The organism is Kitasatospora dryopteridis, from assembly GCF_050749075.1.
In the GTDB taxonomy this organism is placed as follows: domain Bacteria; phylum Actinomycetota; class Actinomycetes; order Streptomycetales; family Streptomycetaceae; genus Kitasatospora.
Genome location: NZ_CP192749.1, coordinates 6,613,884 through 6,669,499, shown reverse-complemented (window position 1 = coordinate 6,669,499; position 55,616 = coordinate 6,613,884). Strand labels below are relative to the sequence as shown.

At 73.7% G+C, this 55,616-nt stretch carries 53 protein-coding genes and 1 pseudogene (2 of these 54 cut by a window edge); 21 read left to right on the top strand and 33 right to left on the bottom strand.

Annotated features, from left to right (window positions below):
- From ACQ614_RS30075 to argC, 9 genes are all read right to left on the bottom strand, one after another.
- Window positions 1-8: the start of a GNAT family N-acetyltransferase gene (locus tag ACQ614_RS30075; RefSeq protein ID WP_431682013.1), read on the bottom strand. 493 nt of this gene lie to the left of the window's left edge; the window shows 8 of its 501 coding nt (coding positions 1-8); the start codon lies at window positions 6-8; its stop codon lies beyond the left edge, outside the window.
- A 323-nt stretch (window positions 9-331) separates the two neighbouring features.
- The gene (locus tag ACQ614_RS30070; protein ID WP_431682012.1) at window positions 332-859 is read right to left on the bottom strand and encodes an RNA polymerase sigma factor; all 528 of its coding nucleotides are present in this window, start codon (window positions 857-859) and stop codon (window positions 332-334) included.
- Window positions 860-923: 64 nt separating this feature from the next.
- Window positions 924-2,363, bottom strand: a complete 1,440-nt coding sequence (gene argH, locus ACQ614_RS30065; RefSeq protein WP_431682011.1) for an argininosuccinate lyase — start codon at window positions 2,361-2,363, stop codon at window positions 924-926.
- A gap of 77 nt (window positions 2,364-2,440) precedes the next feature.
- Window positions 2,441-3,634 carry an argininosuccinate synthase gene (locus tag ACQ614_RS30060; protein WP_363496021.1) on the bottom strand — a complete coding sequence of 398 codons (1,194 nt, stop codon included), beginning with the start codon at window positions 3,632-3,634 and terminating at the stop codon, window positions 2,441-2,443.
- A gap of 259 nt (window positions 3,635-3,893) precedes the next feature.
- Window positions 3,894-4,442 (bottom strand): arginine repressor, encoded by a 549-nt coding sequence (locus tag ACQ614_RS30055; RefSeq protein ID WP_363496018.1) that lies wholly within the window; start codon window positions 4,440-4,442, stop codon window positions 3,894-3,896.
- 23 nt (window positions 4,443-4,465) lie between these two features.
- Window positions 4,466-5,665 carry an acetylornithine transaminase gene (locus tag ACQ614_RS30050; RefSeq protein ID WP_431682009.1) on the bottom strand — a complete coding sequence of 400 codons (1,200 nt, stop codon included), beginning with the start codon at window positions 5,663-5,665 and terminating at the stop codon, window positions 4,466-4,468.
- On the bottom strand, window positions 5,662-6,594 hold the full coding sequence (gene argB / locus ACQ614_RS30045) for an acetylglutamate kinase (protein WP_431682008.1): 933 nt from the start codon (window positions 6,592-6,594) through the stop codon (window positions 5,662-5,664). Before argB ends, ACQ614_RS30050 begins: the two co-directional genes overlap by 4 nt.
- A gap of 19 nt (window positions 6,595-6,613) precedes the next feature.
- Window positions 6,614-7,768 carry a bifunctional glutamate N-acetyltransferase/amino-acid acetyltransferase ArgJ gene (gene argJ / locus ACQ614_RS30040; RefSeq protein ID WP_431684061.1) on the bottom strand — a complete coding sequence of 385 codons (1,155 nt, stop codon included), beginning with the start codon at window positions 7,766-7,768 and terminating at the stop codon, window positions 6,614-6,616.
- A gap of 26 nt (window positions 7,769-7,794) precedes the next feature.
- Window positions 7,795-8,823 carry an N-acetyl-gamma-glutamyl-phosphate reductase gene (argC, locus tag ACQ614_RS30035; protein ID WP_363496009.1) on the bottom strand — a complete coding sequence of 343 codons (1,029 nt, stop codon included), beginning with the start codon at window positions 8,821-8,823 and terminating at the stop codon, window positions 7,795-7,797.
- Between the two features lie 260 nt (window positions 8,824-9,083).
- Between argC and ACQ614_RS30030 the strand changes: the two genes are divergently transcribed.
- Entirely contained in the window at window positions 9,084-10,301 is a 1,218-nt protein-coding gene (locus ACQ614_RS30030; RefSeq protein ID WP_431682005.1) for a beta-ketoacyl-[acyl-carrier-protein] synthase family protein, read from the top strand.
- Between the two features lie 57 nt (window positions 10,302-10,358).
- On the opposite strand, the gene ACQ614_RS30025 is transcribed toward ACQ614_RS30030, so the two are convergent.
- Complete coding sequence (locus ACQ614_RS30025; protein ID WP_431682003.1) at window positions 10,359-11,507, bottom strand: methyltransferase; 1,149 nt, start codon at window positions 11,505-11,507, stop codon at window positions 10,359-10,361.
- A 42-nt stretch (window positions 11,508-11,549) separates the two neighbouring features.
- The gene (locus ACQ614_RS30020; RefSeq protein ID WP_431682001.1) at window positions 11,550-12,695 is read right to left on the bottom strand and encodes an SUKH-4 family immunity protein; all 1,146 of its coding nucleotides are present in this window, start codon (window positions 12,693-12,695) and stop codon (window positions 11,550-11,552) included.
- 214 nt (window positions 12,696-12,909) lie between these two features.
- Between ACQ614_RS30020 and ACQ614_RS30015 the strand changes: the two genes are divergently transcribed.
- A complete protein-coding gene (locus ACQ614_RS30015) occupies window positions 12,910-13,437 on the top strand; it encodes a hypothetical protein (RefSeq protein WP_431682000.1) in 528 nt (175 codons plus the stop codon).
- 56 nt (window positions 13,438-13,493) lie between these two features.
- Here ACQ614_RS30015 and ACQ614_RS30010 read toward each other — a convergent pair whose 3' ends face one another.
- Genes ACQ614_RS30010 through ACQ614_RS30000 form a run of 3 tightly spaced genes read right to left on the bottom strand, consistent with a single transcriptional unit; the run spans window position 13,494 to window position 16,598 of the window.
- Window positions 13,494-14,063 (bottom strand): GNAT family N-acetyltransferase, encoded by a 570-nt coding sequence (locus ACQ614_RS30010; RefSeq protein WP_431681997.1) that lies wholly within the window; start codon window positions 14,061-14,063, stop codon window positions 13,494-13,496.
- A 52-nt stretch (window positions 14,064-14,115) separates the two neighbouring features.
- Window positions 14,116-15,003: a hypothetical protein gene (locus ACQ614_RS30005; RefSeq protein ID WP_431681994.1), complete on the bottom strand. Its 888-nt coding sequence runs from the start codon at window positions 15,001-15,003 to the stop codon at window positions 14,116-14,118.
- Window positions 15,003-16,598 (bottom strand): serine/threonine-protein kinase, encoded by a 1,596-nt coding sequence (locus ACQ614_RS30000; RefSeq protein WP_431681992.1) that lies wholly within the window; start codon window positions 16,596-16,598, stop codon window positions 15,003-15,005. Before ACQ614_RS30000 ends, ACQ614_RS30005 begins: the two co-directional genes overlap by 1 nt.
- 166 nt (window positions 16,599-16,764) lie before the next feature.
- Between ACQ614_RS30000 and ACQ614_RS29995 the strand changes: the two are divergent.
- Window positions 16,765-17,277, top strand: a pseudogene (locus tag ACQ614_RS29995) (GNAT family N-acetyltransferase); the annotation flags it as partial.
- A gap of 127 nt (window positions 17,278-17,404) precedes the next feature.
- Here the strand turns inward: ACQ614_RS29995 and ACQ614_RS29990 are convergent.
- Window positions 17,405-18,796, bottom strand: coding sequence for a PLP-dependent aminotransferase family protein (locus ACQ614_RS29990; protein ID WP_431681991.1), 1,392 nt, complete (start codon window positions 18,794-18,796; stop codon window positions 17,405-17,407).
- Between the two features lie 97 nt (window positions 18,797-18,893).
- Here ACQ614_RS29990 and ACQ614_RS29985 point away from each other — a divergent pair, with 97 nt between their 5' ends.
- Together ACQ614_RS29985 and ACQ614_RS29980 are read left to right on the top strand one after the other, a co-directional pair.
- Complete coding sequence (locus tag ACQ614_RS29985) at window positions 18,894-19,859, top strand: DMT family transporter (RefSeq protein ID WP_431681989.1); 966 nt, start codon at window positions 18,894-18,896, stop codon at window positions 19,857-19,859.
- On the top strand, window positions 19,859-20,512 hold the full coding sequence (locus ACQ614_RS29980) for a GNAT family N-acetyltransferase (protein WP_431681988.1): 654 nt from the start codon (window positions 19,859-19,861) through the stop codon (window positions 20,510-20,512). The genes ACQ614_RS29985 and ACQ614_RS29980 overlap by 1 nt, the downstream gene beginning before the upstream one ends.
- 25 nt (window positions 20,513-20,537) lie before the next feature.
- Here ACQ614_RS29980 and ACQ614_RS29975 read toward each other — a convergent pair whose 3' ends face one another.
- Entirely contained in the window at window positions 20,538-21,095 is a 558-nt protein-coding gene (locus ACQ614_RS29975) for an HD domain-containing protein (protein WP_431681987.1), read from the bottom strand.
- Window positions 21,096-21,113: 18 nt separating this feature from the next.
- Here ACQ614_RS29975 and ACQ614_RS29970 point away from each other — a divergent pair, with 18 nt between their 5' ends.
- Both ACQ614_RS29970 and ACQ614_RS29965 read left to right on the top strand, forming a co-directional pair.
- The gene (locus tag ACQ614_RS29970) at window positions 21,114-21,971 is read left to right on the top strand and encodes an arylamine N-acetyltransferase family protein (protein ID WP_431681985.1); all 858 of its coding nucleotides are present in this window, start codon (window positions 21,114-21,116) and stop codon (window positions 21,969-21,971) included.
- Window positions 21,972-22,086: 115 nt separating this feature from the next.
- Window positions 22,087-23,082, top strand: a complete 996-nt coding sequence (locus tag ACQ614_RS29965) for a ketopantoate reductase family protein (protein ID WP_431681984.1) — start codon at window positions 22,087-22,089, stop codon at window positions 23,080-23,082.
- Window positions 23,083-23,298: 216 nt separating this feature from the next.
- Here ACQ614_RS29965 and ACQ614_RS29960 read toward each other — a convergent pair whose 3' ends face one another.
- Complete coding sequence (locus ACQ614_RS29960; protein WP_431681981.1) at window positions 23,299-24,117, bottom strand: SDR family NAD(P)-dependent oxidoreductase; 819 nt, start codon at window positions 24,115-24,117, stop codon at window positions 23,299-23,301.
- A 231-nt stretch (window positions 24,118-24,348) separates the two neighbouring features.
- Here ACQ614_RS29960 and ACQ614_RS29955 point away from each other — a divergent pair, with 231 nt between their 5' ends.
- The 3 genes from ACQ614_RS29955 (at window position 24,349) to ACQ614_RS29945 (ending at window position 26,141) form a co-directional block, all read left to right on the top strand.
- The gene (locus tag ACQ614_RS29955) at window positions 24,349-25,218 is read left to right on the top strand and encodes a 3-hydroxybutyryl-CoA dehydrogenase (protein WP_431681978.1); all 870 of its coding nucleotides are present in this window, start codon (window positions 24,349-24,351) and stop codon (window positions 25,216-25,218) included.
- Window positions 25,219-25,325: 107 nt separating this feature from the next.
- Complete coding sequence (locus ACQ614_RS29950) at window positions 25,326-25,565, top strand: hypothetical protein (protein WP_431681976.1); 240 nt, start codon at window positions 25,326-25,328, stop codon at window positions 25,563-25,565.
- A gap of 114 nt (window positions 25,566-25,679) precedes the next feature.
- Entirely contained in the window at window positions 25,680-26,141 is a 462-nt protein-coding gene (locus tag ACQ614_RS29945) for a DUF732 domain-containing protein (protein WP_431681974.1), read from the top strand.
- 424 nt (window positions 26,142-26,565) lie between these two features.
- Here ACQ614_RS29945 and ACQ614_RS29940 read toward each other — a convergent pair whose 3' ends face one another.
- From ACQ614_RS29940 to infC, 9 genes are all read right to left on the bottom strand, one after another.
- Window positions 26,566-27,300 carry a hypothetical protein gene (locus ACQ614_RS29940; RefSeq protein ID WP_431681973.1) on the bottom strand — a complete coding sequence of 245 codons (735 nt, stop codon included), beginning with the start codon at window positions 27,298-27,300 and terminating at the stop codon, window positions 26,566-26,568.
- Between the two features lie 108 nt (window positions 27,301-27,408).
- Window positions 27,409-28,287 carry a chitosanase gene (locus tag ACQ614_RS29935; protein ID WP_431681972.1) on the bottom strand — a complete coding sequence of 293 codons (879 nt, stop codon included), beginning with the start codon at window positions 28,285-28,287 and terminating at the stop codon, window positions 27,409-27,411.
- A 261-nt stretch (window positions 28,288-28,548) separates the two neighbouring features.
- Window positions 28,549-31,062 (bottom strand): phenylalanine--tRNA ligase subunit beta, encoded by a 2,514-nt coding sequence (pheT, locus tag ACQ614_RS29930; protein WP_431681971.1) that lies wholly within the window; start codon window positions 31,060-31,062, stop codon window positions 28,549-28,551.
- A complete protein-coding gene (gene pheS, locus ACQ614_RS29925; RefSeq protein WP_363494959.1) occupies window positions 31,062-32,183 on the bottom strand; it encodes a phenylalanine--tRNA ligase subunit alpha in 1,122 nt (373 codons plus the stop codon). The genes pheT and pheS overlap by 1 nt, the downstream gene beginning before the upstream one ends.
- Window positions 32,184-32,406: 223 nt before the next feature.
- On the bottom strand, window positions 32,407-33,510 hold the full coding sequence (locus tag ACQ614_RS29920) for an ATP-binding protein (RefSeq protein WP_431681969.1): 1,104 nt from the start codon (window positions 33,508-33,510) through the stop codon (window positions 32,407-32,409).
- A 47-nt stretch (window positions 33,511-33,557) separates the two neighbouring features.
- Window positions 33,558-34,433: a TrmH family RNA methyltransferase gene (locus ACQ614_RS29915; RefSeq protein WP_431681967.1), complete on the bottom strand. Its 876-nt coding sequence runs from the start codon at window positions 34,431-34,433 to the stop codon at window positions 33,558-33,560.
- A gap of 147 nt (window positions 34,434-34,580) precedes the next feature.
- Window positions 34,581-34,964: a 50S ribosomal protein L20 gene (gene rplT / locus ACQ614_RS29910; RefSeq protein ID WP_431681965.1), complete on the bottom strand. Its 384-nt coding sequence runs from the start codon at window positions 34,962-34,964 to the stop codon at window positions 34,581-34,583.
- Between the two features lie 104 nt (window positions 34,965-35,068).
- Window positions 35,069-35,263 (bottom strand): 50S ribosomal protein L35, encoded by a 195-nt coding sequence (gene rpmI, locus ACQ614_RS29905; RefSeq protein ID WP_263102510.1) that lies wholly within the window; start codon window positions 35,261-35,263, stop codon window positions 35,069-35,071.
- Between the two features lie 131 nt (window positions 35,264-35,394).
- On the bottom strand, window positions 35,395-36,096 hold the full coding sequence (gene infC, locus ACQ614_RS29900) for a translation initiation factor IF-3 (protein WP_431684060.1): 702 nt from the start codon (window positions 36,094-36,096) through the stop codon (window positions 35,395-35,397).
- Window positions 36,097-36,541: 445 nt separating this feature from the next.
- On the opposite strand from infC, the gene ACQ614_RS29895 reads away from it, so the two are divergent.
- Window positions 36,542-36,910: a DUF1844 domain-containing protein gene (locus ACQ614_RS29895; RefSeq protein WP_363494966.1), complete on the top strand. Its 369-nt coding sequence runs from the start codon at window positions 36,542-36,544 to the stop codon at window positions 36,908-36,910.
- 136 nt (window positions 36,911-37,046) lie between these two features.
- On the opposite strand, the gene ACQ614_RS29890 is transcribed toward ACQ614_RS29895, so the two are convergent.
- The gene (locus ACQ614_RS29890) at window positions 37,047-37,790 is read right to left on the bottom strand and encodes an SseB family protein (RefSeq protein ID WP_431681963.1); all 744 of its coding nucleotides are present in this window, start codon (window positions 37,788-37,790) and stop codon (window positions 37,047-37,049) included.
- 94 nt (window positions 37,791-37,884) lie between these two features.
- Between ACQ614_RS29890 and ACQ614_RS29885 the strand changes: the two genes are divergently transcribed.
- Window positions 37,885-38,847 carry a serine hydrolase gene (locus ACQ614_RS29885; RefSeq protein WP_431681962.1) on the top strand — a complete coding sequence of 321 codons (963 nt, stop codon included), beginning with the start codon at window positions 37,885-37,887 and terminating at the stop codon, window positions 38,845-38,847.
- A 23-nt stretch (window positions 38,848-38,870) separates the two neighbouring features.
- A complete protein-coding gene (locus ACQ614_RS29880) occupies window positions 38,871-40,091 on the top strand; it encodes an amino acid deaminase/aldolase (RefSeq protein WP_431681960.1) in 1,221 nt (406 codons plus the stop codon).
- Between the two features lie 31 nt (window positions 40,092-40,122).
- On the opposite strand, the gene ACQ614_RS29875 is transcribed toward ACQ614_RS29880, so the two are convergent.
- Complete coding sequence (locus tag ACQ614_RS29875) at window positions 40,123-41,196, bottom strand: DUF2510 domain-containing protein (protein ID WP_431681958.1); 1,074 nt, start codon at window positions 41,194-41,196, stop codon at window positions 40,123-40,125.
- Between the two features lie 73 nt (window positions 41,197-41,269).
- Complete coding sequence (locus tag ACQ614_RS29870; protein WP_431681957.1) at window positions 41,270-41,932, bottom strand: SDR family oxidoreductase; 663 nt, start codon at window positions 41,930-41,932, stop codon at window positions 41,270-41,272.
- A gap of 138 nt (window positions 41,933-42,070) precedes the next feature.
- On the opposite strand from ACQ614_RS29870, the gene ACQ614_RS29865 reads away from it, so the two are divergent.
- From ACQ614_RS29865 to ACQ614_RS29855, 3 genes are all read left to right on the top strand, one after another.
- A complete protein-coding gene (locus tag ACQ614_RS29865) occupies window positions 42,071-42,799 on the top strand; it encodes a gamma-glutamyl-gamma-aminobutyrate hydrolase family protein (protein WP_363494976.1) in 729 nt (242 codons plus the stop codon).
- A 300-nt stretch (window positions 42,800-43,099) separates the two neighbouring features.
- Window positions 43,100-44,146 carry a cation diffusion facilitator family transporter gene (locus ACQ614_RS29860; RefSeq protein ID WP_431684059.1) on the top strand — a complete coding sequence of 349 codons (1,047 nt, stop codon included), beginning with the start codon at window positions 43,100-43,102 and terminating at the stop codon, window positions 44,144-44,146.
- 86 nt (window positions 44,147-44,232) lie between these two features.
- On the top strand, window positions 44,233-45,138 hold the full coding sequence (locus tag ACQ614_RS29855; protein ID WP_431684058.1) for a 5'-3' exonuclease: 906 nt from the start codon (window positions 44,233-44,235) through the stop codon (window positions 45,136-45,138).
- A gap of 152 nt (window positions 45,139-45,290) precedes the next feature.
- Here the strand turns inward: ACQ614_RS29855 and ACQ614_RS29850 are convergent, their stop codons facing one another.
- Both ACQ614_RS29850 and ACQ614_RS29845 read right to left on the bottom strand, forming a co-directional pair.
- Window positions 45,291-46,277, bottom strand: a complete 987-nt coding sequence (locus tag ACQ614_RS29850) for a hypothetical protein (RefSeq protein ID WP_431681956.1) — start codon at window positions 46,275-46,277, stop codon at window positions 45,291-45,293.
- Window positions 46,274-46,717, bottom strand: a complete 444-nt coding sequence (locus ACQ614_RS29845) for a hypothetical protein (protein ID WP_431681953.1) — start codon at window positions 46,715-46,717, stop codon at window positions 46,274-46,276. The genes ACQ614_RS29850 and ACQ614_RS29845 overlap by 4 nt, the downstream gene beginning before the upstream one ends.
- A gap of 4 nt (window positions 46,718-46,721) precedes the next feature.
- Between ACQ614_RS29845 and ACQ614_RS29840 the strand changes: the two genes are divergently transcribed.
- Window positions 46,722-46,907, top strand: coding sequence for a hypothetical protein (locus tag ACQ614_RS29840; RefSeq protein ID WP_431681952.1), 186 nt, complete (start codon window positions 46,722-46,724; stop codon window positions 46,905-46,907).
- A gap of 496 nt (window positions 46,908-47,403) precedes the next feature.
- Here ACQ614_RS29840 and ACQ614_RS29835 read toward each other — a convergent pair whose 3' ends face one another.
- On the bottom strand, window positions 47,404-50,250 hold the full coding sequence (locus tag ACQ614_RS29835) for a DEAD/DEAH box helicase (protein ID WP_431681949.1): 2,847 nt from the start codon (window positions 50,248-50,250) through the stop codon (window positions 47,404-47,406).
- 505 nt (window positions 50,251-50,755) lie between these two features.
- On the opposite strand from ACQ614_RS29835, the gene ACQ614_RS29830 reads away from it, so the two are divergent.
- From ACQ614_RS29830 to ACQ614_RS29820, 3 genes are all read left to right on the top strand, one after another.
- Window positions 50,756-51,130, top strand: coding sequence for a hypothetical protein (locus ACQ614_RS29830; protein ID WP_263102517.1), 375 nt, complete (start codon window positions 50,756-50,758; stop codon window positions 51,128-51,130).
- 44 nt (window positions 51,131-51,174) lie between these two features.
- Window positions 51,175-51,504, top strand: coding sequence for an ArsR/SmtB family transcription factor (locus tag ACQ614_RS29825; protein WP_363494979.1), 330 nt, complete (start codon window positions 51,175-51,177; stop codon window positions 51,502-51,504).
- Between the two features lie 157 nt (window positions 51,505-51,661).
- A complete protein-coding gene (locus ACQ614_RS29820) occupies window positions 51,662-54,028 on the top strand; it encodes an immune inhibitor A domain-containing protein (RefSeq protein WP_431681948.1) in 2,367 nt (788 codons plus the stop codon).
- 94 nt (window positions 54,029-54,122) lie between these two features.
- Here the strand turns inward: ACQ614_RS29820 and ACQ614_RS29815 are convergent, their stop codons facing one another.
- A complete protein-coding gene (locus tag ACQ614_RS29815) occupies window positions 54,123-54,749 on the bottom strand; it encodes a TetR/AcrR family transcriptional regulator (RefSeq protein WP_431681946.1) in 627 nt (208 codons plus the stop codon).
- Between the two features lie 119 nt (window positions 54,750-54,868).
- On the opposite strand from ACQ614_RS29815, the gene ACQ614_RS29810 reads away from it, so the two are divergent.
- A protein-coding gene (locus tag ACQ614_RS29810; protein WP_431681944.1) for an FAD-dependent monooxygenase crosses the window boundary here: on the top strand, window positions 54,869-55,616 show its beginning. Its footprint extends 761 nt past the window's final position; the window shows 748 of its 1,509 coding nt (coding positions 1-748); the start codon lies at window positions 54,869-54,871; the stop codon falls past the right edge of the window.

The following is a 55,616-nucleotide window of genomic DNA, read 5'->3' as shown; positions in this document are numbered from 1 at the left end:
ATGCCCATGTGCGGGGTCTCCCCATCGTTAGTGCCCGGTGCGCGGTCGAGGGTGAGCACCGGTGCCCGGCCTGAGGTCCCGGACGGGGATCGGCCCGGCCGGGAAGAGGGTCGAACGGCTCCCTCGGACGGCGGTGCCGCAACGCTGCGGCCGGACCGGCACACGGGGGCGCGCCGGCGCACGGCGCCGGGAGAGACGTTCGCCACCGCTCTACCCCGGTGTCGCCGGATCTCAACCTTCCGGACGCCGGACGTGGCGAGCGTCACGTTCTCGACCGTACGCGGTCACTCACCGTGCAGTCACTCCGCCGTCCGGCTGCTCTCCGGCGCCGTCACTCCCCCGTCCAGTCCTTGCGGCGGGCCGCCAGCAGCGACCGCAGGCAGGCCAGGCAGCGCGACCTGGTCGGGCCGATGCTGCCGCGGGGCACGCCGGTGCGGGCGGCCAGCTCGGTGTAGGTGAGCTCCGGCGACTCGGCCAGCGACAGCAGCAGCTCCGGGCAACGGCCCGGCAGCTCGGCCAGCGCCCGCCGGACGGCCCGGCCGAGCTCGGCGGCCAGCAGCTCCTCGTGCGGCTCTCGGCGGGCCCTGGCGGGGCGCGGCACCGGCGTCTCCCTGGCGGCGGCCGTCCGGGCGGCCAGGGCGGCCCGGACGGCCCTGGCCCGCAGCCAGCCGCGCGGGTCGCGGGGCAGGCCGGGGCCGGCCGCCCGCTCGGCGGCGTGCAGCCAGACGGTCTGTTCCAGGTCCGCGCCGTCCGGCCGGCCGCCGGGCAGTGCGGCCCGGGCGAGGACGGCGACGAAGGGGGCGAGGTCGCGGCGCAGCTCCGCGACGGGGAGGTCCTGGCCGGGACGGGCTTCGCTCACACCTGCCGCAACGAGCAGGGGCGCGCCGGGTCACCCGGAGCGCCCCTCACGGCTCGAAGGGCCGTCAGCCCTGCAGCCACTCCTGCTGGACGGCGAGGTCGGCCTTCACCTCGGCGAGCTGGGCGGCGACGGCGCTCGGCGCCGTACCGCCGCGGCCGCTGCGGGAGGCGATGGCGCCGTGCACGCTGAGCACCGAGCGGACCTCGGGCGTCAGGTGGCCGGAGATCTCCGCGAACTGCTCGTCCGTCAGGTCCCACAGCTCGATGCCCTGCTGCTCGCAGGTCTTGACGCAGGCGCCGGCGACCTCGTGCGCGACGCGGAACGGCACGCCCTGCTTGACCAGCCACTCGGCGATGTCGGTGGCGAGCGAGAAGCCGGCCGGGGCCAGCTCCTCCAGGCGCTCGCGGTGCACGGTCAGGGTGGCCATCATGCCGGTGAAGGCCGGCAGCAGGACCTCGAGGGTGTCGCAGGAGTCGAAGACCGGCTCCTTGTCCTCCTGGAGGTCCCGGTTGTAGGCCAGCGGGAGCGCCTTGAGGGTGGCGAGCAGGCCGGTGAGGTTGCCGATGAGGCGGCCGGACTTGCCGCGGGCGAGCTCGGCGATGTCCGGGTTCTTCTTCTGCGGCATGATTGAGGAGCCCGTGGAGAAGGCGTCGTGCAGCGTGATGAAGCCGAACTCCTTGGTGTTCCAGATGATCACCTCCTCGGCGATGCGCGAGAGGTTGATCCCGATCATGGCCGTGACGAAGGCGAACTCGGCGACGAAGTCGCGCGAGGCGGTGCCGTCGATGGAGTTGCCGACCGAGCCGCGCTCGAAGCCGAGGTCGGCGGCGACCGCCTGCGGGTCGAGGCCGAGCGAGGAGCCCGCCAGCGCGCCGGAGCCGTACGGGGAGACGGCGGTGCGGGTGTCCCACTGGCGCAGCCGCTCGGCGTCCCGGCCGAGGGCCTGCACGTGCGCGAGGACGTGGTGCGCGAAGAGCACCGGCTGGGCGTGCTGCAGGTGGGTGCGGCCCGGCATGGCGGTGTCCGGGTGGGCCTCGGCGAGGCCGACCAGCGCGTGCTGGAGGTCGAGCACCAGGCCACCGATGATCTTCGCGTGGTCGCGGAGGTACATCCGGAAGAGCGTGGCGATCTGGTCGTTGCGGGACCGGCCGGCCCGCAGCTTGCCGCCGAGGTCGGGGCCGAGGCGCTCCAGCAGGCCGCGCTCGAGGGCGGTGTGCACGTCCTCGTCGGCGATGGTGCCGGTGAAGGCGCCGGACTCGACGTCGGCGAGCAGGCCGTCCAGGCCCGCCAGCATGGCGGCGAGCTCGTCGCTGCTCAGCAGGCCGGCCTTGTGCAGCACGCGGGCGTGCGCCTTGGAGCCGGCGATGTCGTACGGGGCGAGGCGCCAGTCGAAGTGCACCGAGGCGGAGAGCCTGGCCAGCGCCTCGGAGGGGCCGTCGGCGAAGCGCGCGCCCCAGAGGCGCAGCTCAGGATTGCCGCTGGCGGCGTTCTGGTCGGCGGTCATCGCGTGGGCTCCTTACGGGTGATGGGGGTGAGCCCCGGCCGTGGGGAGGCGGCCGGGGCTCGGAGGGATGCTGCGGCTCAGGCGAGGTCGCGGCGGGCGGCGATCTTCGAGGACATGCCGAAGATCTCGATGAAGCCCTTGGACATCGACTGGTCGAAGGTGTCGCCGGTGTCGTAGGTCGCGAGGTTGAAGTCGTACAGCGACTGGTCCGACTTGCGGCCGTTGACCACCGCGCGGCCGCCGTGCAGCACCATCCGGATGTCGCCGGAGACGCTCTGGTTGGCCTCGTTGACGAAGCCGTCCAGGGCACGCTTGAGCGGGGAGAACCACAGGCCGTCGTAGACCAGCTCGGCCCAGCGCTGCTCGACCTGCCGCTTGTAGCGGGCCAGCTCGCGCTCGACGGTGACGTTCTCCAGGGCCTGGTGGGCGGTGATCAGGGCGATCGCGCCGGGGGCCTCGTAGATCTCGCGGGACTTGATGCCGACCAGGCGGTCCTCGACCATGTCGAGGCGGCCGATGCCCTGGGCGCCGGCCCGCTTGTTCAGCTCCTCGATGGCCTGCAGGACGGTGACCTTGCGGCCGTCGATCGCGACCGGCACGCCGGCCTCGAAGGTGATGACGACCTCGTCGGCCTCGCGCGGGTCGGCCGGGTTCTGGGTGTACTCGTAGACGTCCTCGATCGGGGCGTTCCAGATGTCCTCGAGGAAGCCCGTCTCGACGGCGCGGCCGAAGACGTTCTGGTCGATCGAGTACGGCGACTTCTTGGTGGTCGCGATCGGCAGGCCCTTGGACTCGGCGAAGGCGATCGCCTTGTCGCGGGTCATCGCGTAGTCGCGGACCGGGGCGATGCACTTGAGGTTCGGCGCCAGCGAGTTGATGCCGACCTCGAAGCGGACCTGGTCGTTGCCCTTGCCGGTGCAGCCGTGGGCGACGGTGGTGGCGCCGTGCTTCTGCGCGGCGGCGACCAGGTGCTTGACGATCACCGGGCGGGACAGCGCGGAGACCAGCGGGTACTGGCCCTGGTAGAGGGCGTTGGCCTTGAGGGCCGGCAGGCAGTACTCGTCGGCGAACTCGGTGCGGGCGTCCGCGACCTCGGCCTCCACGGCGCCGCAGTCCAGCGCGCGCTGGCGGATGACGTCCAGGTCCTCGCCGCCCTGGCCGACGTCGACGGCGACGGCGATGACCTCGGCGCCGGTCTCCTCGGCGATCCAGCCGATGCAGACGGACGTGTCCAGACCGCCCGAGTAGGCGAGTACGACGCGCTCGGTCACGGCTTTCTCCTTCACAAACGGTGCGAACAGGGCGGAGCTCACAGCGGGGCGAGTCCCATACAGCGTTAGGCATAAGTATGCACTACCGCGTATGGATTTCAAAACGCGGGCCGGCCCGGGCCGGGCTCGCGGCCAAGGTAGGCCCGGCCCCGGGCCGGGTCAACGACCGTCCCGGCGCCGCGTCGGCCACGAATCACTCCGAAATGCACACCGCCCCGGCGACCTCGCGGGTCACCGGGGCGGTGGGGGCGGCGGAGCGCTACTGCGCCTTGGCCTGCGCCAGCTGCATCAGGTGGTCGGCCAGCGCCTGGCCGCCGGCCGGGTCGCGGCTGATCAGCAATACGGTGTCGTCGCCGGCGATGGTGCCGATGATCTCGTACGTCTCGGCGGCGTCGATCGCCGAGGCGAGGAACTGCGCGGCGCCCGGCGGGGTGCGCAGCACCACCAGGTTGCCGGAGGCCGTCGCGGAGACCATCAGCTCGCCCGCCAGCCGGGCCATCCTGGCCTCGCTGGCGGACTCCCCCATCGGCGCGCGCGGCGTGCGGTCGCCGCCCTCGGCGGGCACGGCGTAGATCAGCGCGCCGTCCCGGTTGCGGATCTTCACCGCGCCCAGCTCGTCCAGGTCCCGCGAGAGCGTGGCCTGGGTGACCACCAGTCCGTCGTCGGCGAGCAGCTTCGCCAGCTGGCTCTGCGAACGGACGGGCTGACGGGTCAACAGGTCCACGATCCGCCGGTGGCGTGCGGTCCGGGTCTGCGGGACCTGCGGCGTCGCCCCGGGGGCGGGCTGGTCGGACTGGGGTGCGGTCATGTGATGATTCTCCCGGACTCCGCTCAGCTGTTCGCGTCGGGGGTTTCGTCGCGGACGGACCGGATGATCTCCGGCAGCGCCGCGAGGAAGGAGTCCGCCTCCTGCTCGGTCAGCACCAGCGGCGGCACCAGCCGGACGGCGTCCGGCACGGCCGCGTTCACCAGGAACCCGGCCCGCTGCGCCGCGGCCTGCACCTTCGCGGAGACCGGCTCGGTCAGCACGATGCCGAGCAGCAGCCCGGCACCCCTGACGTGGCTCACCAGCGGGTCGCCGATCGCCTCGATGCCGTGCCGCAGCTTGTCGCCGATCTTGCGGACGTGCTCCAGCAGCCCCTCGGACGCGATGGTCTCCAGGACGGCCAGGCCCGCCGCGGCGACCACCGGGTTGCCACCGAAGGTGGTGCCGTGGTGGCCGGGGTGCAGCAGGTCGGCGGCCGGGCCGAAGGCGACCGTCGCACCGATCGGCAGGCCGCCGCCGAGGCCCTTGGCGAGCGTCACGACGTCCGGCTCGACGCCCTCGTACGCCTGGTGGGCGAACCAGTGGCCGGTGCGGCCGATGCCGGTCTGGATCTCGTCGAGGACGAGCAGGGTGCCGGTGGCGCGGGTGATCTCCCGGGCGGCCCGCAGGTAGCCGTCGGGCAGCGGGATCGCGCCGTTCTCGCCCTGGATCGGCTCCAGGAAGACGGCGGCGGTCTCGGTGGTGACGGCGGCCCGCAGCGCCTCGATGTCGCCGAACGGCACGTGGGTGACGTCGCCGGGCAGCGGCCGGAACGGGTCCTGCTTGGCGGGCTGGGCGGTGAGCGCGAGGGCGCCCATCGTCCGGCCGTGGAAGCCGCCCTGCAGCGAGACCAGGTGGGTGCGGCCGGTCAGCCGGCTGATCTTGAAGGCGGCCTCGTTGGCCTCGGCACCGGAGTTGCAGAAGAAGACCCGGCCCGGGCGGCCGAAGAGCTCCAGCAGCTTCTCGGCGAGCTGCACGGGCGGCTCGGCGATGAAGAGGTTGGAGACGTGGCCGAGGGTGGTGATCTGCCGGGTGACCGCCTCGACCACGGCCGGGTGGGCGGTGCCGAGCGCGTTGACGGCGATGCCGCCGACCAGGTCGAGGTACGCGTTGCCGTCGGCGTCCCACACCTTGGCGCCCTCGCCGCGGACCAGCGGGATGCGCGGGGTGCCGTAGTTGTCCATCAGCGCGTGCTGCCACCGCTGGGTGAGTTCGCTGTTGCTCATGCCAGGCCCCCGAGTACGGTCGTTTCGTCGTCGGGCACGACCATGGTGCCGATGCCCTCGTCGGTGAAGATCTCCAGCAGCAGGCTGTGCTGCACCCGCCCGTCCAGCACGCGGGCGGTGCCCACGCCGGAGCGGACGGCCCGCAGACAGCCCTCCATCTTGGGGAGCATGCCGGTCGCCAGGGTGGGCAGCATCTCCTCCAGCTCGGAGGCGGTCAGCTGGCTGATCACGTCGTCCGAGTTCGGCCAGTCCTTGTACAGGCCCTCGACGTCGGTCAGCACGACCAGCATCTCCGCGCCGAGCGCGACCGCGAGGGCGGCCGCGGCGGTGTCCGCGTTGATGTTGTAGACGTGGCCGTCGGCACCTCGGGCGATCGAGGAGATCACCGGGATGCGGCCGTCGCCGATCAGCGCCTTCACGGCGCCGGCCTCGATGTTGACGATGTCGCCGACCAGGCCGATGTCGACCTGCTCGCCGTCCACCACGGCGTACCGCTTGACGGCCGTCATGGTGTGGGCGTCCTCGCCGGTCATGCCGACCGCGAACGGGCCGTGCCCGTTGAGCAGGCCGACCAGCTCGCGCTGGACCTGCCCGGCGAGCACCATCCGGACGACGTCCATGGTCTCCGGGGTGGTGACCCGCAGGCCCGCGGTGAACGAGGACTCCAGGCCCAGCTTGTCGAGCTGGGCGCTGATCTGCGGGCCGCCGCCGTGCACGACGACGGGGTTCAGGCCGGCGTAGCGCAGGAAGACCACGTCCTGGGCGAAGGCGGCCTTGAGGTCCTCGTCCACCATGGCGTTGCCGCCGAACTTGATCACGACGGTCTTGCCGTGGAAGCGCTCCAGCCACGGGAGCGCCTCGATGAGGGTGCGGGCCTTGGGCAGCGCGGCGTTGCTGCGGGCCTGTTCGCCCTTGGGTGCGATCTTCACGGTCTGTTGTCCCCCGGGATCAGGTCGAGTAGGCGCTGTTCTCGTGCACGTAGTCGGCGGTGAGGTCGTTGGTCCACACGGTGGCGGCGGCCGTGCCGGCGTTGAGGTTCACGGTGATGACGACCTCGCGGCCGGCCATGTCGACCAGGTCGCGGTCCTCGCCGACGCTGCCGCCGCGGCAGACCCACACCCCGTTGATGGCGACGTCGAGCGCGTCCGGCTCGAAGGCGGCGGAGGTGGTGCCGATCGCGGCCAGCACCCGGCCCCAGTTCGGGTCCTCGCCGTGGATGGCGCACTTCAGCAGGTTGTTGCGGGCGACGGTGCGGGCCACCTCGACGGCCTCGTCCTCGGTGGCGGCGCCGGTGACGTCGATCCGGATGTCCTTGGAGGCGCCCTCGGCGTCGCCGATCAGCTGCCGGGCGAGGTCGGCGCAGACGGTGCGGACGGCCTCGGCGAACTCGGCCGCGTCCGGGGAGACGCCGGAGGCGCCGGAGGCGAGCAGCAGCACGGTGTCGTTGGTGGACATGCAGCCGTCGGAGTCGACCCGGTCGAAGGTGGTGCGGGTGGCGCCGCGCAGCGCGGCGTCCAGCTCGGCGCTCTCCACGGCGGCGTCGGTGGTGACGACGACCAGCATGGTGGCCAGGCCCGGGGCGAGCATGCCCGCACCCTTGGCCATGCCGCCGACCGTCCAGCCGGCCGGGCTGGTGGCCTGCGCGGTCTTGTGCACGGTGTCGGTGGTCTTGATGGCGATCGCGGCGGCCTCCCCGCCGTCCCCGCTGAGAGCCTTGACGGCCTGCTCGACGCCGGGCAGCAGGATGTCCATCGGCAGCCGGACGCCGATCAGGCCGGTGGAGCAGACGGCGACCTCGATCGCGCCCACGTTCAGCTCGGCGGCGACCTTCTCGGCGGTGGCGTGGGTGTCCTGGAAGCCCTCCGGGCCGGTGCAGGCGTTGGCGCCGCCGGAGTTGAGGACGACCGCGGCCAGCGAGCCGGTCTTCAGCACCTGCTCGGACCAGAGCACGGGGGCGGCCTTGACCCGGTTGGAGGTGAAGACGCCGGCCGCGGCGAACTGCGGGCCGTCGTTGACCACGAGGGCGAGGTCGGGGGTGCCGGAGGCCTTGATGCCGGCCGTGACGCCGGCCGCGCGGAAGCCCTTCGCCGCCGTCACGCCGATGTTCTGCTGGTCCGTCACGGGCTGGCTCACGGTGCGACTCCGTTCAGCGGGAGGCCGAGCTCCTCGGGCAGGCCGAGGGCGATGTTCATGGACTGCACCGCGCCGCCCGCGGTGCCCTTCACCAGGTTGTCGATCGCGCTGATGGCGATCACCCGCCCGGCGTGCTCGTCCAGTGCGACCTGGACGAGGGCGGCGTTCGAGCCGTACACCGAGCTGGTCTGCGGCCACTGGCCCTCGGGCAGCAGGCGGACGAAGGTCTCGCCGGCGAACGCCTCCTTGTAGGCGGCGCGCAGCGACTCGGCGGTGGTGCCGGGCTTCGCCTTGGCGCTGCAGGTGGCGAGGATGCCGCGGGGCATCGGGGCCAGGGTCGGCGTGAAGGAGACGGTGACGTCCTCGCCGGCCACCGGGCCGAGGTTCTGCGCCATCTCCGGGGTGTGGCGGTGCACGCCGCCGACGCCGTACGGGCTCATCGAGCCCATCACCTCGCTGCCGAGCAGGTGCGGCTTGACCGCCTTGCCGGCGCCCGAGGTGCCGGACGCGGCGACGACCACGGCCTCCGGCTCGACGAGCTTCGCCGCGTAGGCGGGGAACAGCGCGAGGGAGACGGCCGTCGGGTAGCAGCCCGGGACGGCGATCCGCTTGGTGCCCTTGAGCGCGGCGCGGTGGCCGGGCAGCTCGGGCAGGCCGTAGGGCCAGGTGCCGGCGTGCGGGGAGCCGTAGAACTTCTCCCAGGTCGCGGCATCCTTGAGCCGGAAGTCGGCGCCGCAGTCGACGACCAGCACGTCCTCGCCGAGCGCCTCGGCGACGGCCGCGGACTGGCCGTGCGGCAGCCCGAGGAAGACCACGTCGTGCCCGGCCAGCACCTCCGGGGTGGTGGGCTCGAGCACGCGGTCGGCCAGCGGCAGCAGGTGCGGCTGCAGGGTGCCGAAGACCGCCCCCGCGTTGGAGCCGCCCGTCAGCGCCCCGATCTCGATCTCCGGGTGCCCGAGCAGCAGGCGCAGCACCTCACCGCCCGCATACCCGCTCGCTCCGGCGACGGCGACTCGCAATGCCATGGCGTCCTCCTTCGTTAAGCATGAATATACGCACCTTGGAAATTTCATGCAAGGAGCTTCGGGCACCCCCGACCAGCCTGCCCGATCCCCGCCCCCTGACGTCGCCAACCATCCGAACCCTCCAAAGTTCAGCAGCCGGACTCGGTGCCGACCAATGCCCGAAACGTCATCAGTTCCTTGGCAGAGTGACAATCGGGCCCGACCGGCGGCACCTCCGCGGCGGGCACGGTGTTGTGTCCCTTTCACAAAGGAGTTCACCAGTGAGTGCACAGACCGACGTGGTGGTCACCGGGCTGGGAGCCACCACTCCGCTCGGCGGGGACACCGCCTCGACCTGGGCGGCGATGCTGGCGGGACGGTCCGGGATCACCGCGATCGAGGAGGAGTGGGCGGCCGGACTGCCGGTGCGGATCGCAGGACGGCTCGCCGTCGAGCCCACCGAACTCCTCGACCGGGTGCAGGCCCGCCGGCTGGACCGCTGCGAACAGGTCGCCCTGGTCGCCGCCCGGGAGGCCTGGGCCGACGCGGGCCGCCCGGCCGTCGAACCCGAGCGGCTCGCCGTGGTGATCGGCACCGGCACCGGCGGCGCACTCACCATGCTCGGCCAGGACGACGTGCTGGAGGCCGCCGGTGTCCGCCGGGTCTCCCCGCACACCGTGCCGATGCTGATGGCGAACGGCCCCGCCGCCTGGGTCAGCATCGAACTCGGCGCACGCGGCGGCGCCCACACCCCGGTCAGCGCCTGCGCCTCCGGCGCCGAGGCGATCGCCCTCGGCCTGGACCTCATCCGGCTCGGCCGCGCCGACGTCGTGGTGGCGGGCGGCGCCGAGGCCTGCATCTGCCCGCTCACCCTGGCCGGCTTCGCCCAGGCCAAGGCGCACTCCACCCGCAACGACGCACCTCGGCAGGCCTCCCGCCCGTTCGACGCCGACCGGGACGGCTTCGTGATCGGCGAGGGCGCCGCAGTCGTCGTCCTGGAACGGGCCTCCTTCGCCGCCGCCCGCGGCGGCCGCCCGTACGCGGCACTCGCCGGGGCCGCCGTCACCTCCGACGCCCACCACATCACCGCCGCCCACCCGGAGGGCCAGGTCAGGGCGATGCGGCAGGCCCTCGCCGCCGCCGACCTCTCCCCGCTCGCGGTCGACCTCGTGCACGCCCACGCGACCTCCACGCCGCTCGGCGACCTCGCCGAGGCGCAGTCCGTCACCGAGGCGGTGGGCACCCACCCCGCCGTCACCGCGACCAAGTCCATGACCGGGCACCTCTTCGGCGCGGCCGGAGCGGTCGGCGCCATGGTGGCCGTCCTCGCCGTGCGGGACGGCATCGTCCCGGCGACGCAGAACCTCGACACCCCCGACCCGGCGGTCAAGCTGGACGTGGTCACCGGCGGCCCGCGGACGGGTGCCGTCGGCGCAGCGATCACCAACGCCTTCGGCTTCGGCGGCCACAACGCCACGCTGGTGTTCACGCCCGCGTAGGTGGCTGGTCCAAAGGGGCGTGTGGGGGCACCTACGGGCTTGCCCTACGGGTGAACGCTAGTTCTTGACGCTGCGGAGGAGGACGAACTTCGGGTCGCCGGCGACGGTGCGGCAGTTGCCGAACAGGCGGCGGAGTTTGACGTGGTAGCCGAGGTGGCGGTTGCCGACGACCCAGAGTTCGCCGCCGGGGCGCAGAGCACGGCGGGCGCCGGTGAACATCCGCCAGGCCGTGGCGTCGGTGAGCGCCTGGTGGCTGTGGAACGGCGGGTTGTTGAGGACCAGGTCGACACTGCCGGGGGCCACCCCGGCCATGCCGTCGCCCGCCTCGAAGCGGGCCGGTGCGTCCGGGCCGAGGTTGGCCCGGAAGGTCGCTTCGGCGGAGGCGACGGCCTGGTACGACTCGTCGAGGAAGACCACTTCGGCGGCCGGGTTGGCGAGGGCGGCGGCGGTGCCGACGACCCCGTTGCCGCAACCGAGGTCGACCACGGTCTCCGGGCCGTGCCGTTCGGGGAGGTGGCCGAGCAGGAAGCGGGTGCCGATGTCGAGGCGGTCGGCACAGAAGATGCCGGCGTGGTTGTGGACGCGGTGCCCGGAGGCGGCACCGATGCCGTCGGGCAGCAGGTAGCTCTGCGGCCACGGGCTGCCGGTGCGGGCGATCGCCGGGTCCGGGGTGCAGAAGATCAGCCGGGCCTTGCGGACGGCCAGCGAGGTGCGGGTCGCGCCGAGGACCGACTCGAACAGCTTGAGCGTGGAGGTGTGGATCTCGGTGACCATGCCGGTGCCGACCACCACCGTGCCCTCGTGGACCGCCGGGGCGAGCCGGTGCAGCTGGTCCTCCAGCAGGGCCAGGCTCTTGGGCACCCGGACGAGCAGCACGTCGATGCGGTCCGGCGAGGTGTCGCGGGTGGACAGCAGCCGGACGGCGTCCGCGTCCGCGGGGTGGTTGCGGGCCAGGTTGGCCTCGGTGGCACGGCGGCCGAGGTAGGAGTCGCCGATCTGCACGGGGTGGTGCGGGGCCAGGGCGGTGGCCAGGGCCCCCCAGCGGTCGCCGACCACGACCACATTGCCGGACAGGTCGGTGCCGCTCTCCGCCAGGTGCCGCAGCAGGTAGTCGTCGGCGGCGTCCCAGGCGCGCAGCCGGTCGCGGGGGTCCTCGGGGAAGCGGGTGAGGTCGATCTCGCCCCACGGCGTGCTCAAGCGGTTCATCGCGCCCAGGCTAGCCGACCCGGGGCACCGCCCCGGACCGGCTCAGCCGCCGAGCAGGCCCCCGGTGTACGGGTCCTCGGCGAGCTGCCGCCAGGAGTGGTCGGCGGTGGCGAACGACTCCGGGTCGACCGCCTCGACCACGGCGTCGACCACGGCGTGCAGCACCGCCCTCGGGTCGAACGCCTGCCACGGGTGGCCGTCCTCCTCCGCCCGGTACCAGGCGGCGCGCAGCCGCTCGTACGTCCAGCAGGCGTACAGCAGTGCGGACAGGTCGCGGTGGAGGTAGCGGGCGGGGCCGCCCTCCTCGTACCAGGCGGGGAGCTCCAGGCGGCCGGTGGCGCCGTCGAGGGCGACCGGCAGGTCGTGCGGCCACCAGCCGATCGCGAGGAAGCCGGCCTGGTCGGAGCGGTCGTGCGGGACGGCGAAGCCCTCGGGGTGGGACTCGGCCATGGTCCGCAGCGGCCCGTCGCCCGCGACGCCGAACATCTCGTACTGCAGCGGCAGGCCGTGCTCGGTGAGCAGCCTGCGGGTCGGCGCGTGGGTGATCGCCGCGGGCACCTCCTCCGGGCGGAGGCGTCGGACGGAGCCGCCCTCCCCGTAGGCGGCGAGGTCGGCCAGGTCGTCGACCAGGCCGGGCTCGAACTCGTACGCGGGGCCGTCCGGGCCGCCGGGGCGGGCGCCCCAGGCGAGGCTGCGGAGGAGCAGTTCGGTCTCCCAGTGGGCGGGGCGGCCGCCGTCGGCGAACAGCCGCGGGTCGATGGCGCGCAGTCGGGCCGTCGCCGCGGTGACCACGGCGTCGGCCACGGACGGGCCGCGCCGGCCGCCGTACGCCGCCGGGTCGGGGCGGGTCCCGCTCTCGACCGCGTCGACCAGGGCGGTCAGCGCGGCGAGGTCGGAGGCGAGCGGGTCGCTCGACAGGCCTTGCCCTAGGCGGTCGGCGAGGCGGATCTCGCCGGTGGCCCCGACGATGACGACCTCCCCGCAGGTGCTGCCGGACCCGAGCCGGTGGACGCCCTCGGCGACGGCGGGCAGCGGGCCGTCCGCGGTGGGCGTGAAGTCCAGGCCCGCGCCGGAGGCGGGCAGCCCGTGGCGGAGCAGGTGGCGGCGGCTCGGGCCGTGGGTCAGCCCGGCGGGAAGCTCGGCCTCGGTGAGCGGCCGACGGCCTGTCGGTTCGGTCTGCACTGCCATTCCGCTCCCCCGTTGACGGTGCCTCGGATTCCCGGCGAGCGTATCGGTGGGCGCCGACAGCGGGCCTGTCGGGCGGTGTTAGCCTGCGGCGGAGCGGCGCCGGGGGGCGCCCGCCCGGGGTACGGGGGACGTGGTGGCGGGGGACGCGGTGGCGGGGGACGGCAGGGGAGCCGGGCGCGGGTGGCGGCCGGCGGGGGCTGCGGCAGGAGCGTCGGTGCTGCTGGTCGCGGCGTACGCGGCGGGTTCGTGGTCGGCCCGGTCGGGCGGTCGGGTCCGGGTGGCGGAACTGCTGGACCGTCCGGTGCTGCTGCTCGGCGGGGCCGTGCTGCTGCTGGTGGCGGCGCTGCTGCTGGCGCCGAAGCGGCCGGGCCGCGGGCTGTTCACGGCGCCGGGGGTGCTGGTGGCCGGGGTGCTGGTCCTGCGGGTGCTGATCGGGGTACTGGACGTGGTGGGGCCGCCGCGGCAGCACACGGTGCTCAGCACGGTGGCGCCCGACCGGGCCGACCGCATCCTGCTGGTGGTGCGGCACGCCGTCGGCCCCTGCTGGTCCGTGGAGGTGGAGACCGGCGGCGGCTGGTCGGCCCGCCGCTGGCTGCTCGGCGTCTTCGACCACGGCCCGGCGGGCGGCGGCCCGGTGGACAGCCACTGGGCGGGCCCCGACCGGGTCGTCGTCCGGGCCGCCGACGGCGACCACGTCTTCGACCTCCCGGCCGACCCGGACTCCGCACCTCGGCGGCGCTGACCTTCTGCGTTCGGACAGCATGCAGCCGGGGCCGGGATCTTTCCGGCGCGGGTTCGTCAGGGGCGGCCGTGGTGGTCGGCCCATTCGGGGGCCAGGACGGACATGACGGTGGCGTCGACCCAGGTGTCGCCGTCGCGGAGGGCCTGGCGCAGGACGCCCTCCGCCACGAAGCCGGCCTTCTCGTAGACGCGGCGGGCGCGCGGGTTGAAGGCGTACACCTCCAACGAGACGCGGTGCAGGCCGAGGTGGTCGAAGGCGTGGCCGAGAACGAGCCGGAGTGCTTCGGTACCGAGACCGCGGTTCCGGCCGGCGGGGCCGATCAGGGTGCGGAAGTTGCAGCTGCGGTTGGCCTCGTCCCACTCGTTGAGCACGACCTCGCCGACGCAGCGGCCGGTCGCCGGGTCGGTCACGGCGAGGTCGAGCCGGTCCGGCTGCTCGTTGCGGGAGTTGTACCAGCGGGCCAGTGCGTCGGGGTCGAACGCGGGGTGCCCCTCGCTGCCGGTGAGCCGCCGCACTTCGGGGTCGTCGAGGGCGGCGGCGATGTCGGGCAGGTCCTCGGGCCGGAAGGGGCGCAGCTGCACGAGGTCGCCGGTGAGTACGGGCTTGTGGCTGAAGTCGGCGGTCATCCGGGGATTCTCGGTGGCGGCGGCGGGCCGGGCAACGTGATTTCGGGGCGGCTCAGCCCCACAGCTCGGCGTCGAGCCAGCGGTTGCCCTCGATGCGGCTGTAGCGCAGGTACTTGGTGCCGCCCTGGGCGATCCGGAAGGGCCTGCCCTGGTCGTCGATGGTGAGGGTGCGGGTCTTTCCCTGGTCGACGTAGCTGAGTTCGGCCGTCCAGGTGCAGTCGCACTTCTTGCTGAGGGCGGTGATCTCGAAGGTGACGGACTGGTTGGGGTCGACGGAGAGCTTCAGGGAGTTGAGGTTCACCGGGGTGTCGTCGGCGCGCTTGCCCTTGACGACGGGTGGGTCCTGGTCGAAGTCGACGGTGACGTAGACGATTTCGCGCGGGCCGCCGCCGCACTGCGGGTCGATCAGCACGCTGACCATGGTGCCGGTGACGGCGGTCTTGCGGCTGACCGCGTTGATGGCGAAGCGGCGCAGGTCGATCTGGCGGTCGGCGGTGCTCTGGACCACCGCCTCGGTGGTCGACTGCCCGGCGATGGCGCCCTGGTGGCCGAGCGCCCAGCTGTCGGCCGGGTTGCCGGGGGCGTCCAGGCGGCGCACTTCGGCCGGGGCGAGCGGCAGCCGCCACATGCTGTTGCCGTCGCAACTCGGCTTGATCACTTCGGTGTTGGCGAGCAGCGGGCCGTCCGGGGGTGCCGCGGCGGCCCCGCCGGCGGCCGCGGCCGAGGCAGAGGTGGAGGTGGATGGGAGGGCGCCGGGGCTGCTCGCCGCCGGGGCCGGCCTGCCGCCGGCGGCGGTCTTCGAGGCGGGCCACAGCGAGGGGGCGGTGATCCAGGTGAGGGCGAAGGCCGCGGCGGCGCTGCCGGCGCCGACCGCGATCAGTCGGCGGCGGGCGGCGGCGGTCATGGACGAGCTGCCGGGGCGGGGTGCGAGAAGTGTCATCAACCGATCCTGAATCCGCCGCAGACGCTGGAGACGAGCGAGCCGTCGGGCCGGATCTTGTAGTAGACCACCGTCCAGTCGCCCTTCTGGTCGAGCGCTGCCGCGCCGGGGAAGTCCGACGGGTAGTCGACGTAGCTCTCCGGCGGCTGGCCGCCGACCGGGCTGCCGACCAGGAGCACCTTGCTGATCTGGACCGCCGGGTGCTCGTGGGCGGCCGACTGCGCCGGGGGCCGGATCTCGACGACGGTGTACTCGGGCTTGCCGTCCTCGCTCTTGCGGCTGGAGCCGAACAGCCGCTTGCCGTCCTGGTCCGGCCCCAGCGGGATCGACCAGTCTCCGGTGTAGGGGCCGTCGATCGGCGTGCCGTCCCAGGTGGCGCGGTGGTTGCAGGCGTTGTTCGCGAAGCCCCACACAAGGTCGCGGTCGACGGCGGGGATGCGCTCGGGGCGGACCGGACCGGGTTTTCCGTCGGCGCCGATCAGCGGCTCGGCGGAGGCAGAGGACTTGGCCGCGGAGCCGGAGGGCTTGGGCGCGGTGGTGGCCGTCGTGGTGGCGCCGGCGGAGGCTGCGGCCGCGTCGGCGTCGGCGGGCGGCAGCCGTCCGGCGGCCAGGGAGAGGACGAGGGCGAGGGCCGCACCGGCGATCGCGGAGGAGGCGCCGACGGTGGCGGTCAGCCGCCCGGGCGGGCGGACGCGGACGGTGCGGGGGATGCCCGGCTGCAGGGTGTCCGGCTCCGGGCCGGGTGCGGCGCCGATGAGTTCGCGGTAGACCGGGTCGTCGACCAGGGAGACGGTGGTGTCGAGTTCGCGGACGACGGCGGCGGCGGTGGGCCGTGCGGCCGGTTCGCGGGCGGCGCAGCGGCGCAGCAGGTCGGCGAGGCCCGGTTCGACGCCGTCGAGGTCGAGTTCGCCGGTGAGGGCCTGGACGAGCAGGGCGGCCTGGCCGCTCCCGGTGAACGGGGGCCGGCGGGTCGCGGCGAAGGCGGCGGTTCCGGCGAGGGCGAAGACGTCGGCCGGTTCGGCGCCGCGTTCCTGGCCGGAGAGGACTTCGGGGGCCAGGTAGCCGAGGGTTCCGGCGATCGCCTGGAGGTCGCCGGTGCGGGTGTGGGCGGGGCTGCGGGCGATGCCGAAGTCGATCAGGCGGGGGCCGTCGGCGGCGAGGATGACGTTGGAGGGCTTCAGGTCGCGGTGGAGCACGCCCTGGCGGTGCGCGTCGGCGAGCGCCTCGGCGAGTGCGGCGAGCAGTCGGCGGCAGGTGCCGGCGGGCAGCGGCCGTCCGTAGGCGGTGACGGCCGCGTGGAGCGTCGGGCCCGGCAGGTACTCGGTGGCGAGCCAGTACGGGGCGCGCTCGGTCTCGGCGTCGACGAGGGCGGCGGAGAAGGCGCTCCGCATGGTGCGGACGACGGCGACTTCGCGGCGGAACCGGGGCAGTGCCTCCGGGTCGTCCTGCAGGTCGGGGTGGACGATCTTGAGGGCGACCTGGCGGCCTCCGGGTGACCTGGCGAGGTAGACCTCGCCCATGCCTCCGGCACCGAGTCTGCGGAGCACCTCGTAGTGGCCGATCCGGCGGGGTTCTCCCCCGGGGAAGTGCTGCATGAGCCGGCGGCCCCCCGCTGTCGTGCCTGTCCTGCCGTGGTCGGCCGCATGTGGGGCCGGGCGACAGTATGCCGGTGCGGGGGCCTGCGCGGTGGCCGGTCCGGCCAAGTCGCGGCGGATCTCTTGACGGGACGTCACCAGGGCCGCGGGCGGGTAGCGTGCCTGCATGCAGACCAGGCCGACCCTGCCCGGCGCCGCCGTCCTCCTGCGGCCGGCGACGCCCGCCGACGTGCCCGCGCTGGCGGAGATCCGTGCCACGCCGGAGGTGCGGGCCCGCTGGCGGGGCGGGCCCGACATGGTCGCGGAGGTGCGCTCGGACCTCGCGGACGAGCGGACGCCTACCCTGGCCGTGGAGTACCGGGGGCAGGTGGTCGGGGCGATCCAGTGGCACGAGGAGGACGAGCCGGACTACCGGCACGCGGGCATCGACGTGTACCTCGACCCGTCGGTGCACGGCCGCGGCCTCGGCACCGACGCCGTCCGCACCCTCGCCCGCTACCTGACGGCCGAACTCGGCCACCACCGGCTGGTCATCGACCCGGCGGCGGACAACGCGCCCGCCATCGCCTGCTACCGCAAGGTCGGCTTCCGGCCGGTGGGTGTGATGCGGCAGTACGAGCGCGGGCCGGACGGCACCTGGCACGACGGGCTGCTGATGGACCTGCTGGCGGACGAGCTGGCGGACGAGCCCCCCGCTGCCGGTCGGCGGCGCCGGGCCGCCCGGGCGCTGCGGCGCCGGATCAGGATCCTGCGCCGGCCGCGGCCCTGACGCTCCGGCGGCTCTCCGGGGTGTGCCCGCGGCCGGTTCAGGGGTGCTGCCGGGACTCCGCCACGGCCTCGGCCAGCAGGGCGGCGGCACGGGCGAGGGCACGTTCGGGCAGGCCGGCGTAGCCGAGCACGAGGGCGGGCGGCCCGGGGACGGCCAGCCGGGTCGGGGCGACCGGTTCGACCCGCAGGCCGCGGGCGGCGGCGGCCGCCACCACGGCCTCCTCGGAGCACCCGGCGGGCAGGTCGAGGTACAGGTGCAGGCCGGCCGCCACGCCGCGTACGGCGGCGCCCGGCAGGTGCTCGGCGAGGGCGGCGGCCAGGGCGTCGCGGCGGGAGCGGTACCGGGCCCGGACGGCGCGCAGGTGCCGGTCGTGGCCGCCGTCGGCGAGCAGCCTGGCGAAGGCGAGTTGGTCGAGGGCGGAGCAGCCGAGGTCGGCGTACTGCTTGTCGGTGCGGAACTCCCCGACCATCGGTTCCGGCAGGACGGCCCAGCCCAGCCGCAGCCCGGGCGCGAGCGACTTGCTGAGCGAGCCGAGGTGGACGACGAGGTCGGGGGCGAGCCCTTGCAGGCAGCCGACGGGCTCCCGGTCGTAGCGGAACTCGGCGTCGTAGTCGTCCTCGATCACCACCGCGCCGGTGCGGCGGGCCCAGGCGACCAGCGCTGCGCGGCGTTCGGGGGCGAGCACCACGCCGGTCGGGTACTGGTGGGCCGGCGTGACGAGGACGGCGCGGGCGCCGGTGGCGGCCAGTGCGCCGACGTCCAGGCCGTACGCGTCGACCGGGACGCCGACCGGTTCGATGCCGTGGGAGCGCAGCAGGCCGAAGGTGCCGGGCGAGCCCGGGTCCTCGACCGCGATGGTGCGGTGGCCGTGCCGGACGAGCCGGCGGACCGCCAGCGCGAGCCCCTGGGCGACACCGCCGACCACCACCACCTGCCCGGGGGCGGCCGCGGCGGCGCGGACCCGGCCCAGGTAGGCGGCGAGTTCGGCCCGCAGCCCGGGGTGCCCGGCCGGGTCGCCGTAGCCGAGGGCGGTGTGCTCGGCGGCGGCGAGGGCGCGGCGCAGGGCGGCCTGCCAGGCGGCCCGCGGGAAGGCGGAGAGGTCCGGGGTGCCGGGCTTCAGGTCGTAGCAGACGGCGGGGGTGTCCGCGGCCGGTGCGGCGGCGGGCGGGCGAGGCGCGATGCCGTCGGCGACCCGGGTGCCGGCCCCTCGGGCGCTCACCAGGTAGCCCTCGGCGACGAGTTGGGCGTACGCCTCGACGACCGTGCCGCGGGAGACGCCGAGGTCGCGGGCGAGAGCGCGGGTGGACGGCAGCCGGCCGCCCGCCGGTGGGCGGCCCTGTCGGACGGCCTCGCGCAGGGCCCGGGTGAGTGCGGCGGTGAGGCCGCCGCCGTCCGCGGAGGGGTCGAGGACGATCAGGAGTTCGGCCATGCCGGGAGGGTATCCGGGACGCTGCCGAAAGTGGTCCACTCCTTGGGCATGGAAGTGGACCTGGCAGGTGGACCATTCGTTACCTAGCGTGGCGGGCATGCCCCTCTCCCCCACCGCCTCCGGCGGTCTGCGCGGCGCGGCCGCGATGAGCCTGCTCGGCTGTTCCACCGGTGTGAGCGCCGCGTTCTCGGCCTACCCGCTGCTCGGCGGGCAGGCGCTGCGGTATCTGCTGGCGTCCGTGCTGCTGGTGCCGATCGCCCTCCGGAGTTCCGGGCCCTCGGGCGGTGACCCGGGCGCCCGGCTGCCGACGGGGCGGGAGTTCGGGCGGTTGGTGGCGCTGGCGGGTACGGGGCTGGTCGGGTTCAACGTGCTGCTGGTGCAGGCGCTGCGGCATTCGGGGCCGGCTGCGGTGGGCAGTGTGGTGGGTGCGGCGCCGCTGGTGATGGCCGTCCTCGGGCCGCTGCTGGCCGGCCGACGGCCCGGGGCGGCGGCGGTGACCGCGGCGGCGGTGGTCGCCGCCGGGGCGGCTGCCGCGCAGGGGTTCGGCACGGGGGACGCCGCCGGTACCGCCTTCGCCCTGGGGACGCTCGGCTGCGAGGCGGCGTTCTCACTGCTCGCGGTGCCGCTGCTGCCGCGGCTGGGGCCGGTCGGGGTGTCGGCCTGGGCGACGGTGCTGGCGGTGCCGATGTTCTCCGTGGCGGCCGTACTGGCCGACGGGCGGGCGGCGCTGCGGCGGCCGGACGGCAGTGAACTCGCCGCGCTGCTCTACCTGGCGGTGCTGATGACCTGTGTGGCGTTCCTGCTCTGGTACCGGGCGCTGGAGCGGCTGGGTCCTGAGCGGGCGGGCCTGTTCGCGGGGCTGGTGCCGATCACCGCGGCGCTGTCGGGCGCCGTCCTCGGCGAGGGGGTGCCGGGTGCGGGAGAGGTCTTCGGTGCGGTGCTGGTCGGCTGCGGGGTCTGTCTGGGCCTGCGCAGCCCCCGCCGGGCACCCGTCGGCCCGTCGGGGCTCGGAACACCGGAATCAGGGGTGCGAGCGGGCCGACGGTCCGTCACAATGCGTTGATGCTGACCGACCACTGGCCGCTGCTGGGGCTGCGGCTCGTCACCGAACGGCTCGAACTGCGGCTGCCCTCCGAGGAGGAGCTGGCCCGGCTGGCGGACGTCGCCGCGGAGGGCGTCCACGAGCCCGACCGCATGCCCTTCATCAGCGCGTGGACGGACGTTCCGCCCGCGCAGCGCGCCCGGTCCGTGGTGCAGCAGCACTGGAAGTGCCGCGGCGCCTGGTCGCCGGAGAACTGGGTGCTCACCCTGGTGGTGTTCGCCGACGGACAGCCGGTCGGTGTGCAGGCCGTCAGCGGCAGGGACTTCGCCGTCGTCCGCGAGGTGCGCACCGGTTCCTGGCTGGGCATGGCGCACCAGGGCCGCGGGATCGGCCGGGAGATGCGCTCGGCGGTGCTGCACCTGGCGTTCGCCGGGCTGGGTGCGGAGGAGGCGGCCTCCGCCGCGTTCACCGACAACGCCGCCTCGCTCGGCGTCTCCACCCGCCTGGGCTACCGGCCGGACGGCGTCCAGCGGGACAACGTCCGCGGCCGGGCGGCCGTCTCGCAGCGGTTCCGGCTGACCCGCGCCGACTGGGAGCGGACGGACCGCCCGCCGGTCGGGATCACCGGCCTCGGGCCGTGCCTCCCCGACTTCGGCCTGCCCGCCGCCGACTGAGAGCGGGTTGCCCCCGCGCCGCCGCTCAGCCGGCCAGGAGCGGGAAGGACGCCTGGTGGGCGAGCCGGGCGTCCGCGTCCTGCGCCAGCGCGGCCAGCAGGTCGTCGAGTTCGAGGAACGCCTCCCATCGCGGCACGCCGCGCGCCGCGGCCAACCGCTCCGTGACGAGGTCCTCCAGGTCGGCCTGCCGGCGGCCCTTCCAGATCTTGTCGGCGAGGCTCACCAGGAGCTCCCCGGTGCTGATGCCCGGAAGCGTCCAGGAGGCGTGGGTGCCGGCGAAGCGGGCCCGCCCGGGCGGCACGCCGCGGGCGAGCAGCAGGGCCCGGCCGGCCTCCTCGTGCAGCGCGCCGGGGGCGGACAGCTCCTCGGGGTGCAGCACCTTGCCGATGTCGTGGGTGGCCGCGCCGTACCGGACCTCCTCGGCATCGACCCCGAGTACCTCGCCCCACTCCGCCAGCAGCCGCAGGGCGACGTCGTGGACGAGGCTCAGGTGGGCCACCAGCCGGGGCGGAGCGGCGAGTTCCTCGAGCAGTGCGGCGGCGTCCGGGGGCAGCGGGGCCGGTACGAACTGACGATCGATCATGCCGCTAGTGTGCCTCCCATGCTGAGCCATGACCTCGTCGGGCGGTACCTGCACCGCCTCGGCCTGCCGCGTCCTTCCGCTCCGACCGCCGCCGCGCTGGCGGTCCTGCACCGCGCCCACGTGGAGCGGGTGCCGTACGAGGACCTGGAGATCCAGCTGGGGCGGCCGACGACGGTCGACCCGGTGGAGTCCGCGGAACGGATCGTGCGCGGCCGCGGCGGCTACTGCTTCCACCTCAACGGCGCGTTCTCGGCGCTGCTGGCGGCCCTGGGCTTCGACGTGACCCGGCACCTGGCCGGTGTGCAGCGGCAGGTGGACCTGGAGCCGGTCGGCGCCGCCGGCAACCACATGGCGCTCACCGTCCGCACGGCCGAGGGCCCCTGGCTGGTGGACGTCGGTCTCGGCGACGGCCTGTACGAGCCGCTGCCGCTCCGGGCGGGCAGCCACCGGCAGGGATCCCTCCGCTTCGGGCTGACGCCGTCCGCGGTGGTGCCGGGCGGCTGGCGGCTGGAACACGACCCGGCGGGCTCGTTCCGGGGCATGGAGTTCTCGCCGGAGCCCGCCGACCCGGCCGACTTCGCCGCCGAGCACACCCGGCTCTCGACCTCGCCGGAGTCCGCCTTCGTGCAGTTCTACTGCACCTTCCTGCGGAACGCCGACGGCTTCGAGGCGCTGCGCGGCTGCGTGCTGCTGCAGGCCGGGACGGCGGGCCGGGAGGCCCGCGAGGTCACCGACGAGCAGGAGTGGTTCGCGCTGCTCACCGACCGCTTCGGGCTGGACCTCTCCGACGTGGGCCCCGAGGGCCGCGCCGCACTCTGGCAGAAGGTCCACGGCGCCCACATGGCCTGGAAGGCCACCCAGCCGGCCCCGGCCTGAAGCCTGCCGCACTCGGACACCCATGAGGTGCCCCCGCGCCCCTGAATTGACCACCCGAGTGCCTTCGACGACAACTCCTGGCGTCGGCGGCAGCGGCCGTGCCAAGGTCGGGGGCATGCGATACATCATCATCGGCGCCGGCGCGGTCGGCGGGACGATCGGCGGCAGGCTCCACGAGAGCGGGCGCGAGGTGGTGCTGGTCGCCCGCGGTGCGCACCTGGAGGCGCTGCGCAAGGACGGCCTGCGGCTGGCCACCCCGGAGGGCACGCGGACGCTGTCCGTCCCGGCCGTCGGCGGTCCCGAGGAGGTCGACCTGCGCGACGGGGACGTGCTGGTGCTCGCGGTGAAGACGCAGCACTCCGTGCCGCTGCTCGACGCCTGGGCCGCCCGGCCGGTGGCGGGCGGCGGCACGGCCGGCGAGGTGCTGCCGCTGCTCTGCGCACAGAACGGCGTCGAGAACGAGCGGCTCGCGCTGCGCCGCTTCCGCCACGTGTACGGGGTGTGCGTGTGGCTGCCGTCCACCCACCTGGAGCCGGGGAAGGTCTCGGCGGCGGGCAGCCCGCTGACCGGCATCCTGCACATCGGCCGCTGCACCGGCGGCAGCGACGCCACCGCCGAGCAGGTCGCCGCCGACCTGGCGGCCGCGCACTTCGGCGCCCCGGTCAGCGAGGACGTGATGCGCTGGAAGTACGCCAAGCTGCTCGGCAATCTGAACAATGCGCTGGAGGCCGTCGGCGGGCCGATCGACGGCGGCCTGCGGCTGGCCCTGGCCGAGCGGACGTCCGCCGAGGGCCGGGCCGTGCTGGAGGCCGCCGGAATCGGCCACGCCGGCGCGGAGGAGCAGCGGGCGGCCGGCCGCGACCGGGTCGTCCTGCTGCCGATCGACGGGGAGGAGCGGGGCGGCGGCTCGTCCTGGCAGAGCCTGGCGCGGGGCTCCGGCGACATCGAGGCGGACTACCTGAACGGGGAGATCGTGCTGCTGGGCCGGCAGCACGGCGTGCCGACCCCGCTGAACGCGGCCCTGCAGCGGCTCGCCAACGCCTTCGCCCGCGAGGGCCTGGCCCCGGGCACCCTGCCGGAACCTGAGCTCGCGGCACTGCTGGAATCGTGACCCGCCGGGCGGGCGGCCGGAAGCCGATCACCGGCTGACCCCACCCGCCCCGAGCCGAAGGGCCCGCCGGTGCCGAAAGGGAGGAGCGCGGGAGCGCAGCGACGGAGCGACGAGTGTCGGCGCCGGGTCAGGAGGGCCCGGAGGCGAGCGGGCGACAGAACAGCGCCCGGAGGCGAGCGGGCGACAGAACAGCGGCGAGCGGGCGACAGAACAGCCTCAGGCCACCGGGTCGTCCGGCCCGTACGGGCGCAGCCGGAGGGTGCGGGCGTCGGCCTCGCGGATGTCCCCGGCGCGGGCGCACAGGGTCTCCAGGTCGTCCCGCCCGGCGTGGACGAACCGGCCGTGCAGGGCGTCGAAGCGGCCCCGGGCGGCGTCCACGACGACGGCCACCATGTACGGGATGGAGCCCCAGTCCTTCTTGTCGGCGAACATCGGCATGGCGGCGGTCATGTCCGTCCTGACCGCGCCGGGGCTGATGTCGAGGACGACGACGTGGTGTTCGGCGAGCGAGTCGGCGATGTTGTCGGAGAGCTTGAGCAGGGCGCCCTTGGAGGTGGCGTAGGCGGTGTAGCGGCCGTCGGGGCGCAGGGCGAAGCCGGAGTTCAGGTTGACCACCCGGCCGCCGCCGCGCTCGACCATGCCGGGGAGCACGCTGCGCAGCATGTTGAAGGGGCCGCGCAGGTTGGTCTCCACGACGTGCCACCACTGGTTGGGGTCGGCCTCCCAGAGCGGCACCTCGACGTGGTCGATCTCGCCGGCGTTGTTGACCAGCAGGTCGATCGGGCCGAGGTCGCGCTGGACGGTGCGGACGGCCTCCCGGACGTTGCCGGGGCGGGTGACGTCGGCACTGACCGCGACGCCGCGGGCGCCGTGCTTGACGCACTCGCGCAGGGTCTCGGTGAGCGTGGCGTGCGTACGGCCGACCAGGCCGAGCATCATCCCCTCGGCGGCCAGTCCGATGGCGATCTCCCGGCCGATGCCGCGGCCGGCCCCGGTGACCAGGCCGACCTGCCCCGCCAGTGATCCCGTCCCCATCGCGTGCTCCCTCCTCGGCTGCCCTGCATTCTGGTCCGGCGGCGGCGCGGGGCCGGGCAGCCCAGCCGAACGGCGGCCCGGGGTCATCCGAACGGCCCAGCGCGTCCGCACGGTGCCCGGGAGTAGTACGGTCGACCAGGACACGCGTGTGGGGCCCACCGAGCCCCGGCGCCGGCCCGCTGAACAGCACCTCGCCGGGCAACCCCCGGCACCACCGTGAAGGGCAACTGAGTGAGTGACATCGCGCGCGTCGGAGTGATCGGCTGCGGCCTCATGGGGTCGGGCATCGCCGAGGTCTTCGCCCGCTCCGGTCTGGACGTCCTGGTTGCCGAGGCGACCGGCGAGGCCCTGGAGCTCGGCCGCACCCGGCTGACCAACTCGCTGGAGACCGCGGTCAGGCGCGGCAAGCTTTCCGAGGAGCAGCGGGACGCGGCGCTGGCCCGGCTCTCGTTCACCGTCGACCTCGCCGACTTCGCCGACCGCGACCTGGTGGTCGAGGCGGTCGCCGAGCGCGAGGACATCAAGGTGCAGATCTTCGAGACGCTGGACCGCGTGGTCGAGCGCCGCGACGCGATCCTGGCCTCCAACACCTCGTCCATCCCGATCGTGAAGCTGGCGGCCGCCACCTCCCGCCCGGAGCAGGTCATCGGCCTGCACTTCTTCAACCCGGCCCCGGTGCAGAAGCTGGTCGAGGTCATCCCGACGCTGACCACCTCCGCCGAGACCACGGCGCGGGTGGAGGAGTTCACGGTGCAGGCGCTCGGCAAGGAGCCGATCCGCGCCCGCGACCGGGCCGGCTTCGTGGTGAACGCGCTGCTGGTGCCGTACCTGCTGTCCGCGGTGCGCATGTTCGAGTCCGGGGTGGCGACCGCGGCCGACATCGACAAGGGCATGGAGGCGGGCTGCGCCCACCCGATGGGCCCGCTGCGGCTGTGCGACCTGATCGGCCTGGACACCATCGTGTCGATCGCCGACTCGATGTACGACGAGTACAAGGAGCCGCTGTACGCGGCGCCGCCGCTGCTGTCCCGGATGGTCGGCGCCGGTCTGCTCGGCCGCAAGTCGGGCCGCGGCTTCTACGACTACTCCGCCTCGGCCTGACCGCCGGGCCGCTCGCGCGGCGCCCGCCCGGGACGGCCGTCCCGGGCGGGCGCCGCGGCCCCACCACCTCCCAGCACCCGAAGCAGCACACCACAGGGGTAGCCCAGTTGAACGGGATCAGCGTCGCGCGCGGGGTCCTCGTCACCGCCCGCCGCCAGCGCCTGCTGGCCGCCATCCGGCAGGAGGGCGGCCGCTGGGACTGGCGGCGCGCCGAGGCGAAGTACGACACCTCGCCGGAGCCGCACATCATCCGCCGCGACCTGATGGAGCTGTGCCGGGCCGGCGACCTCGTCCGGGTGGGCATGGGCGAGTACGAGGCGCCCCCGTCGAGTGCCCCTCTCGGGTGACCCCCTCGGATGACCCCCGCCGGCCGGCGGGGATGCGCCACCTCCGTGGCACAGCGCCGTCACAGCATGGTCACAGCCCTCGGCATCCGGTGGTAGCTCTGACACGGTGATGACATGCGAACTCGAATGATCGTCACCACCCTCACCGCTGCTGCCGCCCTGTCCCTCACCGCGTGCAGCAGCGACGGCGGCGGCACCGCCGAGCCGGCGAAGTCCTCCGCCACCGTGGCGGCGCCGGCCTCCGGCACCCCCGCGCCCGCGGGCAGCTCCGCCCCGGCGGGCACCTCGGCGCCGTCCACCGCGCCGACCAAGGCCGCCGGCACCCCGAACACCGAGCAGCTGGCCAAGGAGCTGGCGATGGTGGCCGGCCTGAAGCAGATCGACCCCAAGCTGGCGCAGGACAACCAGAAGACCGTCGCCGCCGCGCAGCAGACCTGTGCGGACATCAAGGCCGGCAAGGACGACGCCACCGTGGCGAAGAACACCGTGGGGTACTTCGGTGCCGCCGGGGCGAGCCTGAACGAGCAGCAGGGCCAGATGGTCGCGGTGATCGTCAAGGCGGCGCTCTGCCCGTGACGCCGTAGGCGCGCGACAGCGGACGTGACGGGGCCCGGGAGCGGTATCCATCTCCCGGGCCCCTGCGGTGCCACCCAATTGCGCGCGCCGGCACGTTTAAGGGCTGCGGATCATTCTCAGAGCCTCGTGTTCTGCCTTTGAACTACCGTGCCACGGGGAGAGGCACAGGCGGGACTTGAACCCGCATCCGAGGCTTTCCGTCCGCACCCGTTCGATCCGGCGCTCGGCGGCGAATGCTGAGACTTGAGCGAGAATCTGAGTTTCAGGGGGCTGCCTCTGCCGTTGGGCCACCCCGGCGCGGTGGTGCCGGGGGGAGGAGTCGAACCTCCACTGTCACCCCTGTGTCAGCTTCACTTTCAGTGTCAGCTTCTGCGCTGATTCGCGCACCCCTCCGCTCAAGGAGGGGGATCGTGGGTCCGGCCTGCTACTGGCCGAACAGGTAGCCGAAGACGGCGTCGCCGGTCTTCCGGTCGACGACCTCGGTGGCGTTGGCCTCCTCGCGGGCGAACTGCACGGCCTGCTGCAGCTTCTCGACCCGCTGGACGAGCTCGTTGACCCGCCGGGCCGGCAGCGCACCGGAGAACTTGACGGTCGTCCAGTACCCGACCGCGATGTCCTCGTAGTACACCTCGACCTGGGCCGGGTGCTTCTCGGTGGCCTCCGCCTTCACGTGGTTGCGCGGCACCTTCTTCGTCCGGATGGTGCGGACGGGCTCGGTCTTCCACGCGTCGGTGGAGGCGTCCGGCGCCCAGGACTCGGAGGCGTCCAGCACGGGCAGCTTGCGGACGAAGGTGTAGAGGTCGGTGAGCTGCTTCTCGAGGAAGAGCAGGTAGGTGACCGGCACGTCGGTGAGCAGCGGCCGGCCGTCGACCACGACGTCCGCACGGGCGGTGCAGTTGGCGTGGTCCTTGGTGGCGGTCACGTCGAACAGCCGGGTGAGCGAGGCGGCGGTGTCGCGCAGGATGTCCTCGGCGCGCACCTGCACCCGGGTGGACTCCGGCGGCAGTTGCTCGCCCTCCTCGTCCTTGGGCTGGTAGGTGCGGGAGATCCCGGCGAGCAGGGCGGGCTTCTGCAGGCCGTGGTGGGCCGCCGTCAGCTCCTGGAAGGACTTGGACTTGACGCCCTTTTCGACCGCGATGATCTGGTTGAGTTTCGCCACGGTCGGGAGGCTAACAGCGGCCGGTCCGGACTGTCGTGCGATTTACCGGCCGGCGTGCCGCGGCCCGGGGGCGGGGGTCGGGGGACCGTCCCCGGGCCCGGCGCGGCGTCAGCTGTTGATCTGGTAGCTGTCGCCGTAGACCTTCCACTTCAGCGGGGTGTTGAGGTCGAAGTTGCGGTCCTTGACCCACACCCGCTGGGCGGTGTCGACCCGGCTGGTGTCGGAGTGCGCCTCCTCCTTCTTCATGACGACCTTGCGGGCGTCCAGGAAGGCGTTCAGGTAGGCGGCCTCGTCGCCGCCCTGGGCGGGTGTCTTGGCCTTCTTCATGGCCGCCTTGCGGATGCCGCCGAAGCTGTCGGAGCTGCTGCCGGGGCCGTGCATCACGATGGCGTCGTAGTAGACGAACTGGCCGAGCGCCCGCAGGCCGTCGGCCTTGGCCTGCTGGACGGCGGGGTTGAAGTAGACGCGGTCCCGCTCGTCGTTCTGGGCCTTCTGGAAGACGCCGTCCTTGGCGGCGGTCGCCCAGTCCCTGGTGAAGGCGTTGCCGAGGCCGGTGTGCGAGTCGGTGCCGTTGACCTTGCGCAGGGCCGGCAGGTACTTGGCGAGGACGTTGCCGGGCTTGAGGTCGGTGTAGTGCTCGACCAGGTCCAGCATGTCGCCGGTGCCGGAGCAGAAGCCGATGATGCCGGCGGTGTAGCCGCGGCCGTCGCCGATGTCCTCGATGTACTTGTACTGGGACTTCCAGTCCAGCGAGGAGTTCTCCGCGCTGGAGACGATCTGCATGGCGATGTCCTTCTTGTGCGCGTCGTCCAGGCCGACGCCGGCGGCGCGGACGACGGACGCGTCGGCGCCGGCGGCGCTGACGGCCACGCTGGCGACGGTCAGCGGGACGGCGGCGAGCAGGACCGCAAGGGCGGTCCTGCCGGTGCGGCGGCCGGCCCGGTGGGTGCGGAGGTTGGTGCGGGCGGTGCGGGGCTGTGCAGGCATGTGACGCTCCGTCAGCTCGACTCGCGCGCAGGCATGGGAATGCCCGGGGCGCTCCGGTTAGGAAACTTTCCTAACAAGGATTGAAGCGGCCATGGCATTGAACCCGCAAGAGGGTCCGACCAACCTGCACGCCGCCTTAAGGCCCACCTAACGTTCGCCAACTCGCGCTGTCTGCAAGGCATCTGGCGATCATGGGAAGAAACGCCGACGGCCCCGCCCCGGACGCGCGGTCCGGAACGGGGCCCGTCGGGCCGATGCGCATCACGCGCCGCGCAGCACCGCCCCGGTGCGCGCGGCCGCCGCCGCCACCGCCGACTCGCGGGCGGCCGAGGCCTCGTCCGCGGTCAGCGTGCGGTCCGCGGCACGGAAGCGCAGGCTGTACGCCAGCGACTTCTTGCCCTCGCCCGCCTGCTCACCGGTGAAGACGTCGAACAGCCGGACGGACTCCAGCAGCTCGCCCGCGCCCTCGCGCAGCGCGGCCTCCACCTCGGCGGCCGGCACCCCGGTGCCGACGATCAGCGCCACGTCCTGGGTCGCCACCGGGTAGGCGGAGACGGCCGGACCGCTCACCTTCCGCACGCCGTCGGCGAGCAGTTCGTCCAGGTCGAGTTCCATCGCGCAGGTGCGCTCCGGCAGGTGCAGCGCCTTGACCACCCGCGGGTGCAGCTCGCCGGCGTGGCCGACCACCCGGCCGTCCACCAGCAGCTCGGCGCAGCGGCCGGGGTGCCACGGCGCGCGCTGCGCCTGGCGGACGGTCAGCTCCAGGTTGGCCGCGCGGGCGATCGTGCGGGCCGCCTCGACGGCGTCCGCCCAGCCGGCCGGCACGCCCTTGCCCCACCAGCCGGAGGGCTTCCGCTCGCCCGCGAGGGCGACCGCGACCCGGCGCGGCTGGTCCGGCAGGGCCGCGTTCAGCTCGGCGAGCTCCTCCTCGGTCGGCCGGCGCTCCACCGACAGCCGCGGCGCGACCTTGAGCTCGTCCTTCGGCAGGAAGACCGTGCCGGTCTCGAACAGCGCCAGGTCGGTGTTGCCGCGGCCGACGTTGCGGCGCAGCGCGCCCAGCAGGCCCGGCAGCAGCGTGGTGCGCAGCGCCGGCTCCTCGTCGTTGAGCGGGTTGACCAGCTTGACGGTGCGGCGGCGCCGGTCGTCCTTCTCCAGGCCGAGCGCGTCGAACGCGGCCTCGCCGATGAACGGGTAGGCGTTGATCTCGACGTAGCCGGCGCCGGCCAGGGCGGTGCCCATCCGGCGGTGGAAGCGCTGCGCCTCGGTCAGGCCGCGGCCCGGCGGGACGTTGGGCATCCGGGCGGGCACGTTGTCGTAGCCCTCGAGCCGGATGACCTCCTCCGCGAGGTCGTACGGGTCGGTGAGGTCGGGCCGCCAGGACGGCGGGGTGACCTCGAGGACGTCGGCGCCGGCGACGGCGCAGCCGATCTCCTGCAGGCGGCGGGTGACGGTCTCGCGGCCGTACTCGGTGCCGGCGACGCGGTCGGGCAGGTCCGCCCCGATCGCGATGGTGCGCACCGGGTGCGGCGCGGCGATGTCGGTGACACCGGCCTCGGCGGTGCCGCCGGCGATCAGCACCAGCAGGTCGACGGCGCGCTGCGCGGCGGCGCGGGCGGCCTCCGGGTCGACGCCGCGCTCGAAGCGCTTGGACGCCTCGGAGGGAAGCTTGTGGCGCTTCGCGGTGCGGGCGACGCTGATCGGGTCGAAGTGCGCGGCCTCGATGACGACCTCGGTGGAGCCGGTGACCTCGCCGGTCTCCGGGTCGAGCACCGGGTCGATGATCTCGGTGGTGGCACCGCCCATGACGCCGGCCAGGCCGATCGGGCCGGAGTCGTCGCAGATCAGCAGGTCCTCGGCGGAGAGCTTGCGCTTCACGCCGTCCAGCGTGGTGAGGGTCTCGCCCTCCTCCGCGCGGCGGACGAGGATCGTGCCCCGGACGCGGTTCCGGTCGTAGGCGTGCAGCGGCTGGCCGACCTCGAGCATCACGTAGTTGGTGATGTCGACGGTCAGCGAGACCGGGCGGATGCCGGCCTTCTGCAGGCGGCGCTCCAGCCAGATCGGGGACTTCGCGGCCGGGTCAACGCCGGTGACGGTGCGGGCGACGAAGCGGTCGCAGCCGGCCGGGTCGGCGACCTTGACCGGGTAGCCGAAGGCGTTGGCCGGGGGCACGTCGAGCAGCGCCGGGTCGGCCAGCGGCAGCCCGTACGCGGCGGCGGCCTCGCGGGCCACGCCGCGCAGCGACAGGCAGTAGCCGCGGTCCGGGGTGACGGCGATGTCCAGCACCTCGTCGACGAGCTGGAGCAGCTCGATCGCGTCGGTGCCGGGCTCCAGGTGCGACTCCAGCACCAGGATGCCGTTGTGGTCGTCGCCCATGCCGAGCTCGCGGGCGGAGCAGATCATGCCGGCCGAGGTGTGGCCGTAGGTCTGCCGCGCGGCGATCGGGAACGGGCCGGGCAGCACGGCGCCCGGCAGCACGACGACGACCTTGTCGCCGACGTTGAAGTTGGTGGCGCCGCAGACGATCTCCTGCGGCTCGCCGGTGCCGTTGGCGTCGCCGACGTTCACGAAGCAGTGCCGGATCGGCTTCTTGAAGCCGGGCAGCTCCTCGATGGAGAGCACCTCGCCGACCACCAGCGGGCCCTTGAGGTCGGCGCCGAGCTGCTCGACGGTCTCGACCTCCAGGCCGGCGCGGACGAGCCGGGCCGCCACGTCACGGCCGGTCTCGCCGGCCGGAAGGTCGACGTACTCGCGCAGCCAGGAAAGCGGGACGCGCATCAGATCTCCATCCCGAACGGGAGGGTGAAGCGGACGTCACCCTCGACCATGTCGCGCATGTCGGCGACGTTGTGGCGGTTCATCAGGATTCGCTCCAGGCCCAGGCCGAAGGCGAACCCGCTGTAGCGGTTGGGGTCGACGCCGGCGGCGACCAGCACCCGCGGGTTGACGACGCCGCAGCCGCCGAGCTCGATCCAGCCCTCGGAGGAGCAGGTGCGGCAGGGGCGGTCGGGGTTGCCGACGCTCTCACCGCGGCACACGAAGCACTGCAGGTCCACCTCGGCGCTCGGCTCGGTGAACGGGAAGTACGAGGGGCGCCAGCGCAGTTCGAGGTGGCCGCCGATCAGCTTCTCGACCAGCACCTCGATGGTGCCCTTGAGGTCGGCGAAGGTGATGCCCTCGTCCACCGCGAGGCCCTCGACCTGGCGGAAGACCGGGGTGTGCGTGGCGTCCAGCTCGTCGGTGCGGTACACCCGGCCGGGGCTCACCGCGTACAGCGGCGGCTGCCGGTCCAGCATGGTGCGGATCTGCACCGGGGAGGTCTGGGTGCGCAGCACGACGCCGGAGTCGGCGGAGCCGTCCGGGGCCTGCACGAAGAAGGTGTCCTGCATGGAGCGGGCCGGGTGGTCCGGGTGCAGGTTGAGGGCGTCGAAGTTGAGCCACTCCGCCTCGACCTCGGGGCCGGAGGCGACCTCGTAGCCCATGGCCACGAAGGTGTCCTCGATGCGCTCGGCCATGGTGGTCAGCGGGTGCCGGGCGCCGCGCGGTGCGCGGTCGTACGGCAGGGTGACGTCCACCGCCTCCTCGACCAGCACGCGCGCGTCGCGCTCCGCCTCGAGCTCCGCCTGGCGGCGGGCCAGCGCCTGGTTGACCGCGCCGCGGGCCTGACCGATCAGCTTGCCCGCCGAGGCCTTGGCGTGCGGCGGCAGGGCGCCGATCTCCCGGTTGGCGAGGGCGAGCGGCGAACGGTCGCCGGTGTGGGCGACCTTGGCCTGCTTCAGCGCGTCGAGGTCGGCGGCGGCGGCGAACGCGGCGATCGCCTCGTCCCGGGCCTGCTCCACCACCTCGGGCTTGAGGGCCTCGACCTCGACCGGGTCGTACGACTTGTTGGGTGCCGACATCTCTATCTTTCCCGTGCTCCTGCTCGTGAAGTGGATGGCTCGCCCTTGCGCTACGCCCGGCGTGGCCGGAACACGGGCAGCCCCTGGCCCGGTACCGGGAGGGGTGTCCGCGGCACGGCCGCGCAGGGCGTCCCACAACGCCAAAGGTCGAGTGTAGTCGCAGCACGCCGACGGCCGTTTCGCCGTCCGTGGTCGTGCGCGCGGGGAGCCCGCCGGCCCGGTCCTACAACATGAAGTCCGGAACGCCCGCGGGCAGGATAAATCGGAAGCGCGCGCCGCCCGAGGGGGCGCGGCTGATCCGGATGACGCCGCCGTGGGCCTCCACGATGCCCTTGACGATGTAGAGGCCGAGACCGGTGCCGCCGCGCTTGGAGCCGCGCCAGAAGCGGGTGAAGACGCGCGGCATGGACTCCTCGGGGATGCCGCTGCCTTCGTCGCTCACGGTGACCGCTGTCCCTTCCAGCATCCTCGGCGGGGTGCCCGGACGCTCCCAGCCGGCCGCCTCGACGATCTCCACGGCGGGGGCCACCTCGATGGTGACAGTCCCCTCCCCGTGCCGCACCGCATTTTCCAACAGGTTGCCCAGCACCTGGTCGATCTTGTCCGGGTCGCCCCACTGCTGGCGGAGCCCGTCCGCGATCCGGATGTCGAAACGCTCGGCCGGGATGCCGGAGGCCACCTTGCCGTCCACGTGCCGGCGGACGGCCGCCGCCAGGTCGACGACCTGCTTGCGGACCTCCAGCCGGCCGGCGTCGATCCGGGAGATGTCCAGCAGTTCGGCGATCAGGCGGGTGACCCGGTCCGCGTCGGCGTCGACGGTCTCCAGCATCACCCGCTTCTGCCCGTCGTTGAACCGCTCCCACTTCGCCAGCAGGGTCGCCGTGAAGCCCTTGACGCTGGTCAGCGGGGAGCGCAGCTCGTGCGCCACGGTGGCGATCAGCTCGGCGTGGCTGCGCTCGGTGCGGCGCCTCGCCTCGGTGCCGCGCAGCGCCACCACCACCCGCTGCACCGGGCCGCCGGGCCGCTCCCGGACGTACCGGGCGGAGACCAGCACCTCGCAGCCGCCGGGCAGCAGCAGGTTGCGCTCTGGCTGCCCGCTGCGGATCGCCAGCCCGCCGTACGGGTCGGTCAGCTTCCACCAGCGGCGGCCGTCCAGGTCCTCCAGCGGCAGGGCGTCCTCGAGGGCGGTGCCGAGCACCGCCGCCGGGCGCCGCCCGGTGAGCCGGGCCGCGGCCCGGTTGAAGCAGACCACGCGGCCGCCGGCGTCCGCGACGACCAGGCCGTCGGGCAGCTCGTCGGGGTTCAGCTCCGTTCCGCTGCCGACCATGGGCGTCCTCCCCTGACCCACCACCGTGCTCCCCGCCGAGGCCGACCCTAGCGCCCCTGCGGCTGTGTGCGACACCCTCCGGGCGAGCGCTGGGCCCGGGCGGAGGCATAGAGGCAGACGGCGGCGGCCGTGGCCAGATTGAGGCTCTCGGCGTGGCCGTGGATCGGCACGCGCACCACCTCGTCCGCCAGTGCGCGGGTCTCCTCCGGCAGACCCCAGGCCTCGTTGCCGAAGACCCATGCGCCGGGCGCGCCGAGGGTGCCCTCGTCGAGCTCCTGGTCGAGGTCGCGCTCGCCGGCGCCGTCCGCGGCCAGCACCCGCACGCCGGCCTCGCGCAGCCGGGCGACCGCCTCGGCGACCGGCACACCGGTGGCGAACGGCAGGTGGAAGAGGCTGCCCACGGAGGCCCGGACGGCCTTCGGGTTGTAGAGGTCCACCGAGGCGTCGGTGAGGACGACCGCGTCGGCGCCGGCCGCGTCGGCGGTGCGCAGCACGGTGCCGGCGTTGCCGGGGTCGCGGACGTGGGCGAGCACCGCGACCAGCCGGGGGCGGGCCTTGAGCACCTCTTCGAAGGGGGTGTCGATGAACCGGCACAGCGCCACGATGCCCTGCGGGGTGACGGTGTCGCAGATCTCCGCGATCACCTCTTCGGTGGCGGTGAGCAGCGGCAGCCCGGCCGCGCGGGCGGCGTCCGCGATGTCGGCGTGCCGCTCCAGCGCCTGCGGGGTGAGGTAGACCTCCACCACCGCGTGCTCGGACGACCCCGGCAGCCGCCCGTACGCCACGGCCTCCCGGACGGCCTGCGGGCCCTCGGCGAGGAAGCGGCGCTCCTTGCTGCGCTGGTTCCGCTTGGCCAGCCGGCGGGCGGCGACGACGCGCGGCGAGCGCAGGGAGGTGAGCAGGGGGGTGTCGGTGCTCTGCATGCTCTGTCTTCTGTCGAGGAGGCGGGGCCTCCGGGAGGCGTACCCTGCGGCCCGGCGGGGGCGGCCGCGGCCTGGAATGCGCATCGGGCCCGCAGGCGGTGTGTACCTGCGGGCCCGAAGAGCTCAACTACTGAGGCTTCGCCTGGATCAGGCGGCCTTGGGGGCGTTGACGTCCTCCGGCAGCGCCTTCTTGGCGACCTCGACGAGCGCGGCGAACGCGGCGGCGTCGTTGACGGCCAGGTCGGCGAGCATCTTGCGGTCGATCTCGACGCCCGCGGCCTTCAGACCCTGCACGAAGCGGTTGTAGGTGATGCCGTTGGCACGGGCCGCAGCGTTGATGCGCTGGATCCACAGCTGACGGAAGTCGCCCTTGCGCTTCTTGCGGTCGTTGAAGTTGTAGACGAGCGAGTGGGTGACCTGCTCCTTGGCCTTGCGGTACAGGCGGGAGCGCTGGCCGCGGTAACCGCTGGCCCGCTCGAGGATGACCCGGCGCTTCTTGTGGGCGTTGACTGCCCGCTTGACGCGTGCCACTTGATTACTCCTTGGGTTGGACCGCGGATGGCTCCGGGCGGTCCGTCAATCGATTGGGTCGGGAAGGATCAGCTCGTCCCGCGGCCGGGGCCGCGGGTGGGCGATCACTTGCCGAGAAGCTTCTTGATCTTCTTGGCGTCGGCGGGGGCCATCTCGGCGTTGCCGGCCAGCTTGCGGGTCAGCGTCGAGGGCTTGTGCTCCAACAGGTGGCGACGGCCGGCACGCTCGCGCAGCACCTTCCCGGAGCCAGTGATCTTGAAGCGCTTGCTGGCGCCGCTGTGCGTCTTCTGCTTCGGCATGTCGCCGTATCTCCTCGTCGGTCCGCCCCGGCCCGCACATTGCTGTGCGGGCCGGGAGTGGATTCATCTCCTGGCCGGGGCGGGAGCCCCGGCCGTTGTGGCCGTCCGAAACGGGGGCCGGGCCTTTCGGCTCAGCTCTCCTGCTCGGTGTCGACCGGCTGCTCGACCTCGGCGGCGGGCGCGGCCTCGACGGCCTCGACGGCCTCGACGGCCTCGGCCGTCTCCTCCGCCTGGGCGTCCGGGGCGGCACCGGGGGTGCGGCCCTGACGCTCGGCCTTGCGGGCGTCCGCGAGGGCACGCGCCTCGGCCATCGCCTCGGTCTTCTTCTTGTGCGGGCCGAGAACCATGATCATGTTACGGCCGTCCTGCTTGGCCGAGGACTCCACGAAGCCCAGGTCCTGGACGTCCTCCGCGAGGCGCTGCAGCAGTCGGAAGCCCAGCTCGGGGCGGGACTGCTCGCGACCGCGGAACATGATCGTGATCTTGACCTTGTCGCCCTGCTTGAGGAACCGGACGACGTGACCCTTCTTGGTGTCATAGTCGTGCGGGTCGATCTTCGGCCGGAGCTTCATCTCCTTGATGACCGTGTGCGCCTGGTTCTTGCGCGCCTCACGGGCCTTCATTGCCGACTCGTACTTGAACTTGCCGTAGTCCATGAGCTTGCAGACCGGCGGCCGTGCGGTCGCCGCGACCTCGACCAGGTCGAGGTCGTACTCCTGGGCAAGCTCCAGCGCCTTGGCAAGCGGGACAATGCCGACCTGCTCGCCGCTGGGACCGACGAGTCGCACCTCGGGGACGCGGATCCGGTCGTTGATGCGGGGCTCGGTGCTGATGGGGCCTCCTCGGTTGCACCTTCTTCAGTGCGGCCGTCGGGCGGCGGTCGCACGTCGTGGTTTCGACCACTGGGCGGGGCTTCATTCATGCTCCGCTGCCCGAAGGGGCACCGAACGCACGAAAAAAGCCCCGCACGGTACAGGCGGGGCTCCACACAACCGGGGCGCCCTCGGCGGGACGCCACTGGCGATCGCGCACCTCGCGGTGCCCGTCGCGGACCGGACCCGTCGACCCGTGGGCCGATCGGGTGGGAGACTGTCGCGGTTGCCCTCTCGGGCCTCCTGGGTGGAGCCTCCACTTGCTGGCCGGGCGTCCATACGGACTCCTGGCCGGTCAGTCTCGAAGCATAGCAGCGTTTCCGCAGCCACCGGTATTCCGGCCCCGCCGACCCGGCCTTGTACGCTCCCTGGTGTAAGAGCGACCGGCCAGACGGAGTGAGTCACCTTGACCAGCCAGCCCCACGAGCACGACGACCCGACGGTCGGCTTCGACGACCTGACCCGCGACATCGCCGAGGTCCCGGCCGTCGAGGTGATCACCACCGTCGCCGTCCACCTCATGAGCGCGGCGGCCGTCAAGTGCGGGCTCGCCGAGGGCGGCGAGGCCGACAAGGACCTGGACGAGGCCCGCAAGCTCATCACCGCCCTGGCCGGTCTGGTGACCGCCGGCGCACCGGAGATCTCCAACTTCCACGCGGCGCCCCTCCGGGACGGCCTGCGCTCGCTCCAGCTCGCCTTCCGCGAGGCCTCCGTCGTCCCGGACGCCCCCGGCGCCGGCCCCGGCGAGAAGTTCACCGGCCCCGTCTACTCCTGACGGGCAGCCCCTCGGGGGCACCATCGAGGGGCGCGGGGAACTGCGCGGTGCGGAAGGTCCGGGCACGGTCCTTCCGCACCGCGCAGTTCCCCGCGCCCCTTGTGGTCGGCCCTGCTCCCCTTGTGGTCGGCCCCACCTACTCGCCCGCGGTGTAGAACGGCTCTTCCGGGAGGCCGGTGCGGAGCAGGGCGAGCTGGAGGCCGCGGTCGAGGCGGACGCGGAGGGTGGCGTCGTCGGCGAGCCCCGCGACCAGCCGGTCGACGGCACTGCGCAGCTCCTCCTCACCTGCACCGTCCGCAGGCACCAGCGCGAGCACCGCGTCGGCCTCGCTGTCCGGCCGGAGGTAGCCGCGGGCCACCACGGGTTCGGCTGCGAGCAGCCCCCGCAGGGCGGCGTGGACGTCCGGGTCGGCGACCGGCCGGACGTAGCGGCGGTTCTCGGCGACGGCCCGCAGCCGGGCGCCGGTGAGCTGGTAGGTGACGGGCCCGGCCGGGTCCACGAGCAGGGTGTCGGCCCGTTCCGAGTAGGCGACCATGGCGGCCTGCGGTGCGGCGACGGGTGCCGGCCGGGCGTCGGCCCGCCAGCGGGCCATGGTCTCCAGCGAGGTGAAGGCGGGAAGCGCGCGCCGCCCGTCCGCGGCCTCGATCACCGGGACGGCCATGTCGCTGGTCTTCTCGTGCTTCAGCCCGTTGGCATCGATCTCGACCTCGCCGAGGACGGCGACGATCGGGACCATCAGCCGGCTCGGGGTGAGGGCCTCCAGCAGTTCGGGCTCCCGTGCGCCGTCCCCGGCCCAGGCGTCCAGGGCGCGGGTGAGGCGGGGGTCGGCGGTGCCGTCGTCGTCGGCGAATCCGGGGTTCGGAATGTTCTTGCGCTCCACCCGTCGAGAGTATGCCTTCCATATGTCCGGCTTCTCAGAAGGTGCTCACCCCGGACTCACCTGAGCCCCATGCACCGGCCGCAGGATCGCCGGCATGACCTCAGCCCGACGGGCCCGCAGGGCCGCCCGCAGGCGCCGGCGCCGGATCCGGCGTGCTGCCGTGGTGCTCGTGCTCGCCCTGACCGCGGCCGGCGCCTGGCTGCACCACACCCGGTCGGCGGGCAGCCGCACGCTGCCGGTGGCGGCGGCCTCCCCCGCGGCCTCCGCGATCGACCTCGACGCCGTGCTCGCCGGGGCGGTGCAGGACGCCGGCGGGCACCTGGCGGTGGCCGTGCTGGACACCGCGTCGGGGGCGGGCGCCGCGTACGGGACCGACCGGTTCGTCACCGCCAGCATCGTCAAGGTGGACATCCTCGCCGCGCTGCTGTGGCAGACCGGCGGCGAGCTGACGGAGCAGCAGCGCAGTGCCGCCGCGCTGATGATCGAGAACAGCGACAACGACGCGACCACCGAGCTGTTCGGCGAGATCGGCGAGGAGGAGGGCCTGGACGCCGCCAACGCCGCCTTCGGCCTCACGGCGACGACGGCGGGCACCGACGGCTACTGGGGTCTGACGACGACCACGGCCGAGGACCAACTGCGGCTGCTGCAGCTGGTGTTCGCGGAGGGCGGGGGCAGTGTGCTGAACGACGCCTCCCGCGCCTACCTGCGGAAGCTGATGGGGCTGATCGCGGCGGACCAGCGCTGGGGCGTGTCGGCGGCGGACGACGACCACGCGGTGGCGCTGAAGAACGGCTGGCTGCCGCGGACGGCGGAGGGGGCCTGGGTGGTGAACAGCATCGGCCGGGTCGTCCACGACGGGCGGGAGCTGCTGGTGGCGGTGCTCACCGACGGCTCGGACACCAAGGAGGAGGGGATCGCCCTGGTGGAGTCGGTCGCGGCCGGCGCTGCCGACAGCCTCACCTCGGCGTCCCCGGAAGCCTCCCCCGCGGCCTCGTCCGCAGCCCCCGCCACGGCCGCTGCGGCGCCGGGCGCACCCGCCTCTACCCAGCGGTAGCCGCCGTGTGGGACGCTGCCGCCATGGCCACCGACCTCGCCCCCGCCGCGCCCGGCACGGTCTCCGACCGCGCCCGTTACGACCGGGCCACCGCGCACCTCGACGCCCCGCTGGCGATCGTCGACCTGGAGGCCTTCGACGCCAATGCGGCGGACCTGGTGCGCCGGGCGGCCGGCAAGCCGATCCGGGTGGCCAGCAAGTCGGTGCGCTGCCGGGCCCTGCTGGAGCGGGTGCTGGCGACCGACGGCTTCTCCGGGATCATGAGCTTCACCCTGGCCGAGTCGGTCTGGCTGGCCCGGCAGGGCTTCACCGACATCGTGCTCGCCTACCCGTCCGCGGACCGCGCCGCGTTCGGCGAGCTGACCGACGACCCGAAGCTCGCCGAGGCGATCACCGTGCTGCTGGACGACCCGGCACAGCTCGACCTGATCGACATCGCCCGCGAGGGGCCGGAGACGGTGCGGGTCTGCCTGGAGCTGGACACCTCGCTGGAGCTGCTCGGCGGGCGGGTCCGGTTCGGCGCCCGGCGCTCGCCGCTGCGCACCCCGGAGGCCCTGGCGGCCTTCGGCGAGCTGGTGCAGAACCGGCCGGGCTTCAAGGTGGTCGGGCTGATGGCGTACGAGGGCCACATCGCGGGCGTGGGCGACCGGGTGGCGGGGCGGCCGGTGCGTTCGCAGCTGGTGCGGCTGATGCAGGCGAAGGCGCGGGCGGAGCTGGCGGAGCGGCGGGCCGCGGTGGTGCGGCGGCTGCGGCAGGTGGCGGACCTGGAGTTCGTCAACGGCGGCGGCACCGGCAGCGTCGAGTCGACGGTCGCCGAGGACGCGGTCACCGAGGTGGCGGCCGGTTCCGGGCTGTACCAGCCGCGGCTGTTCGACAACTACTCGTCGTTCCGGGGGAAGCCGGCGGCGCTGTTCGCGCAGCCGGTGGTGCGGCGCCCGGGCGTGGGCGTGGTGACGGTGCTGGGCGGCGGCTATCCGGCCTCCGGCCCGGCCGGGGCGGACCGCTCCCCCGTGCCGCACCTGCCGGCCGGCCTGCGCTACGACCCGCAGGAGGGCGCCGGCGAGGTGCAGACGCCGCTGCTCGGCGCCGCCGCGGACGACCTGCTGATCGGCGACCGGGTGTGGTTCCGGCACGCCAAGGCCGGCGAGCTGTGCGAGCGCTTCGCGGAGCTGCACCTGGTCGAGGGCGACCGGGTGGTGGAGACGGTGCCGACGTACCGCGGAGAGGGGCGCACCTTCCTCTGATCGGTGCGCCCCTCTCCGGCCCGGCCGTCGGTCAGCTGCCGCCGCCGGGGCCGCGGCCCTGGAAGGCCTTGATGCCCTTGACGATGGTGTCCATCTGGGCGAGGTCGGGGGCCTTGTCGGCGATGTCGAAGCCGAGGTGGACGGCGGCCAGCGTGCCCTGCTTCGCGCCGGGGAAGACCACCGTCTGCACGTAGCCGTCGTTGCCCTCCGGGGCGTCGACCTTCCAGCGCACCAGCCAGCCGCTGCGGCCGGCGACGGTGACCGCCTCCGACTTCAGCTCCTCGTGGGACTTCACGTCGCCGTAGGCCTCCTTGGCGGCCGCCGCGATGTCCTCGAGGGCGGCCTTCTTGGCGTCCGTACCCTCGATGCTGCCGGTGACGACACCGCCGAGCGAGCAGCCGTCCTTGCCGTTGGGGCAGGTGTACGAGCCGATGGTGAGCATGGCGTGGCCGTCACCGGTCATGCTGCCCTCCCACCCGGACGGGACCGGCAGGCGGATGCCGTTGAGCAGGTCGATCGGAGGGGTGCCGTTCTGGCCCCCGCGGCCCTGGCCGCCGCCGTTGCCCTGGCCGTTGCCCTGGCCCTCGCCCGGGAGCGGGAGGCCGTCGCCGGAGCCGCCGAAGGCGTCACTGCCCGGGCCGCCGAGGCGGTAGCGCCCGTCGAACGGGCGGGCGGAGGCTCGGTCTCCGCGGTCGTCCATCGCGAGGTAGGTGATCCCGGAGCCGACCGCGAGGCCGGCCAGGGCCGCCACGGTGGCGGCGACCACGACGGGGCGCGAGGGCCGGCGGCGGGTCTTCGCCGGGGTGGCGTCGGTGACCGGCGGCAGTTCGGGGTAGCGGACGGTCGGGCCGTCCTCCAGGACGCGGCCCTCGATCACGGTCGGCTCGCCGGGCTCACCGGGCTCACCGGGCTCACCGGGCTCACCGGGCTCACCGGGCTCACCGGCGGGGGTCGTGGACCCGGCGACGTCCGCCGGGGTCTCGGCGCCGGGCGCCGGGCGGGTGGTGGCCGTCCAACCCTTGCCGTCCCAGTAGCGCTCGGGGCGGGGGTCGCTGGTGGTGTCCTTCGGGTCCGGGTACCACCCGGCGGGAATCTGCTCGCTCACGCCATCGAATCTAAGGGCGGGCGGATAAGCGCCATATCAGCAGGAGGGCCGAAACGTCCGATTTCCGATGAGATTACGGTGAGAATCGGATCAGACTGCCGTTCACCCCCGCCGCGTCGTCGCTCGCCAGCCAGGCGGTGGTGGCGGCTAGGCGTTCCGCGTCGGCGCCGCCCAAGGCGTTGAACCGGATGCCCTCGGGCCCGAACCGCTCGGCGAGCTCCCGGGTGAGGGCGGCGACCCCGGCGGCCGCCACGGTCGCGGCGATGCCGCCCTCCACGGCCGGGCCGGCCAGGTTCACCACCGAGCCGTGGCCGTGCCGCCGCAGGTACGGCAGGGCGGCGCGGCACCCGAGGAAGACCGCGGTGAGCCGGGTGTCCTGGACGGCCCGCCAGGCGTCCGGCGGGGTCTCCAGCACCGGGCCGTCGGCGGGCGGCGCGCCGGACGGGCCGTTGAACACCGCGTCCACGCCGCCCAGCGTCTCGTACGCCTCGTCGAACAGCGCCTCCACCATGTACTCGTCCAGCGGGTCGGTGTGCACGAACAGGCCGCCCACCGAACGGGCGACGGCCTGGCCCGCCCGTTCGTCCGCGTCCGCGCAGACCACCCGGGCGCCCTCGGCGGCCAGCCGCCGGGCGACCGCCGCCCCCGGCTCACCGGCGAAGCCGCTGACGCCCGACACCACCGCCACCCGCCCGGCCAGCCGCCGCGGCACCGCCCCCGGTTCCGTCCCCGCCATCCGCCACCTCCGACGCCCGCCGTGCACGCTCCGAACCAACACGGTTACCGTACGTCGTAGCGGCCGCGGCGGCGGTGTGGCGCGTGCCGCACCCCCCGATCGCCCCATCACGGCAGTTGAGGAGGCAGAATGCCCGCCATGACTCCTCGGCCTGTCATCGGCATCAGCACCTCTGTCCTGGACGCGGCCTGGGGCCGCTGGGACAGCATCCGCACGGTCCTGCTGGCCGAGCGCTACCCCTCCGTCGTCCAGGCCGCCGGCGGGCTTGCCGTCCTGCTGCCCCCTGACGCGGCGGAGCACGCCGCCGACGCGGTCGCCCGGATCGACGCCCTGGTGATCGCCGGCGGCGCCGACATCGACCCGGCCCGCTACGGCGCACCGCGGCACCCGATGACCGACGGCGGCGAGCCGGAGCGCGACGTCTGGGAGTCCGCCCTGCTGCGGGCCGCCCTCGCCGCCGAGCTGCCGGTGCTCGGCATCTGCCGCGGCATGCAGTTGCTCAACGTGGTCTGCGGCGGCACCCTGCTGCAGCACCTGCCGGACGTGGTCGGCCACCACGGCCACGTGGGCGCGCCCGGCACCTACGGGCGCCACCCGGTGCAGCCGGTGCCGGGCACCCTGCTCGGCGAGCTGCTGCCGGACGCGTCGGTGGACGTGCCGACCTACCACCACCAGGCCGTGGACCGGCTCGGCGAGGGCCTGTCGGTCTCCGCCTGGGCCGAGGACGGCACGGTCGAGGCGATCGAGGGCGCCGGGTTCACCCTCGGCGTCCAGTGGCACCCGGAGCAGGGCGACGACCTGCGGCTGATGACCGCGCTGGTGCGGACGGCCGCCGCGGTCCGGGCGCAGGCCGCGATCACTGCCTGAACGTTCCGCCCGCCTCCCGGTCGGTCCGCCGGCGGGCACGCCGGTCCGGCCCCGCTCGCGGGCGATCGTGCCCGGCCCCGCCCTGCCGTCCTGCTGCTGTCCTGCCCCAGCCCTCCCGGCCGTCCGCCGCGCACCGGCGCACGGACCTTGCCCCGTCCGGGGGAACGGGCGGGGAACGGGCGGTGGGCGGCAACGACAACGGTCACCAGTGCAGCCTTTGGATCTTCGTCGGATCTGGGGTTCACTTCGGATGCGGGCGGCCCTCGTCCGTACGGGCAAGGCGTGCACGAGAGGACTCCGATGGCCGGGCACCACCACGAGCACGACCGCCACGACCACGACCACGGCCCGCAGAAGGGCGGCCACGGCCACGGGCACAGCCACGGGGTGGCCGCCGACGCCGACCGGCGCTGGCTGGTCTCCGCGCTGGTACTGATCACCGTCTTCATGGCGGGCGAGGTCGTGGTCGGCCTGGCGGCGAGTTCGCTGGCCCTGATCTCGGACGCGGCGCACATGCTGACCGACGCGGCGTCGATCGCCCTCGCGCTGGTCGCCATGCGGCTGGCGGCCCGCCCGGCCCGCGGCGGCTACACCTACGGGCTGAAGCGGGCCGAGATCCTCTCCGCGCAGGCCAACGGCGTCACCCTGCTGGTGCTCTCCGCCTGGCTCGCGTACGAGGCGGTGACCCGGCTGATCGACCCGCCCGAGGTGGACGGTTCGCTGGTGCTGGTCACCGCGCTGGTCGGCATCGTCGTCAACCTGGCCGCCACCTGGTGCATGTCCCGGGCCAACCGCAGCTCACTGAACGTCGAGGGCGCCTTCCAGCACGTGGTGACCGACCTGTACGCCTTCATCGCGACCGCGATCGCGGGCGCGGTGGTGATGCTCACCGGCTTCGTCCAGGCGGACGCGATCGCCTCGCTGGTGGTGGTGGCGCTGATGCTGAGGGCCGGCGCCGGGCTCGTCCGGGACTCCGCGCGGATCTTCCTGGAGGCCGCCCCGGCCGGCATCGACCCGGACACCGTCGCCGACCGGCTGGTCACCGTGCCGCTCGTCGAGGAGATCCACGACCTGCACATCTGGGAGATCACCTCCGGCGAGCCGGCACTCTCCGCGCACATCCTGGTCGCCCCCGGCGGCGACTGCCACGCCGTCCGCCGCGAACTCCAGCGCCAGGTCCGCGAGGAGTACGGCATCACGCACGCCACCCTCCAGGTCGACCACCTCGGCGAGGAGGGGCCGCAGGAGCTGCTGCAGATCACCCGCGCGTCGGCCGCGGCCGCCGGCGACGAGCACTGCGCGGACGCCCACGGCCCGGTGCACCGCAGCGGCCCGCACCCGCACTGACGCCCCGACAGGGGTCCACCGGCGACGGCGGACCGACACCGACACACCGGTACGGCATGATGCGAGGGGTGACCGCACCGCGCCTGATGCTGCTCGACACGGCGAGCCTCTACTTCCGTGCCTACTTCGGCGTGCCGGAGTCCCTGAAGTCCCCCGCCGGCGAACCGGTGAACGCCGTCCGCGGGCTGCTCGACTTCATCGCCCGGCTCGTCCAGGACCACCGCCCCGACCAGCTGGTCGCCTGCATGGACGCCGACTGGCGGCCGCAGTGGCGGGTCGACCTGATCCCCACCTACAAGACCCACCGGCTCGCCGCCGAGCCGGCCGTCGAGGGCGAGGAGGAGATCCCCGACACGCTCTCCCCGCAGGTGCCGGTGATCGAGCAGGTCCTCGACGCCCTGGGCATCGCCCGGGTCGGCGTCCCCGGCTACGAGGCCGACGACGTCATCGGCACCCTCACCACCCGCGCCGCAGGGCCGGTCGAGATCGTCACCGGCGACCGCGACCTCTTCCAGCTCGTCGACGACGCCCGCGGCATCACCGTGCTCTACCCGGTCAAGGGCGTCGGCTCGGCCGAACGCATCGACAACGCCCACCTGCTGGAGAAGTACGGCGTCGGCGGGGCCTCGTACGCGGACATGGCCGCCCTGCGCGGCGACACCAGCGACGGGCTGCCCGGGGTCAAGGGGATCGGCGAGAAGACCGCCGCCCAGCTGATCCAGACCTACGGCGACCTCGCCGGGGTGCGCGCCGCGGCCGCCGACCCGTCCTCCAAGCTCACCCCCGCCCGCCGGAAGAACCTCCTGGAGGGCGCCGCCTACCTGGACGTCGCCCCCACCGTCGTCCGGGTCGCCACCGACATCCCGCTGCCCGCCTTCGACCCCGCCCTGCCCGCCGAACCCCTGGACCCGATGGCCCTGGAATCCCTCGCCGACCGCTGGGGCCTCGGCAGCTCCCTCGACCGCGTCCTCACCGCCCTCGCCGGCAGGTGAGCCCGCCGGGCTGCCGGGGTGCGCACCCGGCAGCCCCGTGACGAGGGGCCGATCAGTTCGTCCAGGCCCGCACCGTGTTCGGCGCGATCCCGGTCAGGTTCGTGAGGGGCCGCGTTCCGGGCACTCCGCAGACCCTCGCGCGGACGCACGATTCAGCCCGTGACGACGGTCTGGATCTCCTTCACCGCGACGTCCTGCGGGGTGCTGGTGCTGGTGCCGTCCGGCAGTGCCCCGGTCGGGGCGGCATAGGGGTTGGCGCTCGCCGTCCACGTCACCTTCCAGGTGATCCGGCCGGTGAGCGGGTACCGCTTGCCGTTGGTGGCGCGCTGGTAGGTGATGTTGCAGCCGCTCCCCTCCGAGTTGACCTGGTACGACCCCCCGGCCTTGGCCATGGGGTAGGTGCAGCGGCTCGGGGCTGCCTCGTCGGTGCCGGCGTCGACCTGGAGCGAGACTGGGACGGCGAGCGTGCTGGCCGCGATGCGCACCCCCAGCACGTCGAGCTGGGCAGTCACGGACACCGGGGCAAGTGGCTGGTCGAGCTTCACGTAGGTGGGCAGGTTCACGACCTGGCTGTCGGCGGCGGGCGACAGCGCCACCTGCACGCTGGGGAGCTTGGTCGCGGCGTACGCGATCCGGGAAAGGAGCTGCGGGGTCACGGCTGGCACGCCTGCCGGCGGCCCGGCCGGGGTCACCCACGTCTCCCCGGCCTTCTGGAAGCACTGCTCGTAGCTGGGCAGGTCCCACGCCCGATTGGCGAAGGTCAGCCCCCACCACAGGCCGTCCTTGCCCTTGTTGAAGTCGATCGCCTTCAGGGCCTCGTACTGCGGATAGACGTACTGCTTGAACGATCCGGCGGCCGGAAGGATCTCGTTCTCCCAGTACGCCTGGTACTGCTCGGCAGTGAAACGGGGCTCGAACCAGCACGGCGGCGGGGTCCACGACGTGTCATCCGCGGTGAGGTGCTGCACGCCCTGCCCGCCACCGCTGTTCACGGTGAGCCGCACCTGTGAGGTGATCGACGTGCCGGTTGATGTACCGGTGCCGCCGCCGCCGTGGTCGTACGCGGCGGCGGGCACGGCAAGAGCGGCGACCAGGGCGGCGGCGACCGGTCCGGCGGCCAGTCGGCGGGCCCCGGTCACTGCTGGCACTCCTTCGCACCCTGCACCCACGTCGCGGTGTCGATCTGCCAGTCACCGGACGGAAGCTTCTTCGCCGAGACGTGCCACGCGTAGTAGTCCTTCGGGCTCGGCGCGGTGGTCGCCACCGCCCCGGTCGTCGTGTTCTTGGCGTAGGCGTGCGACGAGTCCTCGCAGTAGTTGACCACTGCGGTCTGCTGCCCGGTGACCTGCGCGGTGGCCTTGGTGTAGACGACCGTGCCGGTCGGGCGGACGCCGCTCTTGGCCGCGTCCGCGATGTTCTTCGCAACTGCGACCGCGGCGGCCCCGGTCAGGTAGCGGTCCGCAACGGGACCGCCACTCTTCCCGGTGGCCAACCCCTGGTAGTACGCGGTCATCGCGTACCCGACGTCACGCAGCAATGCGCGCTGGGCGTCGTCGGCGGCCTCGAACTCGATCTTCACCACCATGTCCGCGGGGAGCTGGAACGTGGGCGCTCCGGGGGCGGCGCTGCTGGCTGGTGCGGCGCTGGTGCCGACCGCACTGCTGGCCGCCCCCTGGATCTGGTCCCCCGGCGTGGCCGTGCTCCCGCTGCTGCCGCACCCGGCGAGCACAACGGCCGCTGCCACCGCTGCCGCCGTACGGGCTGCCTGACCCCGTGTCATCACTCGTGTCCCCCTTTGATCTCAGGTCGCTCCGGACACGATAGAGCCGAACATCCGTGCGGCGCCGGAGAAATCCGGCCCGCCCGACCCGATGTCACACGTGTCGGACGCGCATCACACCAGGTCCCCGCAGGCCCGGCCGGTGCGCTCGACGTCGACTTCGCAATCTCCTGCACGGTCCAGGTGACGGCGGCGCGGACGGCTTGAGGCGACGGCGCCGGACCGGGCCCTGACCGAACGTCACCGGCCCTCGCCGCCAGGCTCTCTGGACTCGGGCTCCGGCGCTCGCCGCGGAAGGAGCAGCCGCCATCCTCCTACAACGCCCGCCCGCCGGACCACCGGTGGTCCCTGGCCGGATGGGCGTTCCCCGGGGACGCGCCCGGCCCGACGGCCCGAAGGGCGCGGGGAACCGCGCGGGGGCAGGGGGCTGCGGTTCGCAGCCCTCCGTCCCACGCGGTCCCTTCGCGCCCGACGGTGGCCTGCGACTACCCCACCGAGGAGTAGGCGATGATGCCGCGGCGGAGGGCGTCGACGGCCTTGCGGGCGGTGGCGCGGAGGTCGGTGTCCTCGCCGGCTGCGTCCTGGATCTGGCCGAGGACGTCGATCAGCTGCTTCGTCCAGCGGACGAAGTCGCCGGCCGGGAGTTCGGCGTCGCGGAGGACGGCGTCCAGGTTGTGCCCGAGGGCCCAGCGCCAGGCGACCCAGGCGAAGCCGAGGTCGGGTTCGCGCTGGCCGACGCCCTCCGCGGTGGAGATCCTGTGCTGCTCCTCCAGTGCGTCGAGGTGGCCCCAGATGCGGACCATCTTGCCGAGCGCCTCCTTGGCCGCACCCTCCGGCACCCGCGGTGCGACGGCGTCGTCGGACTGCCGGGCCTCATAGACGAGGGCCGAGGCGCAGGCGGCGAGCTCGGCCGCGGAGAGGCCCTTCCAGACGCCTTCGCGGATGCACTCCGAGGCGAGCAGGTCGAGCTCCCCGTAGAGCCGGCCGAGCCGCTTGCCGTCGTCGGTGACGGTGTCGCCCTGCAGGTAGCCGAGGTCGGAGAGCAGGCCGCAGACCCGGTCGAAGGTGCGGGCGATGGTGTGGGTGCGGGAGCGCATCCGGCGTTCGAGCAGTTCGGTGTCGCGGTGCAGCCGGTGGAAGCGCTCGGCCCAGCGGGCGTGGTCCTCGCGCTCGTTGCAGCCGTGGCAGGGGTGCCGACGGAGTTCGGCCCGCAGCCGGGTGATCTCCGGGTCGTCGGCGGCGGCCGCGCGCCCGCGGCGGAACCGCTCGGGTTCGAGGTGGCCGGCCTTGGTGCGCAGGGCGGAGGCGAGGTCGCGGCGGGACTGCGGGCTGCGCGGGTTGAAGGACTTCGGGATCCGCATCCGTTCGATGGCGGCGACCGGGTGCGGGAAGTCGATCATGGCGAGCCGCTTGACCTGGCGTTCGGCGGTGAGCACCACCGGGCGCGGGCCGTCCTGGTAGTCGGGGTGCCGGGGGCCGCCGCGGTTGCCGCGGCCGACCGGCGGCAGGCCGGGGTCGAGGACGAGCGCGAGGCCGGCGAACTTGCCGGTGGGCACGTGGATGACGTCGCCGGGCTTGAGCTGCTCGATGGACTCGACGGCGGCGGCGCGGCGCTGGCTGGTGCCCTCGCGGGCGAGCTCGTTCTCACGGTCCTTCAGCTGCCGCCGCAGGGCCATGTACTCGTCGAAGTCACCGAGGTGACAGGTCATCGACTCGCGGTAGCCCTCCAGGCCCTCCTCGTTGCGCTGGACCTGGCGCGCGATGCCGACCACCGAGCGGTCGGCCTGGAACTGGGCGAAGGAGGTCTCCAGCAGCTCGCGGGAGCGGTGGCGGCCGAACTGGCCGACCAGGTTGACCGCCATGTTGTACGAGGGCCGGAAGGAGGACTTCAGCGGGTAGGTGCGGGTGCCGGCGAGGCCGGCGAGCGCCTCCGGGTCGAGGCCGCGCTGCCAGAGCACGACCGCGTGGCCCTCGACGTCGATGCCGCGGCGCCCTGCGCGGCCGGTGAGCTGGGTGTACTCGCCGGGGGTGATGTCGGCGTGGGTCTCGCCGTTCCACTTGACGAGCTTCTCCATGACCACCGAGCGGGCGGGCATGTTGATGCCCAGGGCGAGGGTCTCGGTCGCGAAGACGGCCTTGACCAGGCCCTTCACGAAGAGCTCCTCGACGACCTCCTTGAAGCGGGGCAGCATGCCGGCGTGGTGGGCGGCGATGCCGCGCTCGAGCCCGTCCAGCCACTCGAAATAGCCGAGGACGTGGAGGTCCTCGTCGGGGATGTCGTAGCAGCGCTGCTCGACGATCTCGCGGACCTGGCGGCGTTCGCTGTCGCGGTTGAGCCGCAGGCCGGAGGCCAGGCACTGCTGGACGGCGGCCTCGCAGCCGGCCCGGCTGAAGATGAAGGTGATCGCGGGCAGCAGGCCCTCGGCGTCGAGGCGCTCGATGACGTCGAGCCGGCCGGGCGTCCAGACCCGGCCGGGGCGGCCGGCGGGCATGGAGCGGCCGCGGCCCTTGGCGAAGCGGTCGCGCCCGCCGCGGTCCATCTCGGAGCGGGCCAGCCGGACGAGCTCGGGGTTGACGGCCTTGGCCGGGTTGCGCGGGGCGTCCTTGGGCCGGCCGTCTCTGTCCGGGTTGGCGAACAGGTCGTACATCCGGTTGCCGGCCATGACGTGCTGCCACAGCGGGACGGGCCGGTGCTCGGAGACGATCACCCTGGTGCCGCCGCGGACGGTGTCCAGCCAGTCGCCGAACTCCTCGGCGTTGGAGACGGTGGCGGAGAGCGAGGCCAGCACCACGGACTCCGGGAGGTGGATGATGACCTCCTCCCAGACGGCACCGCGGAAGCGGTCGGCCAGGTAGTGCACCTCGTCCATCACCACGTAGCCGAGGCCTTCGAGGGCGCTGGAGCCCGCGTAGAGCATGTTGCGCAGCACCTCGGTGGTCATGACCACCACGGGTGCGTCGCCGTTGACGCTGTTGTCGCCGGTGAGCAGGCCGACCTTGGCGGCGCCGTAGCGCTTCACGAGGTCGCCGAACTTCTGGTTGGACAGCGCCTTGATCGGCGTGGTGTAGAAGCACTTGCGGCCGCTCGCGAGGGCCAGGTGCACGGCGAACTCGCCGACGATGGTCTTGCCGGAGCCGGTGGGCGCTGCGACCAGCACGCCCTCGCCCGCCTCCAGGGCCCGGCAGGCCTCGATCTGGAAGGGGTCGAGCGGGAAGTCGTAGAGCTGCTGGAAGCCGTGGAGGGCGGTGGCCTGCTCGGCGGCCCGGCGGCGGGAGGCCGCGTACGCCTCGGCCGGGCTGAGCTGCTCCTCCTCGGGCAGGGGGGAGTTCATCGGCGTCACCTTCTCTTCCCGTGGGTGTACTGCCCGTGCGGGCGGGACGGGTGCGCAGACGGCGACGCCTGCGGCCGCGGAGCCGGTCCGACCTGGGGTCCGACCGGGGCGCAGCGGGTGTGGTGGGTGTGGTGATCGAGCATCTCGCCCAGAGGTTACCCGGCGTGGCCGACATCGATAGCACCCTTTTCCGGGTCCTGCGGGGAGTGCCCGCGGGTGCTTCGCCGGCGGCTGTCACGGGGTGCGGTCGGGCCGCTGCGATGGGTCGCAGGCGTGTTCGGCGCGGGCCCCGTGAATGGCCGTCGCTGGCCCTGTGAATGGCCGTTCAATCACATCCTTAGTTGCAAATGTCTTCAAGTTGCCGTCGAACCGACGTCAAAAGTCATGCACTCACTCATCCATGATCTATTTCGATCATCCAGCGAAGATTTCGCGACCGTCTCCCTACAGTCGTTGCCGAACCCGCCCCGAACGGCGCGGGCACCGCGACAGCAGGAGGAAGACGATGGCGAACCCGGAGACCGCGCTCAAGGAGGCCATGACGATCGAGGGCGCGATCGGCGTCGCCCTGGTCGACTACGGCAGCGGTATGGCCCTCGGGACGCTCGGCGACTCCGCCGAGCTCGACCTCAACGTGGCAGCCGCCGGCAACACCGACCTCGTCCGGGCCAAGATGCGGACGATGGAGATGCTCAACCTGCAGGACAACGGGATCGAGGACATCCTGATCACCCTCAGCAGCCAGTACCACCTGATCAGGCCGCTCACCACCTCCAGCGGCCGCGGCCTCTTCCTCTACCTGGCGCTCGCCCGCAGCCGCTCCAACCTCGCCATGGCCCGTCACCAGCTGAAGCGGATCGAGGCCGGACTTGAGGTCTGACCCGGCCCGCGGCCGCACTGACCCGGAGCCGGAGAGGGGGCCGAGTGCCCGTACCGCTGTACCAGGCCAAGGCCGAGTTCTTCCGGATGCTCGGCCATCCCGTCCGCATCCGGGTGCTGGAACTGCTGCAGGCAGGCCCCACCCCCGTCCGTGATCTGCTCGCGGACATCGAGATCGAGCCGTCCAGCCTCTCCCAGCAGCTCGCCCAGCTGCGCCGGGCCGGCCTGGTGACGGCGACCCGGGACGGCTCCACCGTCGTCTACGCACTGGCCGGCGCCGATGTCGCCGACCTGCTCCGTGCGGCGCGCCGCATCCTGACGGAGCTCATCCAGGACCAGGGCGTCCTGCTGGCGGAGCTCAGGGCCTCCGACTGACCGGCCCGCGCGGCCTTCGCCCGACACCACCCCGAGGACCACCGCCTGCCGGGCGGGGGATCGATGACGCACGTTCACACGTCTTCCATGTGACCGATGACATGTGAAATATTACCCGCGCTCATCCGACCACCCCCGCCCGGAAAGGACCGGTCCGTTGAAGCGCACACCCTCCACAGCCCTCGCGGCTGCGCTCGCCTTCAGCATCACGGCCGTCGGCATACCCGCCGCCTCGGCCGCAGCGGCGCCCTTACCCGCACCCCGGCTCGCCGCCGAACCCCCGCAGGGCGCCGAGGGACCCCAGCCCGAACCCGCCCCCCAGGAGCGCAAACGGCAGGCCCTGCGTGCCGAGGCGCTGGAACAGCTCAACCGCGGCAGCGTCGCCCGCACCCCCGACCACCGCGCCCCCTCCCGGGTCCGGATCGGCGACGACTACGTCCAGCTCGGCCTGGAGCGCCGCGACAAGGTCTTCGTCATCCTCGCCCAGTTCGGCGACCAGGTGGACGACACCACCCTCCACAACGGGCAGGTCCGCTACGGCGGCACCCCCGGCCCCCGGCACAACGCCATACCGAAGCCGGACGCGAGCGACACCCACACCTACTGGAAGTCCGACTTCGACCGGGACTACTACCGGCGGATGTTCTTCGACGCCACCCCGGGCGCCAACTCGGTGCGCAACTACTACCGCACCCAGTCCTCCGGCCGGTACGACATCGAGGGCACCGTCAGCGACTGGGTGACCGTCCCCTGGAACGAGGCCCGGTACGGCTCCAACAAGGGCCCGCAGGGCAGCGGCGCCTGGACCCAGGCGCACGAGTTCGTCCGGGACGCGGTCAAGGCCTGGTACGACGGCGAGATCGCCAAGGGCCGCACGCCCGCCGCGGTGAAGGCCGAACTCGCCCAGTACGACGTCCACGACCGCTACGACCACGACAGGGACGGGAACTTCGACCGGCCGGACGGCTACCTCGACAACGTGATCGTGGTGCACGCCGGCGTCGACGAGACCTGGGGCGGCGGCGCCCAGGGCACCGACGCCCTGTGGGCGCACCGCAGTTGGGCCTTCCCCGACCCGAGCGGACGCACCGGCCCGGAGGGCGACCGGATCGGCGGCGTGCCGGTCGGCGACAGCGGCCTCTACGTCTACGACTACCTGCAGGCCGGCGAGAACAGCGGCGTGGGCCTCTTCTCCCACGAGTACGGCCACAACCTCGGCCTGCCCGACCTCTACCCGCTGACCGGCGGCGACAACTCCGTCAACTTCTGGTCGCTGATGTCCTCCGGGTCCTACCTGGGCACCGGCCGCAGGAACACCACCGGCGAGTACCCGGGCGACCTGGACGCCTGGAGCCGGCTGCAGCTCGGCTGGCTCAACTACGACGAGGCCCAGGCCGCCACCCGATCCAGCCACGCCCTCGGGGTGAGCGGCTACAACACCGACCAGGCCCAGGCCGTCCTCGTCCACCTGCCCCCGGGCCGCACCACCACCGACCTCGCCGACCCGTACGAGGGCGGCGCCCAGTGGTGGAGCGACACCGGCGACAACCTGGACAGCTCGCTGGCCCGCACGGTGGACCTGACCGGGCGCAGCGGCCCCGCCGCACTGGACGCCGCCGCCTGGTACGACCTGGAACAGGACTACGACTTCCTCACCGTGGAGGCCTCCACCGACGACGGCAGGACCTGGCGCCCGCTGCCCGGCACCGCCGACGGCGCACCGATCCCCGCCACACCCGCCGGCACACCCGGCCTCAGCGGCACCTCCGGCGGCTGGAAGCAGCTGCACATCCCGCTGGACGGCCTCACCGGCGGCACCGTGAAGCTGCGCTTCCACACCACCTCCGACTCCAACACCCACGGCAAGGGGGCGCTGGTCGACGGCGTGCGGGTCACCGCCGGGGGCAGCGAACTCTTCGCGGACGGCGCCGAGCACGGCGGCGACCCGGCCTGGACGGCCACCGGCTACTCCGTGGTGCAGGGCCGCGCGGCGGTGCGCGAGCACCCGCGGGCCTACCTGGTGGAGAACCGGCGGTACGCGGGCTACGGCGCCTACCTGCGGACGGGCCCCTACAACTTCGGGTACACCGGCGTGGCCGGCAAGCAGGGGGTGATCGACACCTACCCGTACCAGGAGGGCGTGCTGGTCTGGCTGTGGGACACCGCGTACTCCGACAACAACACCAAGGACCACCCGGGCAGCGGCCTGATCCTGCCGGTGGACGCGCACCCTGGGGCGATCCGCTTCAAGGACGGCACCCCGGTGAACGGGCGGGCGCAGTCCTTCGACGCGGTGTTCTCCCTCAAGCCCACCACCGCCTTCACCCTGCACAAGGCGGGCGAGGCGGTGCGGATCGGCGCCGAGCCCGCGGTGCCGGCCTTCGACGACCGCCGCGGCACCTACACCGACCCGGCACTGCCGCAGCTCGGCGTGGCCGTGCCGGACACCAACACCAGGATCGAGGTCGTCCGGGAGGGCCAGGGCGGACGGATCACCACCGTCCGCGTCGGCCCGGCCTCCTGACCCGCCGGCGCCCGTAGGGGCGCCGGGGCACCTCCCGGCCGAAGGCCGGGGCGAAACCGCCCCTGAGCGGCCGCCCCGGCCTTCGGAGGCGCCTTCAGTACCCGTACCCGGCGGCGCCGGTCCTCAGCAGGGCGAAGGCGGTGGCGGTGTCCTCGACGGCCTGCCGGTGGGCATCCTCCTCCGGCAGGCCGTCGGACAGCCGTTGCCAGTTGGTACGGGTGAGGTCCTGCCGGACCGAGACGAACTGGGTGGCCAGCAGCCGGGCGGTCAGCTCGCCGGGGCCGCCGAGGGCTTCGGCGAGCAGCTCGGTGTCGCGGGCGATCCAGTCGAACAGGTGCGAGGAGAGGCTGGGCGTCCCGTAGACCAGCCGGTGGAAGGCGAGCACCTGCGGCTCCGCGCAGAGCCCGGTGGCCGGGTCGCGGGCGGCGAGCCGGTCGAGCAGGTGGTGCTCCAGGGCGTCCAGCGGGGTCTGCCCGGAGCCGCGGGCGGCGACCACGCGGCCGGACTCGCCGAGGTGGTCGGCGATCCGGTGCAGGACCAGCTCCTCCTTGCTCGGGAAGTAGCGGAACAGGGTGGGCTTGGAGACCTCGGCGGCGGCGGCGATCTCGAGCACCGAGACCCCGTCGAAGCCGTGCGCGAGGAACAGGCCGATCGCCGTGTCGGCGATGGCCTGCCGGGTGCGCTCCTTCTTGATGGTCCGCAGACCGGGCGGCTCGTTCATGGTGCCGATTCTAACCCGGGCTCTTTTGTTACCGGGTTGCATTTCTTACCGGGTTGCTGTTCCATGGCGTTGTCCGGGCCTTCCACAGCTGCGCCCGGCCCTCGGGGAGGAGCTCCGCCATGACCGCACCCAGCACGACGCCCGTCCTGATCTCCGGCGCCGGGCCGACCGGCCTGACGCTCGCCTGCCTGCTCGCCCGCCAGGGCGTGGCCGTCCGGGTGGTCGAGCGGGCGCCCGGCCCGCACACGGGTTCGCGCGGCAAGACCCTCAACGCGCGCAGCCTGGAGGTGCTCGCCGACCTCGGCCTCGCCGATGCCCTGCTGGCCTCCGGCCGCAGCCGGCTGTCCTTCCACCGCTACTTCGAGGGCGCGTTCGTCGCCGAGTCCGACCCGGCGGCCGACACCGCACCCACCCCCGGCGCCCCGTACCCGGGCTCGCTCTTCCTGCCGCAGGACCGGGTCGAGGAGTTGCTGCGGGCCCGGCTGGCCGAGCTGGGCGCGGCGGTCGAGTTCGACACCGAGCTCACCGGCTTCGAGCAGGGCGGCGGGCAGGTGAGGGCGCACTTCGCGGACGGGCGGACGGCCACCGCGCAGTACCTGGTCGGCTGCGACGGCGGGCGGAGCACCGTCCGCAAGCGGCTGGGCGTGGCGTTCACGGGCACCGGCGAGCCGGAGCCTGCCATGGTGGTGGGCGATCTGGAGCTGAGCGGCCTGGAGCCGGACGCCTGGCACCAGTGGTTCGGCCCGCAGGGCGCACTGCTGCTCTGCCCGTTCGGCGACGGCGACCGGCGCTGGCAGGTGCAGGCCACGCCGGAAACCGGCCCCGACGGCACGGCGCTCGCCCCCTCACTGGAGGGCTTCCGGCGGA

Coding starts and splice junctions, on each gene's coding strand:
- argH (WP_431682011.1), bottom strand. CDS start 2,363: ATGACCGCCGACCAGAACGCCGCCAGCGGCAATCCTGAGCTGCGCCTC.
- ACQ614_RS30055 (WP_363496018.1), bottom strand. CDS start 4,442: ATGACCGCACCCCAGTCCGACCAGCCCGCCCCCGGGGCGACGCCGCAG.
- ACQ614_RS30050 (WP_431682009.1), bottom strand. CDS start 5,665: ATGAGCAACAGCGAACTCACCCAGCGGTGGCAGCACGCGCTGATGGAC.
- argC (WP_363496009.1), bottom strand. CDS start 8,823: ATGGCATTGCGAGTCGCCGTCGCCGGAGCGAGCGGGTATGCGGGCGGT.
- ACQ614_RS30025 (WP_431682003.1), bottom strand. CDS start 11,507: ATGAACCGCTTGAGCACGCCGTGGGGCGAGATCGACCTCACCCGCTTC.
- ACQ614_RS30020 (WP_431682001.1), bottom strand. CDS start 12,695: ATGGCAGTGCAGACCGAACCGACAGGCCGTCGGCCGCTCACCGAGGCC.
- ACQ614_RS30010 (WP_431681997.1), bottom strand. CDS start 14,063: ATGACCGCCGACTTCAGCCACAAGCCCGTACTCACCGGCGACCTCGTG.
- ACQ614_RS30005 (WP_431681994.1), bottom strand. CDS start 15,003: ATGACACTTCTCGCACCCCGCCCCGGCAGCTCGTCCATGACCGCCGCC.
- ACQ614_RS30000 (WP_431681992.1), bottom strand. CDS start 16,598: ATGCAGCACTTCCCCGGGGGAGAACCCCGCCGGATCGGCCACTACGAG.
- ACQ614_RS29990 (WP_431681991.1), bottom strand. CDS start 18,796: ATGGCCGAACTCCTGATCGTCCTCGACCCCTCCGCGGACGGCGGCGGC.
- ACQ614_RS29985 (WP_431681989.1), top strand. CDS start 18,894: ATGCCCCTCTCCCCCACCGCCTCCGGCGGTCTGCGCGGCGCGGCCGCG.
- ACQ614_RS29980 (WP_431681988.1), top strand. CDS start 19,859: ATGCTGACCGACCACTGGCCGCTGCTGGGGCTGCGGCTCGTCACCGAA.
- ACQ614_RS29975 (WP_431681987.1), bottom strand. CDS start 21,095: ATGATCGATCGTCAGTTCGTACCGGCCCCGCTGCCCCCGGACGCCGCC.
- ACQ614_RS29970 (WP_431681985.1), top strand. CDS start 21,114: ATGCTGAGCCATGACCTCGTCGGGCGGTACCTGCACCGCCTCGGCCTG.
- ACQ614_RS29965 (WP_431681984.1), top strand. CDS start 22,087: ATGCGATACATCATCATCGGCGCCGGCGCGGTCGGCGGGACGATCGGC.
- ACQ614_RS29960 (WP_431681981.1), bottom strand. CDS start 24,117: ATGGGGACGGGATCACTGGCGGGGCAGGTCGGCCTGGTCACCGGGGCC.
- ACQ614_RS29945 (WP_431681974.1), top strand. CDS start 25,680: ATGCGAACTCGAATGATCGTCACCACCCTCACCGCTGCTGCCGCCCTG.
- ACQ614_RS29935 (WP_431681972.1), bottom strand. CDS start 28,287: ATGCCTGCACAGCCCCGCACCGCCCGCACCAACCTCCGCACCCACCGG.
- pheT (WP_431681971.1), bottom strand. CDS start 31,062: ATGCGCGTCCCGCTTTCCTGGCTGCGCGAGTACGTCGACCTTCCGGCC.
- pheS (WP_363494959.1), bottom strand. CDS start 32,183: ATGTCGGCACCCAACAAGTCGTACGACCCGGTCGAGGTCGAGGCCCTC.
- ACQ614_RS29920 (WP_431681969.1), bottom strand. CDS start 33,510: ATGGTCGGCAGCGGAACGGAGCTGAACCCCGACGAGCTGCCCGACGGC.
- ACQ614_RS29915 (WP_431681967.1), bottom strand. CDS start 34,433: ATGCAGAGCACCGACACCCCCCTGCTCACCTCCCTGCGCTCGCCGCGC.
- rpmI (WP_263102510.1), bottom strand. CDS start 35,263: ATGCCGAAGCAGAAGACGCACAGCGGCGCCAGCAAGCGCTTCAAGATC.
- ACQ614_RS29885 (WP_431681962.1), top strand. CDS start 37,885: ATGACCTCAGCCCGACGGGCCCGCAGGGCCGCCCGCAGGCGCCGGCGC.
- ACQ614_RS29880 (WP_431681960.1), top strand. CDS start 38,871: ATGGCCACCGACCTCGCCCCCGCCGCGCCCGGCACGGTCTCCGACCGC.
- ACQ614_RS29870 (WP_431681957.1), bottom strand. CDS start 41,932: ATGGCGGGGACGGAACCGGGGGCGGTGCCGCGGCGGCTGGCCGGGCGG.
- ACQ614_RS29865 (WP_363494976.1), top strand. CDS start 42,071: ATGACTCCTCGGCCTGTCATCGGCATCAGCACCTCTGTCCTGGACGCG.
- ACQ614_RS29860 (WP_431684059.1), top strand. CDS start 43,100: ATGGCCGGGCACCACCACGAGCACGACCGCCACGACCACGACCACGGC.
- ACQ614_RS29855 (WP_431684058.1), top strand. CDS start 44,233: ATGCTGCTCGACACGGCGAGCCTCTACTTCCGTGCCTACTTCGGCGTG.
- ACQ614_RS29840 (WP_431681952.1), top strand. CDS start 46,722: ATGTCCGCGGGGAGCTGGAACGTGGGCGCTCCGGGGGCGGCGCTGCTG.
- ACQ614_RS29835 (WP_431681949.1), bottom strand. CDS start 50,250: ATGAACTCCCCCCTGCCCGAGGAGGAGCAGCTCAGCCCGGCCGAGGCG.
- ACQ614_RS29830 (WP_263102517.1), top strand. CDS start 50,756: ATGGCGAACCCGGAGACCGCGCTCAAGGAGGCCATGACGATCGAGGGC.
- ACQ614_RS29815 (WP_431681946.1), bottom strand. CDS start 54,749: ATGAACGAGCCGCCCGGTCTGCGGACCATCAAGAAGGAGCGCACCCGG.